This window comes from Streptomyces sp. NPDC006544, assembly GCF_040611715.1.
Lineage (GTDB): Bacteria > Actinomycetota > Actinomycetes > Streptomycetales > Streptomycetaceae > Streptomyces.
On record NZ_JBEXOV010000007.1, the window covers coordinates 110498 to 156148 of the forward strand.

Annotated in this window: 41 protein-coding genes and 3 pseudogenes (1 of these 44 running past the window's edge); 14 read left to right on the forward strand and 30 right to left on the reverse strand. The window is 71.6% G+C overall.

What is annotated here, in order from left to right; genetic code table 11:
• The 16 genes from aroB to ABZY44_RS05815 form a co-directional block, all read right to left on the reverse strand.
• Nucleotides 1-398, reverse strand: partial view of a 3-dehydroquinate synthase gene (gene aroB / locus ABZY44_RS05740; protein WP_356650371.1) — the 5' end (the start) only. 646 nt of this gene lie to the left of the window's left edge; the window shows 398 of its 1044 coding nt (coding positions 1-398); the start codon lies at nt 396-398; its stop codon lies beyond the left edge, outside the window.
• 92 nt (nt 399-490) lie between these two features.
• Complete coding sequence (aroC, locus tag ABZY44_RS05745) at nt 491-1675, reverse strand: chorismate synthase (protein WP_356650329.1); 1185 nt, start codon at nt 1673-1675, stop codon at nt 491-493.
• A gap of 171 nt (nt 1676-1846) precedes the next feature.
• On the reverse strand, nt 1847-2974 hold the full coding sequence (locus ABZY44_RS05750) for a prephenate dehydrogenase (RefSeq protein ID WP_356650330.1): 1128 nt from the start codon (nt 2972-2974) through the stop codon (nt 1847-1849).
• A complete protein-coding gene (aroH, locus tag ABZY44_RS05755) occupies nt 2971-3348 on the reverse strand; it encodes a chorismate mutase (protein WP_356650331.1) in 378 nt (125 codons plus the stop codon). The genes ABZY44_RS05750 and aroH overlap by 4 nt, the downstream gene beginning before the upstream one ends.
• 48 nt (nt 3349-3396) lie before the next feature.
• Nucleotides 3397-4791, reverse strand: a complete 1395-nt coding sequence (locus ABZY44_RS05760; protein ID WP_356650332.1) for a class II 3-deoxy-7-phosphoheptulonate synthase — start codon at nt 4789-4791, stop codon at nt 3397-3399.
• Between the two features lie 154 nt (nt 4792-4945).
• Entirely contained in the window at nt 4946-6208 is a 1263-nt protein-coding gene (locus ABZY44_RS05765; RefSeq protein WP_356650333.1) for a multidrug effflux MFS transporter, read from the reverse strand.
• Nucleotides 6209-6248: 40 nt separating this feature from the next.
• Nucleotides 6249-6896, reverse strand: a complete 648-nt coding sequence (locus ABZY44_RS05770) for an NAD(P)H-binding protein (RefSeq protein WP_356650334.1) — start codon at nt 6894-6896, stop codon at nt 6249-6251.
• Nucleotides 6897-6974: 78 nt separating this feature from the next.
• A complete protein-coding gene (locus ABZY44_RS05775) occupies nt 6975-7787 on the reverse strand; it encodes a class II aldolase/adducin family protein (RefSeq protein ID WP_356650335.1) in 813 nt (270 codons plus the stop codon).
• A 165-nt stretch (nt 7788-7952) separates the two neighbouring features.
• Nucleotides 7953-9497 carry an FAD/NAD(P)-binding protein gene (locus tag ABZY44_RS05780; protein WP_356650336.1) on the reverse strand — a complete coding sequence of 515 codons (1545 nt, stop codon included), beginning with the start codon at nt 9495-9497 and terminating at the stop codon, nt 7953-7955.
• A 168-nt stretch (nt 9498-9665) separates the two neighbouring features.
• The gene (locus tag ABZY44_RS05785) at nt 9666-10709 is read right to left on the reverse strand and encodes a hypothetical protein (protein WP_356650337.1); all 1044 of its coding nucleotides are present in this window, start codon (nt 10707-10709) and stop codon (nt 9666-9668) included.
• 1 nt (nt 10710) lies between these two features.
• Nucleotides 10711-11208: a flavin reductase family protein gene (locus ABZY44_RS05790; RefSeq protein WP_356650338.1), complete on the reverse strand. Its 498-nt coding sequence runs from the start codon at nt 11206-11208 to the stop codon at nt 10711-10713.
• An 80-nt stretch (nt 11209-11288) separates the two neighbouring features.
• Nucleotides 11289-12824: a 4-hydroxyphenylacetate 3-hydroxylase family protein gene (locus tag ABZY44_RS05795; protein ID WP_356650339.1), complete on the reverse strand. Its 1536-nt coding sequence runs from the start codon at nt 12822-12824 to the stop codon at nt 11289-11291.
• A gap of 342 nt (nt 12825-13166) precedes the next feature.
• A complete protein-coding gene (locus tag ABZY44_RS05800; protein WP_356650340.1) occupies nt 13167-13445 on the reverse strand; it encodes a LysR family transcriptional regulator in 279 nt (92 codons plus the stop codon).
• A 197-nt stretch (nt 13446-13642) separates the two neighbouring features.
• Nucleotides 13643-14026 carry a hypothetical protein gene (locus ABZY44_RS05805; RefSeq protein ID WP_356650341.1) on the reverse strand — a complete coding sequence of 128 codons (384 nt, stop codon included), beginning with the start codon at nt 14024-14026 and terminating at the stop codon, nt 13643-13645.
• Nucleotides 14023-15639, reverse strand: coding sequence for a class I adenylate-forming enzyme family protein (locus ABZY44_RS05810; RefSeq protein ID WP_356650342.1), 1617 nt, complete (start codon nt 15637-15639; stop codon nt 14023-14025). The genes ABZY44_RS05805 and ABZY44_RS05810 overlap by 4 nt, the downstream gene beginning before the upstream one ends.
• A gap of 267 nt (nt 15640-15906) precedes the next feature.
• A complete protein-coding gene (locus ABZY44_RS05815; RefSeq protein WP_356650343.1) occupies nt 15907-16701 on the reverse strand; it encodes a ScbR family autoregulator-binding transcription factor in 795 nt (264 codons plus the stop codon).
• A gap of 168 nt (nt 16702-16869) precedes the next feature.
• On the opposite strand from ABZY44_RS05815, the gene ABZY44_RS05820 reads away from it, so the two are divergent.
• From ABZY44_RS05820 to ABZY44_RS05850, 7 genes and pseudogenes are all read left to right on the forward strand, one after another.
• Nucleotides 16870-17832, forward strand: a complete 963-nt coding sequence (locus tag ABZY44_RS05820) for a ScbA/BarX family gamma-butyrolactone biosynthesis protein (protein ID WP_356650344.1) — start codon at nt 16870-16872, stop codon at nt 17830-17832.
• A gap of 151 nt (nt 17833-17983) precedes the next feature.
• Nucleotides 17984-19225 (forward strand): cytochrome P450, encoded by a 1242-nt coding sequence (locus ABZY44_RS05825; protein ID WP_356650345.1) that lies wholly within the window; start codon nt 17984-17986, stop codon nt 19223-19225.
• A 52-nt stretch (nt 19226-19277) separates the two neighbouring features.
• The gene (locus ABZY44_RS05830; protein ID WP_356650346.1) at nt 19278-20060 is read left to right on the forward strand and encodes an SDR family oxidoreductase; all 783 of its coding nucleotides are present in this window, start codon (nt 19278-19280) and stop codon (nt 20058-20060) included.
• 337 nt (nt 20061-20397) lie between these two features.
• Entirely contained in the window at nt 20398-21321 is a 924-nt protein-coding gene (locus ABZY44_RS05835) for an NAD-dependent epimerase/dehydratase family protein (protein WP_356650347.1), read from the forward strand.
• A 152-nt stretch (nt 21322-21473) separates the two neighbouring features.
• Nucleotides 21474-22538 carry an endonuclease/exonuclease/phosphatase family protein gene (locus ABZY44_RS05840; RefSeq protein ID WP_356650348.1) on the forward strand — a complete coding sequence of 355 codons (1065 nt, stop codon included), beginning with the start codon at nt 21474-21476 and terminating at the stop codon, nt 22536-22538.
• Nucleotides 22539-22547: 9 nt separating this feature from the next.
• Nucleotides 22548-23249, forward strand: a pseudogene (locus ABZY44_RS05845) (alpha/beta hydrolase); the annotation flags it as partial.
• Between the two features lie 6 nt (nt 23250-23255).
• Nucleotides 23256-23702: a GNAT family N-acetyltransferase gene (locus ABZY44_RS05850; protein ID WP_356650372.1), complete on the forward strand. Its 447-nt coding sequence runs from the start codon at nt 23256-23258 to the stop codon at nt 23700-23702.
• A 92-nt stretch (nt 23703-23794) separates the two neighbouring features.
• On the opposite strand, the gene ABZY44_RS05855 is transcribed toward ABZY44_RS05850, so the two are convergent.
• From ABZY44_RS05855 to gdhA, 3 genes are all read right to left on the reverse strand, one after another.
• Nucleotides 23795-24688: a DMT family transporter gene (locus ABZY44_RS05855; protein ID WP_356650349.1), complete on the reverse strand. Its 894-nt coding sequence runs from the start codon at nt 24686-24688 to the stop codon at nt 23795-23797.
• An 89-nt stretch (nt 24689-24777) separates the two neighbouring features.
• Nucleotides 24778-26118 (reverse strand): AMP-binding protein, encoded by a 1341-nt coding sequence (locus ABZY44_RS05860; protein WP_356650350.1) that lies wholly within the window; start codon nt 26116-26118, stop codon nt 24778-24780.
• 253 nt (nt 26119-26371) lie between these two features.
• Entirely contained in the window at nt 26372-27736 is a 1365-nt protein-coding gene (gene gdhA, locus ABZY44_RS05865; RefSeq protein WP_356650351.1) for an NADP-specific glutamate dehydrogenase, read from the reverse strand.
• A 320-nt stretch (nt 27737-28056) separates the two neighbouring features.
• On the opposite strand from gdhA, the gene ABZY44_RS05870 reads away from it, so the two are divergent.
• Complete coding sequence (locus ABZY44_RS05870; protein ID WP_356650352.1) at nt 28057-28551, forward strand: GNAT family N-acetyltransferase; 495 nt, start codon at nt 28057-28059, stop codon at nt 28549-28551.
• Between the two features lie 81 nt (nt 28552-28632).
• Here the strand turns inward: ABZY44_RS05870 and ABZY44_RS05875 are convergent, their stop codons facing one another.
• The 3 genes from ABZY44_RS05875 to ABZY44_RS05885 form a co-directional block, all read right to left on the reverse strand.
• Nucleotides 28633-29547 carry an AraC family transcriptional regulator gene (locus tag ABZY44_RS05875; protein ID WP_356650353.1) on the reverse strand — a complete coding sequence of 305 codons (915 nt, stop codon included), beginning with the start codon at nt 29545-29547 and terminating at the stop codon, nt 28633-28635.
• Nucleotides 29548-29581: 34 nt separating this feature from the next.
• Nucleotides 29582-30466: an NAD(P)H-binding protein gene (locus tag ABZY44_RS05880; protein WP_356650354.1), complete on the reverse strand. Its 885-nt coding sequence runs from the start codon at nt 30464-30466 to the stop codon at nt 29582-29584.
• Between the two features lie 94 nt (nt 30467-30560).
• Nucleotides 30561-30764: a DUF4287 domain-containing protein gene (locus tag ABZY44_RS05885; protein WP_356650355.1), complete on the reverse strand. Its 204-nt coding sequence runs from the start codon at nt 30762-30764 to the stop codon at nt 30561-30563.
• A 280-nt stretch (nt 30765-31044) separates the two neighbouring features.
• Between ABZY44_RS05885 and ABZY44_RS05890 the strand changes: the two genes are divergently transcribed.
• Nucleotides 31045-31602 carry a flavoprotein gene (locus tag ABZY44_RS05890; RefSeq protein ID WP_356650356.1) on the forward strand — a complete coding sequence of 186 codons (558 nt, stop codon included), beginning with the start codon at nt 31045-31047 and terminating at the stop codon, nt 31600-31602.
• Nucleotides 31603-31709: 107 nt separating this feature from the next.
• Here ABZY44_RS05890 and ABZY44_RS05895 read toward each other — a convergent pair whose 3' ends face one another.
• The 5 genes and pseudogenes from ABZY44_RS05895 to ABZY44_RS05915 form a co-directional block, all read right to left on the reverse strand.
• A complete protein-coding gene (locus ABZY44_RS05895) occupies nt 31710-32216 on the reverse strand; it encodes a DinB family protein (protein WP_356650357.1) in 507 nt (168 codons plus the stop codon).
• Between the two features lie 42 nt (nt 32217-32258).
• Nucleotides 32259-33189: pseudogene (locus ABZY44_RS05900) on the reverse strand (sigma-70 family RNA polymerase sigma factor).
• Between the two features lie 6 nt (nt 33190-33195).
• On the reverse strand, nt 33196-34116 hold the full coding sequence (locus ABZY44_RS05905) for an NAD(P)-dependent oxidoreductase (RefSeq protein WP_356650358.1): 921 nt from the start codon (nt 34114-34116) through the stop codon (nt 33196-33198).
• Between the two features lie 129 nt (nt 34117-34245).
• Nucleotides 34246-34983, reverse strand: coding sequence for a ScbR family autoregulator-binding transcription factor (locus ABZY44_RS05910; RefSeq protein WP_356650359.1), 738 nt, complete (start codon nt 34981-34983; stop codon nt 34246-34248).
• Nucleotides 34984-35368: 385 nt separating this feature from the next.
• A complete protein-coding gene (locus ABZY44_RS05915; protein WP_356650360.1) occupies nt 35369-36109 on the reverse strand; it encodes a TetR/AcrR family transcriptional regulator C-terminal domain-containing protein in 741 nt (246 codons plus the stop codon).
• Nucleotides 36110-36470: 361 nt separating this feature from the next.
• On the opposite strand from ABZY44_RS05915, the gene ABZY44_RS05920 reads away from it, so the two are divergent.
• The 5 genes from ABZY44_RS05920 (at nt 36471) to ABZY44_RS05940 (ending at nt 42764) form a co-directional block, all read left to right on the forward strand.
• Complete coding sequence (locus ABZY44_RS05920; RefSeq protein ID WP_356650361.1) at nt 36471-37733, forward strand: ParA family protein; 1263 nt, start codon at nt 36471-36473, stop codon at nt 37731-37733.
• On the forward strand, nt 37730-38656 hold the full coding sequence (locus tag ABZY44_RS05925) for a ParB/RepB/Spo0J family partition protein (protein WP_356650362.1): 927 nt from the start codon (nt 37730-37732) through the stop codon (nt 38654-38656). The genes ABZY44_RS05920 and ABZY44_RS05925 overlap by 4 nt, the downstream gene beginning before the upstream one ends.
• Nucleotides 38657-38776: 120 nt before the next feature.
• Nucleotides 38777-41233 (forward strand): helix-turn-helix domain-containing protein, encoded by a 2457-nt coding sequence (locus ABZY44_RS05930; protein ID WP_356650363.1) that lies wholly within the window; start codon nt 38777-38779, stop codon nt 41231-41233.
• Between the two features lie 9 nt (nt 41234-41242).
• Nucleotides 41243-41797, forward strand: coding sequence for a helix-turn-helix domain-containing protein (locus ABZY44_RS05935; RefSeq protein WP_356650364.1), 555 nt, complete (start codon nt 41243-41245; stop codon nt 41795-41797).
• Nucleotides 41798-41858: 61 nt separating this feature from the next.
• Nucleotides 41859-42764: a sigma-70 family RNA polymerase sigma factor gene (locus ABZY44_RS05940; RefSeq protein ID WP_356650365.1), complete on the forward strand. Its 906-nt coding sequence runs from the start codon at nt 41859-41861 to the stop codon at nt 42762-42764.
• A gap of 175 nt (nt 42765-42939) precedes the next feature.
• Here ABZY44_RS05940 and ABZY44_RS05945 read toward each other — a convergent pair whose 3' ends face one another.
• The 3 genes and pseudogenes from ABZY44_RS05945 to ABZY44_RS05955 all read right to left on the reverse strand — a co-directional run.
• Nucleotides 42940-43413 carry a MarR family transcriptional regulator gene (locus tag ABZY44_RS05945; protein ID WP_356650366.1) on the reverse strand — a complete coding sequence of 158 codons (474 nt, stop codon included), beginning with the start codon at nt 43411-43413 and terminating at the stop codon, nt 42940-42942.
• Entirely contained in the window at nt 43410-44048 is a 639-nt protein-coding gene (locus ABZY44_RS05950) for a hypothetical protein (RefSeq protein ID WP_239516702.1), read from the reverse strand. Before ABZY44_RS05950 ends, ABZY44_RS05945 begins: the two co-directional genes overlap by 4 nt.
• A gap of 1507 nt (nt 44049-45555) precedes the next feature.
• Nucleotides 45556-45651: pseudogene (locus ABZY44_RS05955) on the reverse strand (MarR family transcriptional regulator); the annotation flags it as partial.

A 45651-nucleotide genomic window follows, 5' to 3' on the forward strand; every position in this document is an offset into this window, starting at 1 on the left:
ATGGCGGCGTCGACCATGCCGAGGAGGGTGGTCGGCACGAGCACGAGCCGTACTCCGCGCAGCCAGCCGGCGGCGGCGAATCCGGCGAGGTCGGTGGTGGCACCGCCGCCGACGGCCACGAGGGCGTCGGAGCGGGTGAACCCTGCGTCGGCGAGCGCGCGCCACAGGTTGACCACGACGGTCATGTCCTTGGCGGCTTCTCCCTCGGGCACCTCGAGGGAGACGACGATGCGTCCCTCGTCGGTGAGCTCCCGGGCGATCCGGCGGGCCGTGGGCCGCAGGGTGCGGGAGTGGACGACGGCCACCCGCAGCGGTTCGGCGCCGAGCACGCGGCCGGTCTCGCCGGTCAGGGCCCGGCCCACGACGGCCTCGTACGGGCGCTCGCCGCCGACCTGGATCCGGGTGCTGCCCGTCGGGGCCGGGACGGTCCCGGTCGGGGTCCGGGCGGCGCCCGTCGGCGTCGGGGCGGTCCCCGTCAGGGTCGGGGTGGTCACCGGACGGCCAGGTGGTCGAGGTAGCCGCGGTGGTTGCGGGCGGTCTCGGCGACCGAGTCCCCGCCGAACTTCTCCAGCGCGGCGTGGGCGAGGACCAGCGCGGTCATGGCCTCGGCGACGACGGCGGCCGCGGGCACCGCGCAGACGTCCGAGCGCTGGTGGTGCGCGACGGCCGGCTCGCCGGTCGCGACGTCCACGGTGGCCAGCGCGCGCGGCACGGTGGCGATGGGCTTCATGGCGGCGCGCACCCGCAGCGGTTCGCCGGTGGTCATGCCGCCCTCGACTCCGCCGGAGCGGGCGGTGCGGCGGCGGATCCCGTCCGGGCCCTGCTCGATCTCGTCGTGGGCGAGGGAGCCGGGGACGCGGGCGAGGCCGAAGCCGTCGCCGAACTCCACGCCCTTGATGGCCTGGATGCCCATCAGGGCTGCGGCCAGCCGGGAGTCGATGCGGCGGTCACCGTGGACGTAGCTGCCGAGGCCCGGCGGCAGTCCGTAGGCGAGGACCTCGACGATCCCGCCGAGGGTGTCGCCGTCCCGGTGGGCCCGGTCCACCTCGGCGACCATGGCGGCGGAGGCCCGCGGGTCGAGGCACCGTACCGGGTCGGCGTCGACGCGCTCGGTGTCCTCGGGGCCGGGCACCACGCCCTCGGGGGCGGCGGCCGCGCCGAGGGAGACCACGTGGCTGACGACGGTGACCCCGTACGCCTGCCGCAGGAAGGCGCGGGCCACCTCGCCGAGGGCGACGCGGGCGGCGGTCTCGCGGGCGCTGGCCCGCTCCAGGACCGGCCGGGCGTCGTCGAAGCCGTACTTCTGCATGCCCGCGAGGTCGGCGTGGCCGGGACGGGGCCGGGAGAGCGGGGCGTTGCGCGCCTGCGCGGCGAGCAGTTCCTCGTCGACTCCGTCCGCGGCCATCACCGTCTGCCACTTGGGCCATTCGGTGTTGCCCACCTGGACCGCGATCGGGCCGCCCTGGGTGAGGCCGTGACGGACGCCGCCGAGGAAGGTCACCTCGTCCCGCTCGAAGGCCATCCGGGCGCCCCGGCCGTGGCCGAGACGGCGGCGGGCCAGGGAGTCGGCGACCGCCTTGGTGGAGATCTCCACTCCGGCGGGCAGGCCTTCCAGGACGGCGGTGAGGGCGGGGCCGTGCGATTCGCCCGCGGTGAGCCATCGCAAAGTACTCAAGGGTGATCCTCTGTCGGGCGGTGTGCGCCGCTTGGGTGGGTCGGTGGTCGGTCGTCGTACGGGTCGGTCGTCCTACGGGTCGTACGGGTCCTGCGGTGTGGGACGGCTGCCCCGGGGCCCGAGGCGGACGGCGAAGGAGCCGCCGGAGCCGGAAGCCGGCGCGGGCGTCCGTCAGACGCCGACCACGACCGGCGGGGCCTCGATCGGCCCCATGCGCTGGACCCGCCATCCGGCGGTCACCAGCCGCTGCGCCATGTTTCCCGCGGTGCCGCGGGCGACCATCAGCTCGACGAGGCCGCTCTCGCCGCCGGGCGAGTGGTCGATGGTCATGTCCTCGATGTTCACGTCGAGTTCGGCGGCGCTCGCGAGGAGCCGGGCGAGTTCGCCGGGCTGGTCCCCGATCAGGACCCGGACCGGCGCGCAGGCGGGCACCGGGTGCCCGTGCTTGCCGGGGATGCGGTCGCGGCCGGTGATGCCGCGGCCCAGCAGGTCGGCCAGGAGCGTGGTGCCCTGGGCCCGTTCGTCGGCGTCGTCGGTGGCGAGGCCCCGCAGGGCGGCCACGGTGACCTGGAGGTCCTCGGCGAGTTCGGTCAGCACGTCTGCGACCGCGGTGGCGTTGGACTCCAGGATGTCGCTCCACAGCCGGGGGTCTCCCCCGGCGATCCGGGTCACGTCGCGCAGTCCCTGGCCGGCGAGGCGGCAGGCGTCCTCCGGGAGGTGCTGGAGACGGGCGGCCATCAGCGAGGCGACGACGTGCGGGGTGTGCGAGACGCGGGCCACGGCCCGGTCGTGCACGTCGCTGTCCATCACCACGGGCACCGCTCCGCACAGGGAGACCATCATCAGCGCCATGTTGAGCGCTTCCCGGCCCGTGTCGGCCGTGGGGGTCAGGACCCAGGATCGGCCCTCGAAGAGGGTGGCGCAGGCGGCCAGCGGGCCGGAGCGTTCACGGCCGGCCATGGGGTGGCCGCCGATGAAGGTGACGGGGTCGGCTCCGGCGGCGAGGACCCCGATCTCCGGCTCGGTCTTGACGCTGGCGACGTCGGTGTACGAGCGGGCGAGGGCGAGCTTCTGCTGGGCGGCGAGCACCGTGCCGACCTGGGCCGGCGGGACGGCCAGTACGGCCAGGTCCACGGTGTTCTTCGGGGCGCCGACGATGCCGGCGCCGAGGGAGGCCGCGGTCCGGGCCGCCGAGTCGTTCTCGTCGATCAGGTGGACGGCCACTCCCCGCCGGGACAGGGCCAGGGCGATCGAGGTTCCGATGAGCCCCGTCCCCACCACGGCGGCGGAGCGGATCATCTGCGTTCTCCGGCGACCGCGAGGTCGCGCCGCAGTGCCGCGGCGCCGCCCAGGTAGACGTGCTTGATCTCGCGCTTCGACAGTTCCGTCTCGGCGTACGCGAGGATCCGCACCACGCGGGGCAGGGACCCGGCGATGTCCAGTTCCTGCGCGCACATCATCGGCACGTCGGTGACGCCCAGTTCGCGGGCGGCCACCGCCGGGAACTCGCTGACCAGGTCCGGGGTCGCCGTGAAGAACAGGCTGACCAGGTCGTCCTGGTCGAGCCCGTTGGCGGCGAGCATCTCCTGGAACAGCGCGCGGACCCCGTCCAGCAGGTGCGCCCGCTCGTCGACTTCCAGCTGGATGGCACCGCGCATGGCACGCACGGACATGGTCTTCTCCCTAGGGCTGAGGACGGTACGTCGATCGGTCGCGCGGGTTCAGGCCGCGGCGGCGACGGCTTCGCGGCGGGCCGCGGCAGCCGTTCCCGCGCGGTCCCGGTACAGCTCGGCGACCTGGAAGGCCAGGTCGAGCGACTGCTTGCGGTTCAGCCGGGGGTCGCACGCGGACTCGTAGCGCCGCCCGAGGTCGGCGAGCCGGACCTCGGCGCCGCCGCCCACGCACTCGGTGACGTCGTCGCCGGTCAGCTCGATGTGGATGCCGCCGGGGTGCGTGCCGAGCGCGTGGTGGACCTCGAAGAAGCCGGTGACCTCGTCGAGCACGTCGTCGAAGTGGCGGGTCTTGTGGCCGCTGGGGGCCTCGAAGGTGTTGCCGTGCATCGGGTCGCAGATCCACGCGGGGCGGGCGCCCTCGGCGGTGACCTTGGCGACGAGCTCGGGCAGGATCTCGCGGACGTTGCGGGCGCCCATGCGGCTGATGAAGGTGAGGCGGCCGGGCTCGCGGTCGGGGTCGAGCTTGTCGATGAGGGCGAGGGCCTCGTCGGCCGAAGTCGTGGGGCCGAGCTTGACGCCGATGGGGTTGCGTACCTTGGAGGCGAACTCGACGTGGGCGCCGTCCAGTTGACGGGTTCGCTCGCCGATCCAGATCATGTGTCCGGAGACGTCGTACAGCTCGCCGGTACGGGCGTCGCGGCGGGTGAGGGCGGACTCGTAGTCCAGCAGCAGTGCCTCGTGGCTCGCGAAGATCTCGGAGGAGTGGACCGCGGCCGGGTCGGCGCCGCAGGCCGCGAGGAAGGTGAGGGCGTCGTCGATGTCGCCGGCGAGGCGCTCGTAGCGCTCTCCTACCGGGGAGGCGGCGACGAAGTCGCGGTTCCACTCGTGGACCTGGCGCAGGTCGGCGTATCCGCCCGTGGTGAAGGCCCGGACGAGGTTCAGGGTGGCGGCGGAGGAGTGGTACATCCGCTTGAGCCGCTCGGGGTCGGGGGTGCGGGACTCGGGGGTGAAGGCGAGCCCGTTGACCGAGTCGCCGCGGTAGACGGGCAGTTCGACGCCGCCCTGGACCTCGGTGGGCTTGGAGCGGGGCTTGGAGTACTGCCCGGCGATCCGGCCGATCTTCACCACGGGCACGGAGCTGGCGTAGGTGAGGACGGCGGCCATCTGGAGCAGGGTGCGGACCTTGTCGCGGACCTGGTCGGAGCTGACCGCGTCGAAGGTCTCCGCGCAGTCCCCGCCCTGGAGGACGAAGGCCTCGCCGCGGGCGACGTCGGCGAGCCGGTCGCGCAGGCGGTCGCACTCCCCGGCGAAGACGAGGGGCGGGTAGGAGGCCAGGTCGTCGAGCGCGGAGCGCAGGGCGACGGGGTCGGGGTAGGTCGGCTGCTGGGCGGCGGGCAGCAGCTTCCAGGAGTCGGCGGCCGTGGCGTGCGTGGCGAGGGTCATGGTGGCTGGGCCTCGATCGGTTTCGGTGGAAAGGGAAGAGGTGTGGGCCTGTCGCCGCCCGGACGGCGGCCCGGGGCGCCGGGGGGCCGTACGACCGTGCGGTCGTGCGGTCCCCCGGCAGGCAGTCCGTCGACGGTGCCTGTCCCGGACCGGATCAGACCGGCTCGGGTACCGCCACGGGTTCGGCCGCGGGGGCCTGGGCCTCGGACTCCGGGCCGGCGGCCTGGTGGCCCTTGGTGAGGCTGAAGAAGAGCAGTCCGCCGACGCCGAGGATGGCGATGACGATGCCCATCGGCACGGCGCTGTCCTCGCCGGCGAGGCCGACGAGCGGGACCACGGCCGCGCCGATCAGGTGCTGGGACAGGCCCAGCAGCGCGGCGGCCGAACCGGCCACGTCACCGTGGTCCTGGAGGGCCAGCGCGAAGGAGTTCGGCAGGACGAGGCCGACGCTGGAGACGACCAGGAACAGCGCGACGAGCAGCGGGGCCAGACCGGCGTCGGTGAGGACGACGGCCAGCAGCGCGAGGCCGCCGACCGCCGAGACGGTCAGACCGGTCGCGAGCAGGGCGCGCGGGCCGGTCCTGTGCACGATGCGGCCGCTGACCTGCGCGGCGACGACGAGGCCGAGGGCGTTGACCGCGAAGACGGCGCTGAAGCCCTGCGGGGACATCCCGTGGATGGACTGGAGCACGAAGGTCGAGCCCGAGATGTACGCGAACATCGCGGCGAACGCGAAGCCGCAGGCCAGGTTGTAGCCGACGAACACCCGGTCGGTGAGCAGCCGGCGGAAGACCGGGCCGGTGGCCTTGAGGCCGCCGCGCACGCGCCGTTCGGCGGGGTGCGTCTCCGGCAGGCCGCCCGCGACGCCGAGGAGCATCGCGGCGCCGATGACGGAGAGGGCGACGAAGATGCCCTTCCAGGAGGTGAGCAGCATCAGCTGTCCGCCGAGGACGGGGGCCAGGATCGGCGCGATGCCGGTGATCAGCATCAGCATGGCGAAGAACCGGGCCGCCGCGGGTCCGGTGTGCCGGTCGCGGACGATCGCGGAGGCGATGACGATGCCGGTGGCACCGCCGAGGCCCTGCAGGGCGCGCAGCCCGACGAGGGTCCAGATGTTGGGGGCCACGGCGCACAGCAGCGCGGTGACGGCGAACAGCGCGAGGCCGGCGATGAGCGGGCGGCGGCGGCCGAGCGCGTCACTGACCGGGCCGGCGATGAGCTGGCCGATGCCGAGGCCGAGCAGGCACGCGGTGAGGCTGAGCTGGGCGGCCGAGGCGCTCGTCGAGAGGTCTTCGGCGATCTGCGGGAGGCCCGGCAGGTACGCGTCGTTGGACAGCGGTCCGAGTGCGGTGAGCGCTCCGAGGATGATGGCGAAACGGGCGAGCCCGGCGCCCTTCGGTGTCGCGGATGAGGTCATGACTGGGATCCCCTCCGGGGGAAAGCGGATCGGTGGCGGATCAGTAGGCGACGGTGATGCGGGACTGGACGGCGTCGCCGCGCTCGAGCACGTCGGCGAAGGCGACGGCGTAGTCCTCGATGCTGATGCGGCTCTTGCCCTCGGCGTCGACGAGGAGCTGCTCGCCGCCGACCCGGTAGGCGCCGGTGCGCTCGCCGGGCTCGATCTGGGCGGCCGGGGAGATGAACGTCCAGTCCAGGGCGTCGGCCTGGCGGTAGAGGCCGAGGGCCTCGGTCTGGGCGAGCGCGTTCTGCTTCCAGACGGCCGGGAAGTTCGGGTTGTCGATGACCTTGACGCCCGGGGCGACCTCGAGGCTGCCGGCGCCGCCGAGGACCACGACGCGGCGCACGCCACTACGGGTCAGACCCTCGATGAGTGCGTGGGCCGCACCCACGATGATCTTGTGGTCGTCGTCCACGCCGAGCTTGGGGCCGACGGCCGAGGCGACCGCGTCGTAGCCCTGCGCGGACAGTTCGGCGACGGTGTCGGCACTGGTGGCGTCTCCGGCGACCACGGTCAGGCCTTCGTGGCCGTTGCCCGCGATGTCGCCCGTACGGGTCACGCCGGTGACGGAGTGGCCGCGGGAGAGCAGTTCACCGGCGATGGCGCTGCCGATGTGGCCGCTGGCGCCGAACAGCAGGATTTTCATGGTGGTGTGCCTTTTCTCTTCGGGTGGTTCTTCGCGGGGTGACGTGCGGTCCTTCGGGCGTCGACCCGGGCTCTCCGGCTAGTCCTCTTCGAGGAAGTCGGGCTGCTCGCGGATGATTTCGTCCCAGAGCAGCTGGAAGCTGAACCAGCCCAGCTGCTCGTTGCCGAAGCCGTCCCCCGCGGCCACGGCCTGCTCGTGGGTGAAGCTCTTGGGCGTGCCGGCCGCCAGCGCGAGCAGCTGCACCTGGGCGCAGCTGTCGTAGGTGAAGAACCAGTGGACGGCTTCGTCCAGCGAGCCGCCGACGGTGATCAGGCCGTGGTGGCGCAGCAGGATCGCGCGGTTGTCTCCGAGCTTCTCGGCGATGTCGCGGCCCAGTTCGGCGGAGACCGAGGGGCCCTCGTACTCCTCGTAGAGGACCTGGCGGTTGTAGAAGGCGGCCGACTCCTGGTCGATGGGGTCCAGCAGACGGCCCAGGGCGCCGAGCGCGCGGGAGTGCGCGGTGTGGCCGTGGGCGGCGGCCGTGGCGCCGGGCTGCATCTCGTGGATCGCGGAGTGGATGACGAAGGCGCTGGGGTTGACCCGGTGCTTGCCCTCCACGACGTTGCCGCCCGAGTCGACGCAGATCAGGTCGGCGACGCGGACCAGGTTGAAGGAGACCCCGAAGGGGTTCACCCAGAACCGGTCCTCGTGCTCCGGGTCCCGGACCGAGATGTGGCCCGAGATGCCTTCACCGAAGCCGTACTTGCCGAACAGCCGCAGCGCGGCGGCGAGCCGCTGCTTGCGGTGGCGGCGGGTCTCCTCGTGGGTGGCGAAGACCGGCTCGCTGGGGATGGGCAGGCCGGTGTGGGTGTCCGCCAGGTAGGCGGGCCGGTCGGTCTCGGTGACGCTCATGCTCGGGGGTCCTCATCTCCGGATCGTGTTCCGGTGGCGGTACGGGCGGCGGGACGGCGGCCGGGGGTCGGGTGCGGCCGTGCGGGTACGGCCGTGCGGGTACGGCGCGTACGGGCGGGGGCGGGCGCGGCGGCGTACGGGCGCGGGTGTCGCGGGCGCACCCGCTCAGACCGTGAGCAGGACCTCCTCGGCCTCGTGGCTCGCGGCGGTGACGGTCTCGGAGTGCTGCAGGACCGCGTTGACGATGTCCTGGCTGCGGTCGACCAGCGAGGGGATGCCGAAGGTGAAGAAGAGCGAGCCGGCGGCGATGTTCCCGAGTCCGTACAGGCGCGGGTCCGGCCGGCCGTTGGTGGTCAGCTGGCTGGTCGGACGCGCTATGTGCAGGCCGCCGTGGGGGTGGCGGCTGGCGACGCGGTTGCGCATCAGCGAGGTGACCAGGGGGGCGGCGCTGGTGGGGATGCGCCCCTCGGAGGCGTTCACCGCGCTGATGACGCGGTCCGCGGTGAAGTTGTGGCCTTCGGCGGTGACGACGTCGAAGCCCGCCTCCGGGTTCGGCGTGATGTTCTGCAGACCGGCGACGATCTCCAGTTTCCCCGCCTCGACGAGCTCGAGGAGGACTCCGGCGCTGCCGGGCGGCATGGGGCAGCACAGGCTCATGATCGTGCGGTAGTGGGCGCGCAGCAGCTGGACCTTGTCCTGTTCCCGCAGCATCGGCCAGACGTCGGGGCCGGTCTCCGGGACGGCGCGCTGCAGGATCCGCAGGCCCATGTGCGGGGAGTCGACCTCTTCGATCTGCCGGCGCAGCCGGTCGACCGGGTCCTCCAGGTCGACCCGGATGATCTCCGAGACGACCGCGTCGAGGTCGGCGCCCACGTCGCGGAACTCGGCCCGCATGATGGTGGCGATGTCCTCCAGGCTGACCTCGGGGTGGTCCGCGGCCAGTGCCTCCATGCGGTGCGGGGTGAAGTGCCGCAGCTCGAAGGGGACCGCCTTCTGCCGTACGCCGGGCAGGACGCCGCGGCGGGACAGGAGGCTGATCCTGCCCTGGTGGCCCTGGGCGGCCAGGGACAGGATGATGTCGATGGCGGTCAGGCCGCTGCCGATGATCGCGACGTGGTCCTGCTCGCCGACGTCCGCCAGCTTGTCGACGATCGGGTACGGGTCCCCGGTGAAGCCGGGTGTGTCGCCGAGACCGTAGACGTCCTTGGGGCTGTCCCCGCCGACGCACAGGACTGCGTAGTCGAAGGCGCGGGCGCGGCCGTTGCCGGTCCGCAGCAGCACCCGGTTGGCGGCGCGGCTGGCGGAGGCGACTCCTTCGCCGACGAGGTCGACGCGCCAGCCCTGGCGGCGCAGTTCGCCGAGCGCGGCGTACGCGGTCTGCTCCAGGTACTCGCCGTAGACGGTCCGGGGCGCGAAGCGGCTCCCGGACCAGCGGTCGACGCCGGTGCGGACCCCTATGACCTTGTCCCGCGTCTCCAGCCACTTCTCGAAGTGGTGGAGGTCGCCCGCACGCACGGACATGTCATCGGGGGTCGCGTTGACCTTGAGGGTCTCGGTGTCGACCTGGTAGGCACGACCGCGCCACAGGTGCGGTGACGGTTCGAAGACCGTGAGGCTGCCTGGTTCGCTCCGTGTCCGGGACAACGCGTCGATCAAGCAGACAGCAGCCGCGCCTCCTCCGACGATACCGATCGAGAATCCACGGGACATGTGTCAGTCACCTATCAATTCGTGGAAGGCGCTGGGTCGTCGTGCGCCGGCCTTGCTGTCCGCGATCACGGGGCCCTTCCTCGCCTACTCCGGGGATTCAGTGGTGGCCGCCGGCCGCCCCCGGTGCGGCGGGGGCGGGCCGGTCGGCCGGTGGGACGGTGCGCCGACTCAGGCGGCGGAGTTCTTGAAGTTCTTCATCGAGACGGTGTAGTCACCGCGGTTGGCGCGGTAGTCGATGCAGTACTCCTGGGGGTACCAGCCGCCGAGCTGCCACTGCTGCGGCTGCTTGATGGGCCAGCACCGGCTCGGGTTGACCCCGGCGGCGATGCCTTCGAACCAGGCCTTGGTGATCATCGGCTCGAGGAAGCTGATCTTCGCGTCGTAGGCGCCGTAGATGAAGGTCTGGGTGAAGGCGACGGAGCTCCACTCGGGCGAGTTGAGGTCGATGAGGTGGTTGCCCATCGCCGCCTCGGCGACGCCGTTGTCCTTGTAGTCCTGGGGCATGTACTGCGGGGCGACCGGCTTGGTGGCCGTCGCGTAGTCGTCGCAGTTGATGGCCAGGCCGCAGGGGCCGCTGCGGATCGCGTCGCGCTCCGCCTTGGACTGCGTGTAGAAGTGGAAGTCGAAGTGCGGGGTGTCGTAGATGTGCTCGGGGCCGTGACCCATCGGGTTGTAGTTCACCAGGGCCCACTTGAGCGGCATGCCGGGCAGCGAGGTGAGCTGCGAGGGCAGGTCCAGCGGACGCTCGTGGCCGCCGACGCACTCGGTGTGCTGGTCGACCGTGCCGTCGCCGTTCACGTCGTAGCAGTGGTGGCCGTCGGTCATGCTGGTCGGCAGGCCGGTCAGCATGGACTTGGGGAAGACGATGCCGACGGTCTGCGGCTTGGAGCCGCTGACCTGCGCGTAGGTCCGCACCGTGCCGTTGCCCAGCGCGCTCGGGGTGCCGTACGAAGCGCACGGGCCGGCGTAGGAGGGTGTCTGCGTGAGCAGGACGTCCGCGGCCCACTCGGCGACCTTGACGATGCGCTCGCGGGTCGGGGCGTCCTCGGTGACCAGACAGACGGTCACCGAGCCCGAGGTGCGGGCCGCGGCCTCCGGGGTGGTGACCGTGGCCTGGGCCGGGAGGCTGGGCCAGATCATCAGCGTCAGGGCGGATATCGCCAGGGCCGCTCCGAGGAGCGCCCTCCAGCTCAGCAACTTCTTCGCGCGCACGTCACACCTGTTCCAGTTCGAATCTGTGGAAGCCGCCCTGAAGGAAGATCAGGGGGGACTGGGTCTCGCGGGCACCCATGGCGACGACTTCGCCGATGACCATCACGTGGTCACCCGCGACGATGTGGTCGCGCAGGCTGCACTCCATCCAGGCCGCCGCGTCGAACAGCAGCGTTCCGGTGGCCTCGCCCGGGGCGCCGGGCAGCTCGGTCAGCGCCTGGTCGCGCTCGGGCCGGCGGCGCGCGAACGCACGGGCGGTGGACTCGCCCTCGGCGCCCAGGATCGAGATCCCGACGACGCCGGTCCGCAGCAGCTCGGCGAAGAACTCCGAGTCGTGGCGGAAGCTCAGCGACACCAGCGGCGGGTCCAGGGAGACGGAGGTGAGCGAGTTGACGGTGATCGCGTTGTGGGTGCGCACGCCGCCCTGGTCGGAGTACGTGCTGACGACGCAGACCCCGGTGGCGAAGGAACGCATCACATCGCGCAGGTCGTGGTTCAAGGCCGGGCCTCTCTGCTGGGCGCGGACGGGTGCGCGCGGCGCGGTGGCCGCGCGCACCCGCCCGTACGGGGGCTGACGGGTCAGTTCTCCTGGGCCCAGCGGCCGCGGGTCCAGCCGTCGAGGTCGTAGTCGTCCATGGCCTTCTGGACCAGGTCGCCGTAGTTGTCGAGGAGACCCGCGCCGCGGGACCAGTTCAGGGTGTCGAGGCGCACCTGGTCGGGACCGCCGGCGTAGTTGAGCTCGTACAGCTCGTGGCGGGCGCCGAACTCCGTGCCGATCGCGTCCCAGGCCAGCTTGAAGAGCTTGGTGCGCTCCTCGGCGGTGGCGCCGGTGCCGCGGTAGTAGCGGTCGAGCAGCGGGCGCAGTTCGGGGTTCTGCAGGTCCTTGCCGCTGGAGGGGGTCATCAGCAGCGCGCCCGCGAGGTGCTCCTCGAAGAAGCGGTGCGTGCGCTCCCAGCTGATCGGGGCGAGCGCCCGGTAGCCGGCCGAGTAGTCCATGCGCGGCAGTACGGTGCCGGCCGGGCCGGCCTCCGGGTCCAGGGCCATGGCGCTGGTGACGGCCCAGGTCTGGTGGCGCCAGGCCAGCAGCTCGCCGAGGCCGGCCTGGACGCCGCGGAAGCCGTCGGTGCCGTTGATGCGCGTGCCGCGGTCGAGGACGCCCGCCATGAACTCGAGCTTGACCGACATGCGGATCGCGCCCTGGAAGAAGCCGCGGGAGAGCAGGCCGGAGCGCGGGAAGTACTGGTGGATCTTCTCGGTGTCCCGGTAGATCAGGACGTTCTCCCACGGGATGAACGCCTTGTCGAAGACCAGGACCGCGTCGTTCTCGTCGAACCGGCTGGAGAGGGGGTTGTCGAACGGGCTGGTGGCCTTGCCCTCGTAGGAGGTGCGGCAGACGACCTTCATGCCCGGGGTGTTCAGCGGTGCCATGAAGGCCAGCGCCATGTCGTCGGCCTTGCCGGCTTCCAGGTTGGCGAGGTGGATCTGGCCGACGAAGGCGACGTTGGTCAGCGCCGAGGCGGTGGCCATGAGCTTGGCGCCCTCGACGACGATGCCGTCCTCGCGCTCCTCGACGACCTTGAGGTAGACGTCGCGGATCTCGTGCGCCGACTTGTTGCGGTCGACCGGCGGGTTGACGATCGCGTGGCTGATCGAGAGGCCCTGGCGGGCGTACTTCTCGTACCAGGCGCGGGCGTTGTCGCCGAAGGGCTCGTAGAAGTCGTGGGTGACGGCGAGGCCGGCCATGAACGACGCCTTGTAGTCCGGCGTGCGGTTCATGAAGCCGTAGCTCAGGCGGGCCCAGTGCTCGATGGCGTCGCGCGCCTTGAGGAGCTCCTCGGGCGAGTGGGCCGGGGTGAAGAAGCGGTGGACGCGGTAACCCGTGTACCGGTCGACCGTCGTCATCAGGTCCTTGGTCTCCGGGTGGTGGAGCGCGTCGTACAGGTGCGCCGTCGACCGCGCGGCCATGGCGAAGGCCGGGTGCGTCGTCACGTCCTTGACCAGCTCGCCGTTCACGAAGACCTGACGGCCGTCACGCAGGCTCTCCAGGTAGGAGTCGCCCGTCATGAGGTCGCACGGAGCCTCGGCCGACTGATCCACTATCGGGACCTGACCCATTTTGTGTTCCTCTCCAGGGGTAATACACGCGACCACTGCGGGGCGCACAGTTCGATTGATCCGAGCGTAGGCTCGGGTTCCGATCTGCTCTTGCGGGGCCGCGCACGAACAATTGCCCATTCACGCCAACTCGCGGCCTGGTCACGTCGTTGACGTTTTGTCAGCAGGCATGCGGATATCGCCCGCTCCCTGGTCGTTCTGGGTCCGGGCGCGAATCACGCACTGCGGAATGATGAATTCCTAAAGGCCTGAAATGACACCGGCCCGTCCGCGCATCCGGTGAATACGGATGCACGGACGGGCCGTACGAAAAGGGAATTGAATAAACCGTTCGGCGGTCGGTCAGGCGGCCGGACGGGTACCGCCGGCGGAGGCCGCGTCGATGCACGCCGCTTCGGCGATCAGGATGATCTTCTCGGCGTGCGGCAGCAGTCGCGTGCCCGCCTCGGTGAGTTCCACCCGGCCACCGGCGCGGTGGAAGAGCGGTGCCCCGATGTACTCCTCGAGGTTCTTGATGTGCGCGGTCACGCTGGGCTGCGAGTAGTGGAGGTTCCGGGCGGCACGAGTGAAGCTCATCTCGGCGGCCACTTCGCGGAACGAGCGTAGCTGCTGGAACTGCACGGCAGGGGCTCCCTTCTGCGAGGCTTCACGCCTCGGAGACAAGAAACATACCACGCCGCAGGTATAACTGAAGGGGGTCGCGCACCTGTTCATTCGTACGACATCCTGCGCACATACCTGTGGCCATGCCCTCAAAAGAGGACATGGCCACGGGTCAGCCGCTGCTTCGTGGTTGACAGCGGGTCTTGCGGGGTGGACTAGTCGGACATCTCCATCGGCGAGAGGAGGTCCCGGGCTATCTGGGGGAGGAGCCGGTCGATCAGCAGGCCGGTGCGCGGGGACCCGTCGGCCGCCCGCGGGATCGCGTCCACGGCCACCGCGTGCGAGAGCACCCACGGCAGGCGACGCTCACAAGCGGCCAGCGCCGCCTGCCGGCCGCCCGCCTCCTGCTCCTCCTCGGGGAGCGGCACGAAGGCCACCACCAGCGTTTCGCCCACCTCGGGCAGCCGGGTGCGCATCACGGCGACGTCCTGGACGCAGGGCAGGTCGAGGAGTTCGAGTTCGAGCGCGTAGAAGGCCGTCTCGAAGTCCTCCACCAGCACGTCGTCGTAGGGCTGGTCGTCGTAGGAGGGCAGGTTCACGCGGACATCTCCTGTTGCATCGACTGCTCAAGCTGCAGGTTCAGAGTGATGATGGGGAGCACCGCGTCGAGCAGGTCACCGGTACGGATGCGGCCGGTCGGGCTGTACGGGATGGTGTCGACCGCGATGACGTGCGCGGGCAGCGAGGGGACCCGGCGGGCACAGGCCGCGCCGAGCGCCTGGTAGCCGGTGGCCTCGCGGCCCACGGCCACCGCGATGAACGGCACCACGATCGCGTCGCCCAGTACCGCGCTGCTGACCCGCATGACGGCGGTGTCGCGCAGGCACGGCAGGTTGAGCAGGTCCGACTCCAGCCGGAACAGCTCGGTGTCCACCGCCGAGTCGCGGACCACCACGGGCACGTCGGTGACCCGTCCGGTGACCACCAGGCGGCCGGTCTCGTCCACGTACCCGGCCTCGTCGGTGACCAGGAAGCGCTGCTCGCCGGCGCCGAGGTCCAGGGCGGCCGTGTGCGTCTCTCCGTCCAGGTAGCCGTCCATGACCTGGTGGCCCGCGAAGGCGAGCCGCCCCGTCTCGCCCTGCTCCAGCGGCCGCCCGTCCGCGCCGAGGACGGCGACGGTGGTGCCGAGCGTGGTGTGACCCGACCGCGGCGGCGACACGAGGAGCTCCTCGGGGCCCATGACGGCGCTCAGCCCGGTCTCCGCGCTGCCGAGCGCGGTGTGCAGCACCGGGCCCAGGCGCTCCCAGGCCGTGTTGACGGTCCAGCGGCCCAGGTGGGCACCCGGGGTGAGCAGGAACCGCAGGTGCCGGGTGCGCGGCGAGGGCTCGGCGGTCTCCGGCAGCGCGAGCAGCGCGTGCAGGGTGGAGGGGGTGATCACGCCGGAGGTGACGCGCTCGTCGACCAGCAGGGCGCTCAGTTCCTGGGGGCCGACGCCGTCCGCGAGCACCACGGTGGCGCCGACGCCGAGCATCGTGCGGGTCAGGGCGAGCGCCGTGGACTGGGCCGGCGGCGCGGAGGCCAGGTGGACGTCGTCCCGGTTGAGGCCGAACTCGTCGACCAGGTCGACGAGGTGGCGGCCCTCGGTGGGGGTGCGGCGCACGGCGATCCGGGCGGGCCCGTCGCCGCGCGAGCCGACCGCGAAGGACTCGTAGGGGCGCGGGGCGGGCAGGGTGCGCAGCGGTTCGGCCGAGGTCAGGCGGTCGAAGTTCAGCGGCTGGTGCGCGGTGGGGGCCACCTGCGCGCCGGGAGCCGACACCCCGTCCAGGAGGACGTGGAGGGCCTGCGGGCCGCTCGGCCAGACGAGCCGGTCGAGGGTGGCGCGGTGGTCCGAGGTCACGAAGACGACGGCCGGCTCGAGCCAGGTGAGCACCTGGCCCAGGTCGTCGGCGCCGCTGTCCGGGTCGAGCCCGGTGCAGGAGACGCCGAGCGTGGCGCAGGCGCTCATCGCGGTGGCGAGCTGCCAGCTGTTGCCCGCGAGGAAGACCGCGCGGACCGGGCCGTCCCCGGCGGGCAGGTGCTCGGAGAGCCCGGCCGCCGTCCGCTCCACGGTCTCGGCGAACTGGCCCCAGGTCAGCCGCACCTGGCCGTCGACCAAGGCATCACGTGTCACGCCACCCGCCGCGTGCCGGCGGATGTCATCGAGCTTGATCATGTGGGTTCTCCGTGGTCGGTCAAGAGCCTCGTCTGTGGCTCGGGGCCGCGACCATGGAAACAAACCTGCAAGAAGGTAGGCAACCGTCATCGGAAGTTCTGATATCGAGGCCTGCCATGCCATGTCGGACTCGTACGGGCCTCGCACGGGGCTCGTAGGGCCCGCACGGGGCTCCGGACGGCCCCCGACATGCCTCTGCCGGGCGTCGATGACGCCCGGCAGTCGGACATGCGCCGCCCGGTGCGCGGCGGCCGGCGTCACCGGGGGCTACGCCGTGGCCGCCATCTGGTCCGGCGTCGCGCCGCGGGCTTCCTTCTTCGGCTCGGCCCTCTTCGGCTCGGCCTTCCCGGGCTCCGTCTTCGTGGACTCCGCCTGCGCTTCGGCCTGTGCTTCGGCCTGCGCTTCGGCCTGCTCGGCGCGGATCCGCTCGAAGTCCGCCCTGACCCGCTCGGCCCGGCCGGGGGCCATGTCCAGCTGGGCCAGGACTCCCGGCAGCGCGATGATCGGAAGGATGTGCTTGAGCAGGACCGAGGTGCGCACTTCCAGGTCGGACCAGTCGGCGAGCACCTCGGACAGCACCTGGATACCGGTGAAGGCGCCGACGAAGAGCTCGGCGACCGAGTCCACGTCCACGTGTGCGTGAAGCTCGCCGCAGTCCTTGGCCTGGCTCAACGCGAAGCGGTTGTGCTCGATCCAGTCCCGGTACGGGCGCAGGCGGTCCTGATGGTGGGCACCCCGCTCCAGCGAGAGCCTCAGGCTGCCCTGCACCACGGGATCACCGTGGATCTGGGCGGCGAAGAGCATGCCCGCGTCGATCATTTCCTGGAGCCGGGTGCTGCGGGGCACGAGCGGATAGCCGACCTCGTCGATCTGGCTGGCCAGCACGGCCTGGGCGAGTTCTTCCTTGCCCTTGAAGTAGTAGTAGAAAGCGCCCTTGGTCAGGCCGAGCCGCTGGTAGACGTCAGCGATGGTGGCCCCGTTGAAGCCCTTCTCCGCGAACACGGCACCAGCTGCCTCGACGATGAGCCGCCGGGTTCGTCGGGATTGCTCCTTCTGGGTCACGCTCGCTCCCTTCTTGATGTGTGGCGGTCGACGGTCCCACTTGACGAAGGCACCGAGCATGTCACTGAAAACAGCCGTTGCAAATTATACCAGGCAGCACGTATCTTGCGGCGGCCGGGACTTCACCAGCCCGGCTGCGAAAGAGAGTTAGGTCCCGAGGGGGGAACCATGACAATCAGTACAGACATAGGTGTGACCACCCATAGACAGCCCGCCCGGATCGCACAGTCCGGGCCGCCGACCGTGCCCAGTTGGCTCGTACACCGTCCGACCACCTCAGACGTGTTCTTGTCGGACTGGGAGAAAACGGGCACGGATCGTTTCGCCGTCACGCTGCGCTGGCCGGAAAAGCATCCGTTCCATACCGCACTGCACGGTTTACAACCCCCCACCCTGATCGCGGAGACCATCCGCCAAGCAGGCATGCTCATCGCCCACGCCGAATTCGGCGTCCCGGTCGGTTACCACTTCCTGATGTCCGACCTGAACTACACGATCGAGCCCGGACTCCTCGACGCCGACGACCGCTCACCGGTCCGGATCGACGTCACCTGCTCCGCGGTGAGGCTCCGGGGCAGCCGGCTCTCCGGAATGACCTGCCACATGGTCCTCGTCCGGGACGGCCGGGTCATCGCCACCGGCGACGGCAGCCTCACCTGCACCTCTCCCGCGGCCTACCGCCGACTGCGCGGCGCGTACGCGGACGCCGGCCCGGTCCACTCGGTGCCCGACCCGGTGCACCCCGCCCTCGTCGGGCGAACCGTCCCCGACGACGTCCTGCTGGCCCCCACGAAGGACCCCAGCTGCTGGACCCTGCGGGCGCCGACCACCAACACGACCCTGTTCGCGCGCCCCAACGACCACGTCCCGGGGATGGTCCTGATGGAGGCCGTCCACCAGGCCGCCTTCGCCTTCGTGGACCGCACAAGGCTGTATCCCACTTCGCTCCGTCTCCGGTTCGAGCGCTACGCGGAGTTCGACGCGCCCTGTCTCATCCAGGCACAGGCCGTCAGCAGGACGCGGAGCGAGGCGCTTTCGCCGAGCGACACGATTTCCCTGCGGATCACGGGACACCAGTCGGGCCGCCGGGTCTTCCTCGCCGTGCTCGAGGGACTTCCGGTTTCCTCCTGATCTCCGCTCCTTTTCCTCAGAAAAGCGGAATCCGTTCTGCCGATCCAGCAGGCGAGACGCCCACAGAGCGAAGTGGCGGCCGGAGCACCGGCATGCCAGCCTGTGGCCTCGCAGACCCATCCACACCACACACCGGAGGAGGGATACTCCCGTGAGCAGGCAGTGCCCGTTCGTCATCGATCCCCTCGGCCAGGACATCCACGGGGAGATCAAGGAGATCCGGTCCCGGGGCCGCGCCGTCAAGGTCGTGCTTCCCGGAGGCGTGGAGGCCTGGTCGGTCACCGACTACGCCCTCGTCAAGCGCCTCCTCACGGACCCCCGGGTCTCGAAGGACGCCTACCGGCACTGGCCGGCGTGGATCGACGGCGAGGTCACCGAGAAGTGGCCGCTCGCCATCTGGGTCTCGGTACAGAACATGGTCACCGCTTACGGCGAGGAGCATGCCCGCCTGCGCAAGCCCGTGGCCCGCGAGTTCACCACTCGCCGGGTCGCGGCGCTGCGGCCGCGCGTCGAGGAGATCGCCTCCGGTCTGCTGGACCGCCTCGAACGGGTGCCCGCCGGCGAGCCGGTGGACCTCCGCGAGGAGTTCGCACACGTCCTGCCGCACCAGGTCGTGTGCGAACTGTTCGGCATACCCGCCGACGCACGGCAGCGACTGCAGGAGATCATCGCGAACTTCTTCGCCACCTCGGCCACCGCCGAGGACGCGATGGCCAACGGGATCGCCCTCTACCAGACCATGACCGAGCTGGTCGCCCACAAGAGGGAGAACCCCTCCGACGACCTGACCTCGGCGCTCATCACCGAGTGCGACTCGGGCTCGTCGCAGATGAGCGAGAAGGAGCTCCTCGACAATCTCATCCTCCTCTTCACCGCCGGGTACGAGACGACGGTGAACCTCATCGACAGTGCCGTCGCCCGTTTGCTCTCGCACCCCGAGCAGCTCGCGCTCGTACTCTCCGGCGAGGCCTCGTGGCAGGACGCGATCGACGAGACCCTGCGCGTGGACCCGCCCGGCGCGCACAGCATCCTGCGCTACGCCGTCGAGACGATCGAGATCGACGACGACGTGAGGATCCCTCAGGGCGACGCGATCGTCATCTGTTTCGCGGGTGCGGGACGCGATCCCCTGCACCACGGAGCGGACGCGGACGTCTTCGACGTCACCCGCGCCACCCGCGGCGACCACGTGTCCTTCGGCTACGGGGCGCACTACTGCCTCGGCGTGACGCTGGCCCGCATGGAGGTGGCCATCGCCCTGTCGTCCCTGTTCGCGCGGTTCCCGGAGATCTCCCTGGCCGTACCGGCCGAGGCCCTCCTGCCGAAGTACTCCTTCGTCTCGAACGGCCACCTCTCGCTGCCCGTGCTGCTGGGCACTCCCCAGGGAGGCTGATTTCGGCCACCGAGGCCGATCCGGCCGGGCCGGCGCGCGAAGACTTGCCGTCATGACGAAAGGTTTCGACATGACGGCGAACAGCGGACTCCTGACGGGCAAGCGCGCCCTGATCACCGGCGCGAGCAGCGGCATCGGGGCGGCCGCGGCCCGGGTGTTCTGCGAGAACGGGGCCTCGGTGCTGCTGATCGCCCGACGCGAGGCCGAACTGGCGGCCATCACAAAAGAGTTGACCGAAAAGGGCTTCACCGCCGCCTACGCGGTCACGGACGTCTCGCGCACCGAGGAGGTCAAGCGTGCGGTGGACCGGGCGGTGGAGCTCTTCGGCGGGCTGGACATCGCCTTCAACAACGCGGGCGCGGGGGCCGTTCCCGCGCCGCTGCACCTCATGGAGGACGCGGACTTCGAGGCCGTCATGGCCACCAACGTCCTCGGCACCTGGAACTGCATGAAGCACGAGATCGCCGCGATGCTCGCGCACGGCGGCGCGATCGTGAACAACAGCAGCGTCGCCGGACTCGTCAACACCCCGGCGGCCGCCCCTTACATCGCCTCCAAGCACGCGGTCATCGGCCTCACGAAGGCCGCCGTGGAGTACGCCGCCCAGGGCATCCGCGTCAACGCCATCGCGCCCGGCACCACGCGCAGCGAGATGATGGGTCAGTGGTTCGACCTGAATCCGGGCCTGGAGCAGCAGCTGCACACGATGGCCCCGCTGCCGCGCACGGCGGACCCTCGCGAGATCGCGTACGCGGCCGCCTGGCTGCTCAGCGACCAGGCGTCCTTCGTGGTCGGCGCGACCGTACCGGTGGACGGCGGCTGGACGGCACGCTGACGGCCGCCCGAAGCCACCGAGGGAGACCGGTGCCGCCGACGTCGTGGCGTCGTCGACGGCGTTAACGGCGTTAACGCCGTTAACGGCCCGCGCACCGTGTCGACTCGACGCCCACCTGCTCTGACCTGCACCGTCCGGGGATGCGAAGAACGAGATCACGCCATTACCGGAATCTGTGTCTCCCGCCCGACGTGCGGAAACACCTGCCCGCCCCGAGCGGTCCTCTGCCATCGGCCGAAAAGGGCTCAGTAAAGTACGGTGATCGTTTTATTTGTCGCGGACATCGGGGGAACTCATGGCAAATACCCAGCAGGACAGCGCAGTTCGGAGATCCGGCGTGATCGTCCTGACGGGGGCCACGGGTTTCATCGGCTCCGCCGCCCTGGAGGACCTGGTCCGCCGGCCGGGCGTCCGCGTACGCGCCCTCGCCCGCACCCCCGGTGCGGCGCGCGAAGGCGTGGAGTGGGTGCGCGCCGACCTGGCCGATCCCGCCTCGCTGCGCGGGGTCTGCGAGGACGCGACCGCGCTGGTGCACCTGGCCTCCTTCATCGGGCCGGACGAGGAACGCTGCCGCACGGTCAACGTCGAGGGCGGCGCCGCCCTCCTGGACGAGGCCGCGCGGGCGGGCATCAAACGCGTGATCCACCTGTCCACCGCCGCGGTCTACGGGCTCCGCCCGCACCGCGGGATCGAGGTCGACGAGATCCCCACGGACCCGGCGTCACCCGCGAGCCGCACCCGACTGGAGGCGGAAGCCCCGGTACTGGCCGCCGGCGGGGTCGTCCTGCGGCCCGGCCTGGTCCTCGGCGCCGGAGACCGCTGGGTGGTGCCGGCCCTGGCCGAGCTCCTCGGCCGGGTCCCGGCCCGCTGGGACGGCGGCGGCGCGCTGCTCTCCGTCGTGGACGTCGCCGAGCTGGCCCGGCTGATCGGCGCCCTCGCCTCGGCCGCGGACCCGGTGCCCGGCGGGATCTACCACGCCAGCCACCCCGCCCCCGTGACCACCGGGGCCCTCACGCGGGCACTGACCTCCCACGGGGTGCTGCCGGCGGTGACCCAGGACTGGCCGTGGGAACGCTGCCTGGAAGAACTGCGCGCGCACCCGGGCCGGGTGACCGAGCGCCAGTTCAGCCTTCTGGCCCGCGACTACTGCCAGAGCAGCGAACCCGTCTGGCGCCTCGCCGGCGTCCGCCCGGAGGCCGACCCCCTGGCCTTCCTCGCCACCGCGTCCTCCTGGTACCGCGAGCACCTCGCACGGGCCTGACCGCAGAGCGCAGCCGAACGGCGCCCCGGCACCCGGGCCCCGGCGCCCGGGACCGGCAGCTCCCGTGGCCCCGGGAACCGGGCCCGCCGGTCCGGCGTCGTCGTAGCGTGCGGCACCGCGCGAGGACGCCGGAACGGAACGAGGACGCCCCCATGGCTCACCCTGACACGGACACGGCCCCCGCACCGGGTTCCGGACCGGGACCCGGCCCCGGATCCGGGGCCGGGGCCGGGGAGGGGGCCGGATCCGGGCGGCCGCGCCGCCTCCGCCTTCCCGGCAGCCCGGTCCACCGGATCACCGCTCTCGCCGTGCTCGTCGCCGCGCTGCTCGCCTTCCACTCCGCCGTCCCCCCCACCATCGGCCACCCCGGCAGCCTCCTGGAGACCTTCCTCCCCTGGCTCGGCCTCGCCGTCCCCCTGCTCCTCGGCCTCGCGCTGCTGCGCCGCTCCGCCGTCGCCGCGCTCGCGCTGCTGCTCCCCGCGGCCGCCTGGCTCGGTCAGTTCGGCGGCCTCCTCCTGCCCGCCGGGCCCGGGGTCGGCAGCGAGGGAGGCGGCCGGACCGACGTCGTCGCCGTCCAGCACAACGTCGGCGACGACAATCCCGACCCGGGCGGGACCGCCCGCGCCCTCGCCGCCACCCGCGCCGACCTGATCGCCCTCGAGGAGCTGACCCCCACCGCCCTCCCCGCCTTCACCACCGCCCTCGCCGCCGACTACCCCCACCACGCCACCCACGGCACGGTCGGACTCTGGTCGAAGTACCCACTCACCGACGTACGGCCCGTGGACATCAGGCCGGCCGGCCTGGGCCCGGACTGGAACCGCGCCCTGCGCGCGAGCGCCGCCACCCCGCGCGGACCCGTGGCCGTGTACGTCGCCCACCTGCCCTCGCTGCGCCTCGGCCCCTCCGGGTTCGGCTCCGGCCGGCGCGACGAGAGCGCCGTCCTGCTCGGGGCCGTGCTCGCCGCGGAGCCCGCCGAGCGGGTCGTCCTGCTCGGTGACCTCAACAGCACCGTCGACGACCGCGGTCTGGACCCGGTCCGCGCGGCCGGGCTCAATCCGCCCGCGTCGGGCTTCGCGTTCAGCTGGCCCGCGTCCTTCCCGCTGGCCCGGATCGACCAGGTCCTGGCCCGCTCGGGCACGGTCACCGGCATCCGCGCGCTGCCCGCCACCCGCAGCGACCATCTGCCCGTCCGTGCGGTCATCCGGTTCGGTTAACGTGCGGCCATGACTGAATTCGTACTGGTGGCAGGCGCATGGCTCGGTTCGTCGGCATGGGACGAGGTGGCCGCCGAGCTCCGCGCGGCCGGCCACGCGGTGCACCCGGTGACCTTGTCCGGCCTCGGGGAGAGGCGGGAGGCCCCGGCCTCGGCACTCGGCCAGCAGACGCACGTCGAGGACATCGTCGGGGCCGTCGACCGGCTCGGCCTGCGCGATGTGGTCCTGGTCGGCCACAGCTACTCCGGCATCCCCGTGGGCCAGGCCGCCGAGCGGATCGGCGAGCGGCTGACCCGGGTGGTCTTCGTCGACGCCGCCGTCCCCGCCGACGGAGCATCGTTCCTCTCGGGCTGGCCCGAGGGCCGGGCGGCGGTGGAGGCCGCGATCGCCGCCAACGACGGCTACTGGCCCCCGCTGGAGGCCGCCGACTGCGAGGGCCAGGGCCTCACCGACGCGCAGGTCTCCCGCTTCCTCGCCTGCTCGGCCCCGCACCCGGGCGCCACCCTCACCGAACCGGCCGTACTTGCCCGCCCGCTCTCCGAGTTGCCGGCGACGTACGTCAAGTGCCTGCTCGACGGCGCCGAACCCCATCCCGACGTGGCGCAACTCCTGGCCACCGGGCCGGACTGGCGGCTGACCACCCTGGACACGGGCCACTGGCCGATGTTCTCCGCCCCGTCCGAGCTGGCCCGCGTCCTCCTGGAGGCCGCGTCCACCCTGCGTACGGAACGGGTCCGGGCCACGGGAGCCGGCTCCGAAGCCGCCCTGCGCGACTGGCAGTACGTGCACAATCTGATCATTCCCACGGACGAACTGCCGCTCGAAGCCGTGCGGGAGCGCGCGGGGCGCAACGTCCTGGACGTGGCCTACCTCGGCGACACCCTCGTCGGATGCATGACGGTCCGCCCTCCGGCCGACGGCTCCGCGACCGCCACCGTGATCGCCCGGATCCTCCCCGCCTACCGGGGACGGGGGTTCGGGCGCGCCCTGTACGCACGGGGCCTCGCCCGGGCCCGGCAGCTCGGAGCCGAGGTGATCGAAACCGTCGTCCTCGCCTCCAACCCGCAGGGCCTGGCCTTCGCGCGCGCCAACGGCTTCGTCGAGTTCGACCGCTACGTCCTGCCCGGCGACACCGTCCCCTTCGTCGACCTGCGCCTCGTCTGACCGCCGCCGGACGCTGGTTCCCCGGCGGCACGAAGGGTGCGTCGCCCCGCCAGGACCCGCGGTCACGCCGCCGGCCTCTCGGATCGAGACGGTCAGGCGGCGGCCGGCCGCTTGCGGGAGACGGCGACGCCGGCCAGGCAGACCGCGCCGCCCAGCAGGGTCAGCCCCGCGGGGACCTCGTCGAGGGCGATCCAGGCGATGAGCACCACGATCGCGGGCACGGCGTACGTCGTCGCGCCCATCTTCCCCGCGGTCGTCCGCGACAGCGCGTACGTCCAGGTGGTGAAGGCCAGCGCGGTCGGGAAGAGTCCCAGGTAGACCATGTTGAGGGTGGCGGTGAGCGGCGCCCCCGGCAATTGCTCGACGAGCTGCCAGGCAAAGGGCAGCGTGACGGCCGTGCCGACGAAGCAGCCGTACGTGGTCACCTGGAGCGGGCTCGCGTACCGCAGGGCCGGTTTCTGGGAGACCACCCCGGCCCCGTAGGTGAGCGCGGCGACCAGGCAGAGCAGCACGCCGCCCAGCGAGGCCGATCCCCCGTCGGAGGTGGACAGTCCGACCACGACGGCCCCCACGAAGGAGACGGCCATCCCCGCCAGCAGCATCGGCGGGAACCCTTCCTTCAGGAGCCAGCCGCTGAGCAGCGCGATCACGATCGGGCCGATGTTGACCACCATGGCGGCGGTCCCGGCGTCCACGAGCTGCTCTCCCCAGTTCAGCGTCACCATGTACAGCCCGAACCACAGCACTCCGGAGCCGAGGATGCCGGGCCACGCCTGCTTCGGCGGCGGCGGCACCCGCTTGACGAGCAGGACCAGCCCGAGCACGAGCGAGGCCGTCAGCAGGCGTCCGAACGCGAGTGCTCCGGGCCCGAAATGGGCGGCGGCGGACCGGATGGAGACGAAGGCGGAAGCCCACAGCACCACGGTCACGGCGGCCGCTATGAGCGCGCGGCGGTCGGTCCCGGGCCCGTCAGAGGTTTTGTCCATGCGTGCAAACTACCGGCGTTGATCCAGACCGCCGACGGGCCCGGGCAGCGCATCCGGCCCGGGTGTACGCCGGCGGCACCGCCGAACGGTCAGCCGTCCGTCAGCAGCAGCTTCTTCTGCGGCTTGCCCATCGCATTGCGCGGAATCGCCGCCACGAACCGCACCTCGCGCGGCCGCTTGTGCACCGACAGGTGCGCGGCGACGAAGTCGGTGAGCTCCGCTCCCGTGACGCCCTCCGCCACCACGAACGCGACGATCCGCTGCCCCAGATCCGCGTCCGGCAGCCCGACCACCGCCGCCTCCCGTACCCGGGGGTGGTCCAGCAACGCGTTCTCGATCTCTCCCGCGCCGATCCGGTAGCCGCCCGATTTGATCATGTCGATGGAGGCCCGGCCCACGATCCGGTGCACGCCGTCCGCCCGGTCGACGGCCGCGATGTCCCCCGTACGGAACCACCCGTCCTGCGTGTACGCGGCGGCCGTGGCCTCGGGCCGGCCCAGATATCCGGCGAACAGCGTGGGCCCCGTGAGCTGGAGTTCACCGATCTCGGCGCCCGCTTCCGCCGCGATGCGCGTACGGATGCCGGGGAGCGGGGTGCCGACCGTACCGGGCCGCACCTCGCCGCCCGCGCGCCCGCTGATCGTGATCAGCGTCTCGGTCATCCCGTACCGCTCGACGGGCCGCAGCCCGGTCAGTCGCTCCAGGTCCCGGAAGACGGGCGCGGGCAGCGCCGCGCTGCCGGAGACGAGCAGCCGGGCCCCGCCCAGCGCGGCCGCGGCCTCCGGCGCCGCGGCGACACGGGACCACACGGTCGGAACCCCGAAGTACAGGCTCCCTCCGGCCGCCGCGTACGCCTCGGGCGTGGGCCGGCCGGTGTGCACGAGGCGACTCCCGGTCCGCAGCGCTCCGAGCACGCCGAGGACCAGGCCGTGGACGTGGAACAGCGGCAGCCCGTGCACGAGAGTGTCCTCGGCACTCCACTGCCAGGCCCCGGCGAGCGCGTCGAGATCGGCGGCGACCGCCTCGGCGGTGAGGACGACGCCTTTGGGCGGCCCGGTGGTCCCGGAGGTGTACAGGATCAGCGCCGCCGCGGCAGGGTCGGGGACCGGAAGGGGAACGGAACGGTCCGAGCGCCGCGCGAAGTCCACGTCCACGAGCACCGCCCCCGAATCGCGCAGGATGTGCTCCCGCTCGGCCGGACCGGCATCGGGCGGCAGCGGCACGAAGGGCACCCCGGCGAGCAGCCCGCCGACGGCGGCGGCGACGGTCTCCAGCGAGGCCGTGGCCGTCACCGCGAACGCGGGTGCGCCGGCGACGTCGGCGGCCACCGCGCGGGCAGCTCCGAGCAACGCCTCGTAGGAGGCCTCCCGCCCGTCCACCCGCAGGGCATCGGCCCGGTCCCCGAAAACCCCGGTGAGCGCGGTCAGCACTGATTCCCCCTACGAAGCGAAGCTGCCATCAACCGGCCCCAGGCTAAGACCAAACCAAGCCCCACCAGCACCGGAGCCACGAAATCCGAGACGGCGCGCAGCAGACCAGGCCCCGCCGGCGTTTGAGGCGTGGGGTCGGGGGCGAAGCAGATCAAGCCCCGCCGGCGTTTGAGGCGTGGGGTCGGGGGCGAAGCCCCAGAAAAGCCCGGGCCGCAGCCCCGCCCCGCCCCCGCCCCCCTCAGGGAGGTGGGACTCAGATCAGCCCCTGCGCCAACATCGCGTCCGCCACCCGCTCGAACCCGGCGATGTTCGCCCCGGTCACATAGTCCCCGGCGGAGCCATACCGCTCGGCGGTCTCGTACGACACCGCGTGAATGTCCCGCATGATGCCCGCGAGCTCCTCCTCGACCCGCGCCGCGCTCCACGCCACCCGCCCCGCGTTCTGCGCCATCTCCAGCGCGCTGACCGCGACCCCGCCCGCGTTCGCCGCCTTGCCGGGCCCGAAGGCGACCCCGGCGGACTGCAGCAGACGCACCGCGTCCGGCGTGGTCGGCATGTTCGCGCCCTCCGACACCGCCTTGACCCCGTTCGCGATCAGCGTCCGCGCATCGGCCTCGGTCAGCTCGTTCTGCGTGGCCGACGGGAAGGCGGCCTCCGCCGCGACGTCCCAGACCCGGCCGCCCCGAACGAACCGCGCCGACGGCCCGCGCCGCTGCGCGTAGTCGCTCACCCGGCCGCGCTCGACCTCCTTGATCTGCTTCAGGAGTGCGAGGTCGATGCCCTTCTCGTCGACGACGTAGCCCTGGGAGTCGGAGGCCGTCAGCGGGTTCGCGCCCAGCTGCTGCAGCTTCTCGATCGTGTAGATCGCGACGTTGCCCGAGCCGGAGACGACCGCCGTCAGGCCGTCGAGCGACAGGCCCTTGACCGCCAGCATCTCGGCGGCGAAGAGCACGCTGCCGTAGCCGGTGGCCTGCGGGCGGATCAGCGAGCCGCCCCAGCCCCGGCCCTTGCCGGTCAGGACGCCGGCCTCCCAGCGGTTGGTGATGCGCCGGTACTGGCCGAAGAGGTAGCCGATCTCGCGGCCGCCTACGCCGATGTCGCCCGCCGGAACGTCGGTGTGCTCACCGATGTGGCGGTAGAGCTCGGTCATGAAGGACTGGCAGAAGCGCATGACCTCCGCGTCGGACTTGCCGTGCGGGTCGAAGTCGCTGCCGCCCTTGCCGCCGCCGATGCCGAGTCCCGTCAGCGCGTTCTTGAAGATCTGCTCGAAGCCGAGGAACTTCACCACGCCGATGTCCACGGAGGGGTGGAAGCGCAGGCCGCCCTTGTACGGGCCGAGCGCGCTGTTGAATTCGACGCGGTAGCCGCGGTTGACGTGGATGTGACCACGATCGTCCTGCCACGGAACCCGGAAGATGATCTGCCGCTCCGGCTCGGTGAGCCGCTCCAACAGGGCCGCGCCCGGCTCGGCGTACTCGGGGCGCGCCGCGAACACGGGGGCCAGGGTGTCCAGGACCTCCCGTACCGCCTGGTGGAACTCGGGCTGGGCCGGGTTGCGGCGTTCGATGTCGGCACGCAGCGCGTCCAGCCGGCTCTGCGGGTCCTTGGGGTCCGTCACGGTCTGTTCCTCCTGGGTTGCGATGCCGGGACCGGCGCCGAGACGCGGATCGGCTCTCCGACACCGCCTTCCGCATCGCGGAAACCGGCGGCCCGGACACCGTCCCAGCGGGAGGGTACGGCGCTCGCGGACCGGGCCCACGCGTCTTTCCGGCCCGCCCGGCAAAGGCCCTCGGCCACCGGTTCCACCGTCCCTAGTGATCGTCGACCGAAGGATTCCCCGCCGCCCTGGATCCGACCTGGACCCGCCCTCGACCCACGCCGGGCAGCAGGAAGACGGCCCCGAAGAGACGCGCACAGACGCGCACATAGGGTGCGGGAATGAACGCCCCCACCCGAACCCCGTCGCCCCTCCGCCTCGAACCGGTCACCCCGGACAACTTCGACGCCGTCTGCGCCGTGTCGGTCCGCCCCGACCAGGCGCACCTCGTGGCCCCGGTCGTCAAGTCGCTGGCCGAGGCGTACGTCCACGGAGAGACGGCCTGGCCGCGGGTGATCGTCGACGGCGACGAGGTCGTCGGCTTCGTGATGGCGTTCCTCGACATCGTCTGGGACGCGGCAGCCGACCCCCGTGACATCCGCTCGGGCCTGTGGCGCCTGAACATCTCGTCCGCCCACCAGTCCAAGGGCTACGGCCGCTTCGCGGTCTCGGCGGTCACCGCCGAAATCCGCCGCCGCGGCGCCTCCCGCGCCTACGTCACCTGGGAACCCGGTCCCGGCTCACCCGAACCCTTCTACCTCGGCCTGGGCTTCCGCCCGACAGGGGAGGAGAGCGCCGGCCAAACGGTCGCCGTCCTGGACCTCCCCACGACCTGACCTCCCGGGACGCCCCGGCCACCCGGGCACGGGCACCCAGCACCCGGCACCCGGCACCCGGCACCCACCCGACCCCGCCCCCTACACCCCAGGACCGACCCCCGCCCGGAACTCCCGCGGACTGACCCCCCGTACCCGTTTGAAGGCCGTGGACAGGGAGAACGCCGAGCTGTAGCCGACCTGGTGGGCCGCCGAGGCGAGCGTCGTGGCCGGGTCCCCGAGGAGGTCCGCCGCCAGAGCCAGCCGCCAGCCCGTCAGATAGGACATCGGGGGCTCGCCGACCAGCTCGGTGAAGCGCCGGGCCAGCGCCGCCCGCGAGACGCCGACCTTGCGGGCCAGCGACTCCACCGTCCAGCCGTACGCGGGGTTCTCGTGCAGCAGCCGCAGCGCCGGTCCGGTCACCGGGTCGCTCTCGGCCCCGCCGCGTTCCGCGAGCCAGCCCCGTACGACGCCGATCAGCAACAGGTCCAACAGCCGGTTCAGGACCACGTCCTGGGCCGGTTCGGTACGGGAGATCTCCCCGCTCAGCAGCGTCACCAGCATGGGGTCCACCGGCCCGACCAGCACCGGCGGAAGCGCGGCGAGCAGTCGGCTGCCGATCTCGCCGGGGTCCTGGTAGGTACCGCTCAGCAGCACCACCGAACCGGCCGCCTCGCCCCACGTCCGCGCCCCGAGCGCCATGGAGTCGGAGACGTCCTCCCCGCCGTCCACCCTGCTGCACCGCTGGTCCGGACCCACCCTGATCTGCACCGGCGTGTCCTGGGCGTCGGAGACGGTGTACGGATCCGGTCCCCGCACCAACGCCACCTCGCCCGGTGCGACGAGCACCGGCGCGCCCCCGTCCGGGAGCAGCCACGCCGACCCGTTCACCATCGTCATCACCGACAGCGGCGCCCGGTCCTCGATACGGACCGACCAGGGCGGGCTGAAGACGGACTTGATGAGGAAGGCCGACCTGGCCTTGGGGCCTTCGAGCAGAGCCGTCAGCGTGTCCATCCGACCATTCTCCCCAGGCGCTCCCACTCACTCCCTAGTGGTGTGCGTCCCAGGCACCGCGCGCCGCCGCCTCGCGGGCGAAGTCCGCGAAGTCCTTGGGCTTGCGGCCCAGCACTTCTTCCACCCCGTCCGTCAGGTGCGCGTTGCGCCCGTCGAGGATCAGCGTGAACAGGTCCGTGAACTCCTCCGGCAGTCCGTTCTCGCGCAGAACCGCCCGGTAGGCCTCGTTCGAGACCGGAACGTACGAGATCGCGCGCCCCGTCGCCTCCGACAGTTCGGCGGCCACGTCGGAGAAGCTGAGCAGCCGGGGTCCGGAGAGCTCGTACGTGCGGCCGATGTGCCGGTCGTCGGTCAGCGCGGCCACCACCACGTCGGCGATGTCGTCGGCGTCCACGAACGGCTCGACGGCATCGGCCGTCGGCAGGGCGATCTCCCCCGCCAGCACGGGCTCCAGGAAGAAACTCTCGTCGAAGTTCTGGTGGAACCAGGCCGAGCGCACGACCGTCCAGTCCGCCCCGGACGCCTTCAGTGCGTCCTCGCTCCGCTCCGCCGCCTCCTCGCCGCGCCCCGAGAGCAGCACGAGCCGGCGGGCGCCCGCGGCCACCGCGGCCGTGGCGAAGGCGCCGATCTGCTCGACGGCGCCCGGGAACGAGAGGTCGGGGTAGTACGTGACGTACACCTGGTCCACGCCCTCGAGCGCCGGACCCCAACGCGCGGGCTCGTTCCAGTCGAAGGCCGGCTCGGCGGAGCGCGACCCGATACGGACCTCCCGGCCCAGGGCCGTGAGCTTCTCGGCCACGCGACGGCCCGTCTTGCCCGTCCCACCGACGACCAGCGTGCGAGAGGCGGTGGACGCACCGTGCGCGTTCCGCTCGGCCTGCGTGCTGTGCGTGCTCTGGGTGCTCTGCGTCTTCGTCATGGGAACAGTCAACGCTCCGCGCCCGAGACGCGACATCGCCGAGAAGCTCTCTCACATACGCCTGCGTCCACGGCCGTGGACGCAGGCGTATGCCCTACCGCTTGGCGAGCGTGTGCGCCACGAGCGCATTGGCGTGCCCGTGCCCGAGACCGTGCTCGCTCTTGAGCCAGGCGACCAGTTCCATGTGCCGGGTCAGCGGCGAGGCCCGGATGAGCTCCTGCCATTGCGCGATCGGGCGGCCGTGCTTCTTCTCGATGGAAGGGAAGTAGCTGGCGGGGCCCTTCACCGGCTCGGTCATGGCGGTCCTCTTCCTCTCGGGCGGCCGCACGCGCGGCCACCTCCTTGTGCCTACGAGAGGAAGACGTCCCCCGGACCGAAAACTCATCGGCCCCGCCCCGAAAATTCGGATGATCTTCGAATGAACCCTGCTGTCCGCTTCCTCGAGCGGCTCCCCGGGAACGGGCCGGCCCCGCCCCTCCCGCCGTAACGGGCCCTGCCCGCCTGGGCCGTCGACCCTGCCTCTGCCTTCCGGAACCGCCGTGTGAACGCGAGGCCGAGCAATATGATCACATTGCGGTATGACCACGACGAAGACCCTCTACCTGCTCTGCTCCGCCGCCCCGCCCGTCTTCGACGTGGCCCATGTCATCGAGGACGCCCAGTCCCGGGGCTGGGACGTCTGCCTCGGCCTCACCCCCACCGCCGCGCACTGGCTGTCCGACCACCTCGACGGTCTCGCCGCGCTCACCGGCCACCCCGTCCGCTGGCAGTACAAGCTGCCCGGCGAGCCCGACGTCTGGCCGGTGGCCGACGCCCTGCTCGTCTCTCCGGCCACTTTCAACACGGTCAACGCCTGGGCCCTCGGCCTCACCGACCGCTTTGCCGTCGGTGTCGCCGCCGAGGCCATCGGCAAGGGCACCCCCGTCGTCGCCATGCCCTGCGTCAACGCCGCCCTCGCCGCCCACCCGCAGTTCGACCAGTCCCTCGCCGTCCTGCGTACCGCCGGGGTCTCCGTCCTCTTCGGCGAGGACGGTTTCACCCCCGGCCCGGCCGGCCCGGACGCCCCGGCGCACTTCCCGTGGCCGGTGGCCCTGGACGCCGTGGACCGCGTCGCGACCTCCACCGCACAGCACTAGGCCGTCTCCTTCGGGTCTCGTCGACCGAACCCGGCCGGACCCGCCGCCGCAGGCAGGCAGACAGACAGGCAGGCAGGCAGGCAGCCGGCGCGCGCTCCCCTACGCCCTCACTCCCCCGTCGTCCCGTCGATCACCTCGCGCAGCAGGTCCGCGTGCCCGTTGTGCCGGGCGTACTCCTCGATCATGTGGGTCAGCACGTAGTGCAGGGAGTAGGCCTGGTCCTCGTAGGATCCGGTCACGTCCAGAGACCCGGCCGCGTCCACGATCGCCCGCGAGCGCGCGCAGGTGTCCTCCCAGATCGCGAAGGATCCGGCCACGTCCGCGTCGTCGACGCGGAACTCGGTCCTCTCCCCCGCCTCGTTCACCGGGAAGTAGCCGCGCACGTCCTCACCGCCCACGACGTTGCGGAACCAGCCCCGCTCGACCTCCGCGAGGTGCCGCACCAGACCCAGCAGGCTCAGCCCCGACGGAGCCACCGCCCGGCACCGCAGCTGCTCGTCGGTCAGCCCCGAGCACTTCATCATCAGGGTGTCCCGCTGCCACTGGAGGATGCTGGTCAAGGTGGCGCGCTCATCGCCCACCAGGACGGGCCGGGTCCGCTGTTCGTCGATCATCGACTGATCATCACAGTCGTACGGAGACCCGCGCGCCCGGTTTCACATCCCGGGACGGCCCCGGCCCGCTCCAGCCCGCCAGCCCGCCAGCCCCGCCACCTTGTCCGGATTCACCTGGAGCCTCAGGTTCACCAACCGCCCGTCGGCCGGATCCAGATCGAAGGTGAGCGCCCCGAGCGCCGCGCCCGCGTACACGAACAGCACCGACTCCTCCCCGTTGACCTGCGCGGCCTCCAGGCTCACGGCGTGCAGGGAGGGCTTGGCCAGCATCCCCAGCAGCCAGCGCGCCACGTGATCGGCCCCGTGCAGCGGCCGCCGCGCGGCCGTCACCTTGCCGCCGCCGTCCGACCAGGCCCCACGCCGCGAGGAACCTCCGGGTCACCTCGCCGCGCTGTCCGGGTGCGGCCGCGAACCGCGGCCGCCGCGCCCGTACGTGCGCGCGCGCCCGGTGCCCGGTCTGCCGCACGGTCGCCTCCCCGCGCTCCAGGACCTCGGCGATCTCCGCGTACGTGTACCCGAAGACCTCGCGCAGCACGAACACGGCGCGCTCCAGCGGGCTCAGACTTTCCAGCACCACCAGCATCGCGGTGGACACGGTGTCGGCCAGCTCCGTCTCCTCGGCCACGTCGGGCGCGATCAGCGCGGCCGCGGCCACCCCGTGCCCGGCCACCCCGTGCCCGGCCACCCCGTGCCCGGTCAGCAGGGGCTCGGGCAGCCACGGTCCGATGTACGCCTCACGCGTGGCACGGGCCGAGGTGAGCCGGTTCAACGACAGGTTGGTGACCGTGCGCACCAGGTAGGCCCGCGGATGCGTGACAGCCGCCCGGTCGGCACGGTCCCAGCTCAGCCAGGCGTCCTGGAGCACGTCCTCGGCGTCCACGACGCTGCCGAGCATCCGGTAGGCCACGTCGAACAGCAGCCTGCGGTGGGCGGTGAAGGGGGTGAGGCGGTCCGGGACATCGGATTCGATCATGAAAGGTCAGGCTGCCCGTACCTTCCCGGCTCGCGCAAGCGCCCGTACCCCCTCCTCACTGCCGGCGTGCGACGGCGCCCAGCCCAGCTCCCGCCGCGCCTTCACGTTCGACAGCCGCACGTCCGTCCCCATGATGGCGTGGGCGAGCGGAGCCGCCCTGAGCACCCAGAGCGGTACGGTCAGCGGCGCGGGCGCCCCGAACGCCTCGGCCACGGCGCGCAGGTGGGCGTCCCACCCCGTCGGCCCGTCGTCGGCGATGTTGTACGCGTGCCCGGCCCGCCCCGACTCCACGCCGGCGACCACCGCGCACGCCGCGTCGGCCACGTCCACCCAGCTCAGCGCCCGCCCCTTCGAGGCCACCACCGGTACGGCGCGCTTGCGCAGCATCGGCACCAGGTGGGTGTCGGTGGTGCCGGCCCCGTAGAACAGTCCGAAGCGCAGGCTGACGCCCTCGATCCCGTCGGCGGTGAAGGCCAGTTCCTCCTTGGTCCGCATCGCGCCGACGTGCCGCTCCAGCCAGGCGTCCGCCCCGGCCGGCCCGAAGCCGTCGTCCTCGCCGATCAGTGCCCCGCCGTGGTCCCCGTACCCGTACCCGAACATCATCGACTCCACGACGAAGCGGCGCGCCCCGCTCTCGCGGGCGGCCGCCAGCAGGTTCACGGTTCCCTCGGTGCGCAGGGCGTTGGTGGCCTCCATGTCCTTGTGCCGGGCCATGGCCTTGCCCGACAGCGCCGTGGCCGCGTGCACCACCGCGTCGAAGCTCCGCCCGTCCATCGCACGCAGCAGGCCCTCGCGGTCGAGCAGGTCGGCCCGTACGTCCATGTCCGCGCCCCGGCCGAGCCCGGCGACCTCGTGTCCGGCCGCACGCAGCGCCCGTGCCGCCTGCCGTCCCAGTACGCCGCTCGCGCCCGCCAGCAGAATCCTCATGGCCGTTCTCCTTCTCGCCGTATGCCGGATGCCGTTCCGGTGTCGCCCATGGGACAGACGGGCGGCCCGGAACGTGACATGACGAGAAGGTGACCCGCGACTCCCCCGCGCTCGCGCCCTACCCCGCGCTCATGCCCGGTCCCTCTGCTCCGAGCGCGCTCTGGGCCCCGGCACCAGGCCCGCCGTCGCCGCGCGACCCGCGACGACCTCGGCCATCACCCGCCGACCGCGGTCCTCGGCCATGTCGAGCCTGCTGAGCATCGCCGGGGTCGCGATCCCCGGCAGGGCGTGCTGGTAGAGCGTGGCCACCCGGCCCTCGATGTCCCCCCGGTCGCTGAGGGTCTGTGAGTAGAGCTGCACGCCCGACCAGCAGGCGGACAGGATCCAGGCCGTCTCGGCGGGATCCACGTGCGGCAGCAGCTCGCCCTGGTCCTTCGCGGCGCTCAGCAGTCTCCGCATGAGCTCGATCCAGCCGGGGACGGCTCCGCCGCGCGTCTCGAGCGGCTCCGGTCCCAGCGACAGCCTGGCGCCGGCGCTGAGCATCGGTTCGTGCTTCATCCGGTACGCCGACACCATCGCGACGTCGACGAGCTCCTGGAGCTTGCTCTCCCGGGACGGCACCAGGCACTTGCCGAACTGGGCGTCGAGCACGCCCTGGGCCAGTTCCTGCTTCGAGGAGAAGTGGAAGTAGAGGGCTCCCTTGGTCACACCCGCGTGGGCGAGTATCTCCGCGATGGTGGCGGCCTCGTAGCCACGTTCGTCGAAGACCACCGCCGCGGCTTCCAAGATTGCCCGACGCGTACGGACCGCACGCTCTTGCCGCACCACGAGCGTCTCCGATCTCCAAGGGGTCTGCCGGTGGATCATGCGTACACGTGATCCACCGGCTCGGCAAACCAAACCTGAAGGTCCGTAAGTTATCAACAGGCATCACGTGGTTGTCGACCGCGTCCACCAGCCGAATGCCGACTCCGCGCATGCCCCTCCCCCGTTTCCGGCCGGATCCCCGCACCTCTTTCCGGCGCGGCCCCAGCGTTGCCAGAACCGGACAATCCATCGAGCAAAACCGAACGGTGCGTCTGGTTCCGCGGCTGCCCAGGCTCCGTCACGCCCGCCCGGCCGACCCCGCTGCACACCTCACCGCCCGGCCCGACCGCCGCCTCGTCCCCCGCCCGAACCGCCCTACCGGCCCGCCCTGCCTACCGGCCCGCCCTGCCTACCCGCTCCGCCCGCTCCGCCCGCCGCGCCCCGCCTACCCGGCCCGCCGCCCGGCGATGAGCAGCCCGAGCCCGTCGAGGATCCGCTCCAGCCCGAAGTCCAACGCCTGGTCCTGTCCCCCCTGCTCCGCCACGGACCCCAGCGCGGCCCGGAGCGCCGGATACCTCTCCCCGTGCACCCGCATCACCTCACCGAGCGCCGACGTCAGCTGCGCATCGGGCCCCTCCCCCACGGTTCCGCCCGTAGCCCGCTCCTGCTCCGCGATGCCCCGCACGTGGCCGGAGAGCAGCACCACCGAGTCGATCGCCTCGGACCCGGTCAGCCCGCACCCGTCGAGCGCGTCGAGCGCGTGCTCCATCCATCCCACCTCCCCGGGCCCCATCACCCGCGCCCCGACCGTCGCCTCCAGAAGCCACGGATGCGCCCGGAACCCGGCGAGCAGCGCCCGCGCCCACACCCCGAGCCGCTCGCGCCAGTCCTCCCCGGCCGACCGCTCGTCCAGTACGGACGGGTCGGGCATCGCCGACTCCACCATCAGCGCGACCAGCTCCGCCTTGCCCGGCACGTACCGGTACAGCGCCATCTTCGTGACGGACAGCCGCCCTGCCACCCCCTGCATGGATACGCCGGCCAGTCCCTCGGCGTCGGCGAGGGCGACCCCGGCCTCGGCGATCCCTTCCAGCGTGAGCCCCCGCTTGGGGCCGCGGGCGGGCCGCGCCGGCGGGCCCCAGAGCAGCCGTACGGCCGCGCTCCCCTGCTCGTCCGCGTCGGTCATCGGATCTCCCTCGCCTCGCCCCGCCATCAAACTGTGTCCACCGTACACGTTAACGGCGTTAACGCTCCCGCCCCCCTCGCCCCCACCCGAAGCGCACGCGCGTCCCTCCCGCGGACCGTTAACGCCGTTAACGGTCCGGCCGCGAAAAGTACTGGTCGACTGGTTTGAGATGCGGCCGATGACGCAGATCTCGCCACCTCCGACTCCCCGTAGCCCATGCTCGGCTGACGGCACGTCCAGCCCATCCCGGGTCAAATGACCCCAGAGTCCGCACACATCCGGAACCCGTCCGCACCACTTCGTTAGCAAAACTCAAGCGTGGCGCCCACAAGCACCCCTGAACGTTAGTAAAGTCCCTCTCATGACTTCGCCCTCGTCCCAGAACGACCGAGAGAAGGTCGTCTCCAAGCTCCCTCCGTGGCTGCGCCAGGAACTGAAGATCCGGACCGCCCAGTTGCGGGTGGACATCCAGGACGCCGTCCACCAGGGCATCGCCCACTGGAGCGCGCTCGCTTCCTCCCCGTCCCCCGTCGACACCTCGGGTGCAGAGTCCTTCTCCACCTGGCTGCCCGCCGGCCAGTGGGAGCTCTTCCGCGCCGGATCCAAGGACCGCGGCGTCTCCCTCATCCAGGGACTGGCCCAGGCAGTCCGCCTCTGGCTGGAGATGAACCCGGCCCCCACCGTCAAACGGCCCTCCGTCGTCCGCCGCATCGTGGTGTGCAACCAGAAGGGCGGCGTCGGCAAGACCGCCATCACGGCCGGCACTGCAGAGGCCCTCGCCGAGGATCCCGGGAGCCTTCACCCGGTCCGCGTGGCCCGCCAACTGGCCCGGCGCTCGGCCTCCGAGGACGGCGACGAGCCCGGCTCCGAGCTCACCACGCCCGTCGACCTGGAGGACCTCCCGGGCCTCGGCATGCGCGTCCTGCTCGTCGACTTCGATCCCCAGGGCCACCTGACCAAGCAACTCGGCCGCCAGCCACTGCCCATCGGCGGCGACAGCCTCACCTGCCACATGGCGGGCGAGGCCAAGGGGCCCCTCTCGGACCTGATCGTCCCCATCCCGGACGAGCGCTTCGGCGACCGGCTGCACATCCTGCCCGCCTGCACCGACGCCTTCCTGCTCGACGTCCGCCTCTCCACGGTCCGCGCCCGCGAGGCCGCCCTCGAGCGCGCGCTCGCTCCCGTCGAGGCCGACTACGACGTCATCCTCATCGACTGCCCGCCCAGCCTCGGCCTCAGCATGGACGCGGCCATCTACTACGGGCGCCGCCGCGACACCGAACAGCCGGGCGCCTCGGGCGCGCTGATCGTCGTACAGGCCGAGGACTCGTCCGCGGACGCCTACGACCTGCTCACCTCACAGATCAACGATCTGCGCGACGATCTCAGCCTCGACATCGACTACCTCGGCCTCGTCGTCAACCTCTACGACGGCCGACGCGGCTACATCGCGACCTCCTCCCTCCAGGCCTGGATGGACATAAAGGATCCGCGTGTGGTGGCCATCGTCCCGGACCTCAAGGAACAGCGCGAAGCCGTCCGGGTGAAGCAGCCGCTGTTCGTCTACTCACCCAAGGGCGACCAGGCGGTCGCCCTGCGCGCCCTCGCAAGGGAGATCTCATGAGCAAGGCCGACAAACTCGGAGTGTCGACGTCCTTCGCCCGAGCCCAGCCGGTCGGCGTCAGCTCCCGGCGCGCGGCCATCGCGGAGGCCACCGGCGCCCCCACCTCCGGGGTGGTCCCGCCGTCCGAAGTCCCCATCGAGGCCCTCGCGCACAACCCGTTCAACCTCCGCGAGGATCTCACCGAGATCCACGAACTGGCCCATTCCCTGACCGTCCGGGGTCAGCTCCAGCCCCTCGCGGTCGCCACCCGGATGGCGTTCATGGAGGCCCACCCCGGGCACACCGACGGCCTGGGCCGCGCCCCGTACGTGGTCATCGACGGCAACCGCCGCCTCGCGGCAGCCCAGCAAGCCGGCCTGCGGACCATGCACATCCACGTCAACGACTCCCTCGCCACCTCGGCGGCGGACATCCTGGAGTCGGCGCTCATCGCCAACGTCCACCGCGTGGACGTGGCCCCCATGGACCAGGCCCGCGCCCTCGAGCAGCTCGTCGAAGTGCACGGCTCCCAAGCCCAGGTCGCCAAGCGCCTCGGCAAGACGCCGGCCTGGGTCTCCCAGCGGCTGACCCTCCTCCACCTCACCCCGGAACTCCAGGACAAGGTGGAGACGGGCGAACTGAAGGTGGAACCGGCCCGCCGCATCGGCCGCCTCCCGCAGGAGGAGCAGGCGGCCGCGGCGGAGGAGACCGTTAACGCCGTTAATCCCCCGCGCCAGCGCACCCGCCCGGCCACGGAAGCCGCCCGCCCGACCGCACGCCCCGCCCCCGACCCGGCTCCCACCACCCCGGCCCCCACCACCCCGGCCCCCCGCCGGATCACGATCGTGGCGGAGTCCCCCGAAACCGTCGCGGACGCCCTCACGGCCCACCTCACCCCGGACGAGCTGAAGGCGGTCACGGAGCTCCTGCTGACTCGCATCTGACACGACGGGGGCGCTGACGGGACCGAGCACCGTTAACGCCGTTAACGCCGTTAACGCCCCCACGTGTGTTTCACGTGCGTTCCACGGTGCGGTTCGCATAGGCTGCGGCTGGAGGTTCCCATGCTCAACGCGCACCACAACGAACAGACCACGCTCTTCGCCGCCGTGGACGCCCTACTCGAAGAGGCCGCGGCACAGGACGCGCTCCCGCACCCGGACGAGCGCAAGCGCCTCCGCGAAGCGGCCGGCCTGAGCCAGGACCAGATCGCCCAGGCGCTCTCCGTCCGCCGCGAAACGGTCACCTCCTGGGAAACGGGCAGGACCGCACCCCGCCCCCCCAAACGCGCCGCCTACGCCCGCCTCCTCAACGGCCTGGCGGAACTGCACCCCATTAACGCCGTTAACGCCGCCCCCCTCCGGCCCACCCCCGAGGCCGAGGGCGCACCCCCCGTTAACGCCGTTAACACCACCCCCGGCCCGTACGCCGGCGAGGGCGACGGCCCGCACACCATTAACGCCGTTAACACCACCCCCCTCGTCGACCCACCCGGGCCCGAAGGCACACCCCCCGTTAACGCCGTTAACACCACCCCCGGCCCGCACGCCGACGAGGCCGACGGCCCGCACACCATTAACGCCGTTAACGCCCTCCCCCGCACCGACCCCACCGCGGCCGAGGACACCCACCCCATTAACGCCGTTAACACCACCCCCCTCGTCGACCCACCCGGGTCCGAGGACGCAGCCCCCGAACCGGAGCGGGGAGCGGCGCCCCGGTCTCGCGAAGCAGCGGTCAGGGCCACGCCTCCGCAAGGCGCCACCCCGGCACCCGCACCCGCCTCCGCCCGCCCCCGCGCCGTTAACGGCGTTAACGCCGTTAACGCCCGACCCACTCCCCGCCCCACCCCCCTGGAAGGCAACGGCCCCCTCGCCGTCCTCGACGGCACCGGCAAGGCCCACGCCTCCGGCGGCGCCATCCTCACCCACCCCACCACCCTGCCCGCCCTCATCACCTGGGCCCTCGGCCCCGACGCCGACCTCCGCTCCCCCCGCCTCCACCGCAACGGCAAGGACGGCGACCCCCTCCTCGTCCTCACCCCCGCCGCCACGGAATCCCTCGGCCTCCCCCTCGTCCTCGAAGACCGCCGCGGCCTCCGCCTCCCCGACGACCACCCCGTCATCAAGCAGCTCACCAAGGCCAAATGGCAGCTGACCCGCCGCGGCTTCGGCCCCTGGGCCCGTGTCTACCGCCCCGCCACCCCCACCACCGGCCGCCAGTGCGTCCAGCTCGCGATCCTCCCCTGGGGCGCCCTCGACCCCCGCGCCTGGGGCGAGCACACCGCCGAGCTCCCCGCCCCGGAACTCGCCGAGCTGCTCACCTGCTACGCCGCCCGCGTGCTCACCCCCCGCGGTTCGACGGCGGTCTCCGGCCTGGAACTGATGACGGCGCTGCGCCCGCCCACCCGCGCCGCACGCGACGAGGCCACGAACACCTGGGTGTCCGCCCCCGTCGCCGGCTCCCTCACCCGTCCCGTCGACCCCGCTCCCCCGGAGGCCCCCGACGAGCACCCGGTCGTCGCGGCCCTCTACCCCCGCTCCCACCAGCGCACCCCGGACCAGGTCCTCGACGAAGAGGCGTACGACTGGATCCGCGATCCGCAGCTCCTCACCGACGCCGAGTGCGCCCGCGCCCACGCCGTCGGCATCGACGTGAACATGGCCTTCGCCGCAGCCGCCAACCGGCTCCTCGTCGGCACCGGCCCCGCCGTCCACGCCCCCCGCCCCCGCTTCGACCCGAAGCTCCCCGGCTGCTGGCTGGTGGACCTCTCCGCCGTCGAGCTCGACCCGCGCCTCCCCAGCCCCTTCACCCCGCACGGCCGCCCCCCGACCGGACCCGCCTGGTACGCCACTCCGACCCTCGCCTACGCCCAGGAACTCGGAGTCAGCGTCCAGCCCTCCGAGGCCTGGGTCCGCCCGGAGCACGGCCCGTACCTCGACGCCTGGTACACCCGCCTGCGTGACGCCTACATGGCGACGATGGCGGAGCTCGGCATCCACTCGGCCCTCACCGACGCCGAGTTCCTCACCGCCATGACCGACTACAAGGGCCAGGACCCCCGCCGGGCGGCGGTCCTCTCCGCGATCAAGTCCACCGTCAAGGGCGGCATCGGCAAGCTCCGTGAGCGCCCCCAGGGCGCCGGCTACCGCCCCGGCGAGAGCTGGCCGGCCCTGGAGCGCCCCACCTGGCGCCCCGACATCCGCGCCGCCGTCATCTCGACGGCCCGCGTCAACATGCACCGCAAGATGCGCAAACTCGCGACGGCCGCCGGCGAGTTCCCCATCGCCGTACTCTCCGACTGCGCGGTCTACCTCTCCGACGGCCCCAGCCCCCTCGACTTCCTCCCCCGCACCCCCGAGGGCAAGCCGCTGCCCGGTGGCTTCCGCCTCGGCGTCAGCCCGGGCATGGTCAAGCACGAAGGCACCCAGCCCCTGCTCTGGGCCGTCCAGATGCTCGACGAACGCCACAACCCCGCCCGCCACATCAAGGGCCACGACGCCGCGGCCGACGGAGAGTAAGAGCCACCCATGTCCGAGATCAGCGACAGCCTCGACCGCGCCGACGAACAGAACTTCACCCGCCCCATCCCCAAATCGGCGGGCGCCCAGATCCGCTACCTGGTGAAGCAGCTCAAATCCACCAAGGCCGTGGCCGACCTCCTCGGCATCTCCCGGCGCACCGTCGAGCGGTACGTGAAGGACCAGATCAAGCAGCCCAAGCCGGCGCTCTCCGCCCGCCTGGAGCGCGAGGTACGCCGCCGCTGGCAGCCCCTGGTGCGCAAGCGGGCCCGCGCCAAGGCCGCCCGGCAGACCGGCCTGGTCATCGAGACCCGCGCCCGCTTCGGCTTCAGCGCCGCTCCCGGCACCACCGACGACGGCCGGATGCGCCGCATCACCCAGCACCTCCCCGCGGAGTACGCCTCGCGCCTCTTCAGCGCCCAGGAGGCCGGGGCGGGCGAGGCCCAGCTGCGCACCATCGCCGCCGAGGGTCTGCAGGAGATCTACTTCAAGGACCACGGCGCCCGAGCCCAGGGCCTCCTCGTCGAGTTCACGGACATCGACTACGTCGAACTCAACTTCTGACGCAGCGAGGAGCTGATCGACAATTGCCTTCCGCAGAGCCCCCGGAAGGCAGGACGAGGCAGTGAACGAGTACGCGCACGACGACGAGTTGGCGAAACGGTTCGAGGAGGAACGCGGCCACTTAAGGGCCGTCGCCTACCGGATGCTCGGCTCGCTCGCCGAAGCGGAGGACGCCGTCCAGGAAGCCTGGCTCCGCCTCGTCCGCTCGGACCCCTCCGAGATCGACAACCTCGCCGGCTGGCTGACCACCGTGGTCGGCCGGATCTGCCTGGACATGCTCCGTTCCCGCACGTCCCGCCGGGAAGACCCCCTGGACATCCGGCCGGTGGAACCGGTCCGGGGCCCGACCGACGCTGACGTCCGGTCAGCGGACCCCGAGGACGAGGCCCTGCTCGCCGACTCGGTGGGCGCCGCCATGCTCGTGGTCCTGGACCGGCTGGCCCCCGCCGAACGGCTCGCGTTCGTCCTGCACGACCTGTTCGCCGTGCCCTTCGACGACATCGCCCTGATCACCGAGCGCACCCCCGCCTCGGCCCGCCAGCTCGCCAGCCGCGCCCGCCGCCGGGTCCGGGGAGCCGAGATCCAGCCTCCGGCCGACCTCGGCCGCCGGCGCCACATCGTCAGCGCCTTCCTGCGAGCGGCCCGCGGCGGGGACTTCGAGGCCCTGCTCGATGTCCTCGACCCCGACGTCGTGGCCCGCGCCGACATCGGCGTGGCCGGGGCCCTCTCCGCAGTCCGCGGAGCACCTCTGGTGGCCCGTCAGGCCGCCACGTTCGCGCAGTTCGCACAGAGCGCGCAGATCGCGTTCGTGAACGGCGGACTGGGCGTGGTATCCCTCTTCGACGGCGCCTTCCGCGTCATGACGTTCACCATCGCAGACACCCACATCACCGAGGTCACCGTCTTCACGACCCCGGCCTCCGTCTCCGGCCTCGACATCCTCGTCCCCGCGGACCCCACCCCCTGAAAGACCCGTCCGAGGGGGCCCTGACAGCAACGGAACCGCGCGCAGGGCTCCCTCGAACAACCCAACCGCCTCCACGCCCTCCTGAGCCCCCGAAAACCACAAAGGGCCCCGGGATATCCCCGAGGCCCTCACAAGCCCCTGAGCACCCCTCAGAAGCCCTTCAATCGGCACACAATCAGCCAACCGCGTGCAGTGCCCTACGCCGCTTCGACTCCGCCGCCTTCTTCGCCACGGCCTGGGCGGCCCGCTTCTTCCGCTGCTCGGCCAGCTGGTCCTGATACGCCGCCACCGCCCGGTGGTAGCTGGCGACATAGCCCCGCGCGTCGAGCCGCTCCTCCGGATCCATCTCGTTCACGGCCGCCACGGCGTCCTCGAACGAGTTGTACCCGGCGAGCATCGGGTTGATCTGGTAGACGCCGTTACGGATCTTCCGGACCAGCTTGGCGAGCTCCAGGCTCCGCAGCGCCGCGTTCACGCTCGGCCGGCTCAGGTCCAGCATCCCGCCGACCGTCGCCTGGTCGATGAGGATCCGTCCGCCCGGCTCGCTGAGCGAACGCAGCTTCAGCAGCACGCGGTAGGCCGCCGGCGGCAGGTCGAGGTCAGAGAGAAGCCCGTCGGCGTTGACCGCAGCGAATCGCAAGGTGCTCACTGAGCCGTCCCTTCTCCCGTGCGCTTCGTCCGGCTCACCCGACGCGCAGCGCGCTCTCTTGCCCGTTCGGCCCGCAGTTCCGCGATGGCCTGCCTCATGTGGTCCAACGACGGGAAGCGCACCAGGTCCGGCAGGCTCGTATCGCTACGAATCTGCGAAATGGTGCCGTGCTGCTCCACCTTCACGAACTCACCCGTCATCTCAGTACCCGGGATGAACTCCGCCACCCGATAACTGTAGGGCGGGTTGAACTGATACACACCCCGCCGCACCTTGAAGACGATCCCATGAGACATCACCGTGTGCAGCGCTTCCGAGGTCTTCGTCCGGCTGACATCCAGGATGGTAGCCATCTCCTCCTGGGTAAGCGGAATCCGCCCCCCCGCCCGCTGGCAGGCAATGAGCAGCAGGATCAGTCGCAGCGGCAGAGCTTCCCGGAAGTACTGGGCGATCACGAGGAAGAACTCGAGACTGTCCATCGAGAACGCATTCGGCTGATTCTCGGTCCCGTAGAACTCCAGCGGCTTGCGCTCGCCGTCCAGGGTCAGCTTCCGCGTCGGGTACCGCTTGGCCAGGCTGTCCAGATCCTTGACCGGAGCCAGCGGCTGACTCCACGCCGAGATCGCATCGTCCACCGGCAGATCGGGACGCGGGGTCCCAGCCGGATTGCCCCGGCGGCGCTGTGGCTCTGATGACACGAGGCTGCTCTCCACTCCGTTGATCTGCGGAGATCAGTATGTCAACAAGGGTGACACAAGTGTCACGCTCGTTGACGTTCGGCGTGTCTTGTGTCCCCTCACAGGTGACATATCTCAGCCATACCTTTCCGAGCACCCCCTCCCAACCCCCTCCGGCCAACCCCACTCACCCCACCGCCAGTTCGCCGACACATCCCCCCTAAAACGTCAGCCCAGCCGACTTTTTAGCCCATTTTCCGTCAGTCTCACTGACGTTTTGCAGCCGATGTGTCCCCCTAGCAGCGACACATCACCCGAGATATGTCCCTCCTGAGGGGACATATCTTTTCCCCTGCACCCCCTCTGACCTGCGGCAACGCATCTCCGTACCTTCTATAGGCCGGTGGACGCTTCCCTCAAGGCACTCAACACCGTTTCCAACCGCCTGTCAGACCTCTCCTCGAGCCCCGAACCAGCCCCTTCCAGGGGCCCCAGCACCCCCAACTCAGCCCCTCCCTCCCCAGCCACCGCCCCGCAGAATCTGACTGATTCCCGTCTCTATCCACACTCCATTTTGAATCAACCACCCCTCAACACCATTAACGCCGTTAACACCCCCCAAGGCCCCAACGACTTAACGGCGTTAACACCCCGACCAAAACCCCAGGTCAAAGGCGTTGCCCTCCCCCAACTCAGCCCCCAACCAAGCAACCAGCAGAAGGAACGCTCCCACCCAAAGATCAAACCCTCAACCACTACTTCAAACCCAAGCCACCGCCCAACTGGCCGGTTCCAACCCCACCTCAGAAGAACTCCCAACCCCTCACGTCTGCCGGACCTACACCCCTCTCCCACCGCGATCACCCCCGGCCTCTCGAGCCACCCGCACCCGAAAACTTTCAAGAGACCCCACCTCCTGGCCCACGAGTTGCCCTCCCCAACCAGCACTCACCTCACGGGCCTTCTCTCCCCGGCGCGCAGCGCCGAGGTACCCCATTGAAGTCCGAAGCGAAGCTCAGGTAAGCGAAGCTAAGGGCTTGGCCCCCTCCGGACCATCACGCCCTAGGGCTCCCTCCCAGCGCGCTCAGCGGCTGGGAACCCGAAGCGAAGTGAAGGGTCTTGACCCCCCAAAGGGCCGGCCCGCGCGAAGCGCGGTAGCTCTCTCTCAGGCGCGCAGCACCTGAGGTACCCCTTGGCAAGACCGAAGCGAAGCGGAGGGCTTGCCCCGGAAGGGGCCACCACCGCGCGAAGCGCGGTGGTCTCTCCCAGGCGCGCAGCGCCTGGGAGTCGAACAGCTGCGCCGAGCGCAGCGAGGCGCAGCTGGGTTCCGGAGCGGAGCGGAGGAACCAGGCCCCCCGGAGGGGCCTCGGGCGAGCGCAGCGAGGCCGGTCAAGGTGGTTCGGGGTTCTGGAGCGAAGCGGAGGGGCCCCGGGCGAGCGCAGCGAGGCCGGTCCGGTCGGGGTGGTTCGTCGCGTTCCCGGCGGACGAGACCCTGGCCCTCGAGGAACGCGATCGCCTTGGAGACGGACGCCGGGCTGACCTGGAGGCGCCGGACGAGTTC

Bases quoted from the DNA above. Each gene is read 5' to 3' on its own strand.
- ABZY44_RS05870 (WP_356650352.1), top strand. From the start codon at position 28,057: ATGAACGCCCCCACCCGAACCCCGTCGCCCCTCCGCCTCGAACCGGTC.
- ABZY44_RS05910 (WP_356650359.1), bottom strand. From the start codon at position 34,983: ATGATCCACCGGCAGACCCCTTGGAGATCGGAGACGCTCGTGGTGCGG.
- ABZY44_RS05890 (WP_356650356.1), top strand. From the start codon at position 31,045: ATGACCACGACGAAGACCCTCTACCTGCTCTGCTCCGCCGCCCCGCCC.
- ABZY44_RS05795 (WP_356650339.1), bottom strand. From the start codon at position 12,824: ATGGGTCAGGTCCCGATAGTGGATCAGTCGGCCGAGGCTCCGTGCGAC.
- ABZY44_RS05905 (WP_356650358.1), bottom strand. From the start codon at position 34,116: ATGAGGATTCTGCTGGCGGGCGCGAGCGGCGTACTGGGACGGCAGGCG.
- ABZY44_RS05925 (WP_356650362.1), top strand. From the start codon at position 37,730: ATGAGCAAGGCCGACAAACTCGGAGTGTCGACGTCCTTCGCCCGAGCC.
- ABZY44_RS05760 (WP_356650332.1), bottom strand. From the start codon at position 4,791: ATGACCCTCGCCACGCACGCCACGGCCGCCGACTCCTGGAAGCTGCTG.
- ABZY44_RS05750 (WP_356650330.1), bottom strand. From the start codon at position 2,974: ATGATCCGCTCCGCCGCCGTGGTGGGGACGGGGCTCATCGGAACCTCG.
- ABZY44_RS05935 (WP_356650364.1), top strand. From the start codon at position 41,243: ATGTCCGAGATCAGCGACAGCCTCGACCGCGCCGACGAACAGAACTTC.
- ABZY44_RS05780 (WP_356650336.1), bottom strand. From the start codon at position 9,497: ATGTCCCGTGGATTCTCGATCGGTATCGTCGGAGGAGGCGCGGCTGCT.
- ABZY44_RS05880 (WP_356650354.1), bottom strand. From the start codon at position 30,466: ATGACGAAGACGCAGAGCACCCAGAGCACGCACAGCACGCAGGCCGAG.
- ABZY44_RS05830 (WP_356650346.1), top strand. From the start codon at position 19,278: ATGACGAAAGGTTTCGACATGACGGCGAACAGCGGACTCCTGACGGGC.
- ABZY44_RS05770 (WP_356650334.1), bottom strand. From the start codon at position 6,896: ATGAAAATCCTGCTGTTCGGCGCCAGCGGCCACATCGGCAGCGCCATC.
- ABZY44_RS05895 (WP_356650357.1), bottom strand. From the start codon at position 32,216: ATGATCGACGAACAGCGGACCCGGCCCGTCCTGGTGGGCGATGAGCGC.
- ABZY44_RS05810 (WP_356650342.1), bottom strand. From the start codon at position 15,639: ATGATCAAGCTCGATGACATCCGCCGGCACGCGGCGGGTGGCGTGACA.
- ABZY44_RS05875 (WP_356650353.1), bottom strand. From the start codon at position 29,547: ATGGACACGCTGACGGCTCTGCTCGAAGGCCCCAAGGCCAGGTCGGCC.
- ABZY44_RS05855 (WP_356650349.1), bottom strand. From the start codon at position 24,688: ATGGACAAAACCTCTGACGGGCCCGGGACCGACCGCCGCGCGCTCATA.
- ABZY44_RS05840 (WP_356650348.1), top strand. From the start codon at position 21,474: ATGGCTCACCCTGACACGGACACGGCCCCCGCACCGGGTTCCGGACCG.
- ABZY44_RS05920 (WP_356650361.1), top strand. From the start codon at position 36,471: ATGACTTCGCCCTCGTCCCAGAACGACCGAGAGAAGGTCGTCTCCAAG.
- ABZY44_RS05915 (WP_356650360.1), bottom strand. From the start codon at position 36,109: ATGACCGACGCGGACGAGCAGGGGAGCGCGGCCGTACGGCTGCTCTGG.
- ABZY44_RS05820 (WP_356650344.1), top strand. From the start codon at position 16,870: ATGACAATCAGTACAGACATAGGTGTGACCACCCATAGACAGCCCGCC.
- ABZY44_RS05765 (WP_356650333.1), bottom strand. From the start codon at position 6,208: ATGACCTCATCCGCGACACCGAAGGGCGCCGGGCTCGCCCGTTTCGCC.
- ABZY44_RS05930 (WP_356650363.1), top strand. From the start codon at position 38,777: ATGCTCAACGCGCACCACAACGAACAGACCACGCTCTTCGCCGCCGTG.
- ABZY44_RS05885 (WP_356650355.1), bottom strand. From the start codon at position 30,764: ATGACCGAGCCGGTGAAGGGCCCCGCCAGCTACTTCCCTTCCATCGAG.
- ABZY44_RS05775 (WP_356650335.1), bottom strand. From the start codon at position 7,787: ATGAGCGTCACCGAGACCGACCGGCCCGCCTACCTGGCGGACACCCAC.
- aroH (WP_356650331.1), bottom strand. From the start codon at position 3,348: ATGTCCGTGCGTGCCATGCGCGGTGCCATCCAGCTGGAAGTCGACGAG.